This is a genomic window from Streptomyces sp. NPDC101165 (assembly GCF_044768135.1).
In the GTDB taxonomy this organism is placed as follows: domain Bacteria; phylum Actinomycetota; class Actinomycetes; order Streptomycetales; family Streptomycetaceae; genus Streptomyces.
Window position 1 is genome coordinate 55,409 of record NZ_JBIWPG010000015.1, and the last position, 57,671, is coordinate 113,079.

The 57,671-nt window shown below is 71.4% G+C and carries 48 protein-coding genes, 1 tRNA gene, 1 pseudogene and 1 riboswitch (2 of these 51 running past the window's edge); of the genes and pseudogenes, 18 read left to right on the forward strand and 32 right to left on the reverse strand.

Annotation, left to right across the window (positions count from 1 at the left end):
- Positions 1-303, forward strand: the 3' portion of a protein-coding gene (locus tag ACIRVH_RS29720; RefSeq protein ID WP_403959310.1) for a hypothetical protein. 327 nt of this gene lie to the left of the window's left edge; the window shows 303 of its 630 coding nt (coding positions 328-630); its start codon lies beyond the left edge, outside the window; its stop codon occupies positions 301-303.
- A 20-nt stretch (positions 304-323) separates the two neighbouring features.
- Here the strand turns inward: ACIRVH_RS29720 and ACIRVH_RS29725 are convergent, their stop codons facing one another.
- From ACIRVH_RS29725 to ACIRVH_RS29800, 16 genes and pseudogenes are all read right to left on the reverse strand, one after another.
- Positions 324-1,079 (reverse strand): hypothetical protein, encoded by a 756-nt coding sequence (locus ACIRVH_RS29725; protein WP_403959313.1) that lies wholly within the window; start codon positions 1,077-1,079, stop codon positions 324-326.
- A 164-nt stretch (positions 1,080-1,243) separates the two neighbouring features.
- Positions 1,244-2,623 carry an NAD(P)/FAD-dependent oxidoreductase gene (locus tag ACIRVH_RS29730; RefSeq protein WP_403959316.1) on the reverse strand — a complete coding sequence of 460 codons (1,380 nt, stop codon included), beginning with the start codon at positions 2,621-2,623 and terminating at the stop codon, positions 1,244-1,246.
- 444 nt (positions 2,624-3,067) lie between these two features.
- Positions 3,068-4,048, reverse strand: coding sequence for an exopolyphosphatase (locus ACIRVH_RS29735; protein WP_403959758.1), 981 nt, complete (start codon positions 4,046-4,048; stop codon positions 3,068-3,070).
- A 204-nt stretch (positions 4,049-4,252) separates the two neighbouring features.
- Positions 4,253-4,654 (reverse strand): annotated as a pseudogene (locus ACIRVH_RS29740) (DUF501 domain-containing protein); the annotation flags it as partial.
- A 28-nt stretch (positions 4,655-4,682) separates the two neighbouring features.
- On the reverse strand, positions 4,683-5,159 hold the full coding sequence (locus ACIRVH_RS29745) for a septum formation initiator family protein (RefSeq protein ID WP_145876617.1): 477 nt from the start codon (positions 5,157-5,159) through the stop codon (positions 4,683-4,685).
- A 149-nt stretch (positions 5,160-5,308) separates the two neighbouring features.
- Positions 5,309-6,595, reverse strand: a complete 1,287-nt coding sequence (eno, locus tag ACIRVH_RS29750; protein WP_403959319.1) for a phosphopyruvate hydratase — start codon at positions 6,593-6,595, stop codon at positions 5,309-5,311.
- Between the two features lie 374 nt (positions 6,596-6,969).
- The gene (locus tag ACIRVH_RS29755; protein ID WP_403959321.1) at positions 6,970-7,650 is read right to left on the reverse strand and encodes a transglycosylase family protein; all 681 of its coding nucleotides are present in this window, start codon (positions 7,648-7,650) and stop codon (positions 6,970-6,972) included.
- A 4-nt stretch (positions 7,651-7,654) separates the two neighbouring features.
- Positions 7,655-7,823, reverse strand: a riboswitch (cyclic di-AMP (ydaO/yuaA leader).
- A 183-nt stretch (positions 7,824-8,006) separates the two neighbouring features.
- Complete coding sequence (locus ACIRVH_RS29760; protein ID WP_403959324.1) at positions 8,007-9,044, reverse strand: transglycosylase family protein; 1,038 nt, start codon at positions 9,042-9,044, stop codon at positions 8,007-8,009.
- A gap of 196 nt (positions 9,045-9,240) precedes the next feature.
- On the reverse strand, positions 9,241-10,518 hold the full coding sequence (locus ACIRVH_RS29765) for a cytochrome P450 (RefSeq protein ID WP_403959326.1): 1,278 nt from the start codon (positions 10,516-10,518) through the stop codon (positions 9,241-9,243).
- The gene (locus ACIRVH_RS29770) at positions 10,515-12,800 is read right to left on the reverse strand and encodes a tetratricopeptide repeat protein (RefSeq protein WP_403959329.1); all 2,286 of its coding nucleotides are present in this window, start codon (positions 12,798-12,800) and stop codon (positions 10,515-10,517) included. Before ACIRVH_RS29770 ends, ACIRVH_RS29765 begins: the two co-directional genes overlap by 4 nt.
- 75 nt (positions 12,801-12,875) lie before the next feature.
- Positions 12,876-13,844: a nucleoside triphosphate pyrophosphohydrolase gene (locus ACIRVH_RS29775; RefSeq protein ID WP_403959331.1), complete on the reverse strand. Its 969-nt coding sequence runs from the start codon at positions 13,842-13,844 to the stop codon at positions 12,876-12,878.
- A gap of 132 nt (positions 13,845-13,976) precedes the next feature.
- Positions 13,977-14,624, reverse strand: a complete 648-nt coding sequence (locus ACIRVH_RS29780; RefSeq protein WP_403959334.1) for a SurA N-terminal domain-containing protein — start codon at positions 14,622-14,624, stop codon at positions 13,977-13,979.
- Positions 14,625-14,767: 143 nt separating this feature from the next.
- Positions 14,768-15,592 (reverse strand): glycoside hydrolase domain-containing protein, encoded by an 825-nt coding sequence (locus ACIRVH_RS29785; protein ID WP_403959337.1) that lies wholly within the window; start codon positions 15,590-15,592, stop codon positions 14,768-14,770.
- A gap of 123 nt (positions 15,593-15,715) precedes the next feature.
- Positions 15,716-17,209: a protein kinase gene (locus ACIRVH_RS29790; protein ID WP_403959761.1), complete on the reverse strand. Its 1,494-nt coding sequence runs from the start codon at positions 17,207-17,209 to the stop codon at positions 15,716-15,718.
- Between the two features lie 38 nt (positions 17,210-17,247).
- The gene (locus ACIRVH_RS29795; protein WP_403959340.1) at positions 17,248-17,901 is read right to left on the reverse strand and encodes a hypothetical protein; all 654 of its coding nucleotides are present in this window, start codon (positions 17,899-17,901) and stop codon (positions 17,248-17,250) included.
- Between the two features lie 151 nt (positions 17,902-18,052).
- Complete coding sequence (locus tag ACIRVH_RS29800) at positions 18,053-20,281, reverse strand: N-6 DNA methylase (protein WP_403959343.1); 2,229 nt, start codon at positions 20,279-20,281, stop codon at positions 18,053-18,055.
- Between the two features lie 190 nt (positions 20,282-20,471).
- Here ACIRVH_RS29800 and ACIRVH_RS29805 point away from each other — a divergent pair, with 190 nt between their 5' ends.
- Both ACIRVH_RS29805 and ACIRVH_RS29810 read left to right on the forward strand, forming a co-directional pair.
- On the forward strand, positions 20,472-20,696 hold the full coding sequence (locus ACIRVH_RS29805; RefSeq protein WP_403959346.1) for a hypothetical protein: 225 nt from the start codon (positions 20,472-20,474) through the stop codon (positions 20,694-20,696).
- 222 nt (positions 20,697-20,918) lie between these two features.
- Positions 20,919-21,629 carry a hypothetical protein gene (locus ACIRVH_RS29810; protein WP_403959349.1) on the forward strand — a complete coding sequence of 237 codons (711 nt, stop codon included), beginning with the start codon at positions 20,919-20,921 and terminating at the stop codon, positions 21,627-21,629.
- Between the two features lie 171 nt (positions 21,630-21,800).
- Here the strand turns inward: ACIRVH_RS29810 and ACIRVH_RS29815 are convergent, their stop codons facing one another.
- The 6 genes from ACIRVH_RS29815 to ACIRVH_RS29840 all read right to left on the reverse strand — a co-directional run bounded on the left by ACIRVH_RS29815 (position 21,801) and on the right by ACIRVH_RS29840 (position 31,227).
- Entirely contained in the window at positions 21,801-22,544 is a 744-nt protein-coding gene (locus ACIRVH_RS29815) for an N-acetyltransferase (RefSeq protein ID WP_403959352.1), read from the reverse strand.
- A gap of 68 nt (positions 22,545-22,612) precedes the next feature.
- Positions 22,613-23,092, reverse strand: coding sequence for a hypothetical protein (locus ACIRVH_RS29820; protein ID WP_403959355.1), 480 nt, complete (start codon positions 23,090-23,092; stop codon positions 22,613-22,615).
- Positions 23,093-23,156: 64 nt separating this feature from the next.
- Entirely contained in the window at positions 23,157-23,873 is a 717-nt protein-coding gene (locus ACIRVH_RS29825; RefSeq protein ID WP_403959358.1) for an HNH endonuclease family protein, read from the reverse strand.
- Between the two features lie 218 nt (positions 23,874-24,091).
- Positions 24,092-27,625 carry a transcription-repair coupling factor gene (mfd, locus tag ACIRVH_RS29830; protein WP_403959361.1) on the reverse strand — a complete coding sequence of 1,178 codons (3,534 nt, stop codon included), beginning with the start codon at positions 27,623-27,625 and terminating at the stop codon, positions 24,092-24,094.
- Positions 27,626-27,853: 228 nt separating this feature from the next.
- Positions 27,854-30,442: an ABC transporter permease gene (locus tag ACIRVH_RS29835; protein WP_403959364.1), complete on the reverse strand. Its 2,589-nt coding sequence runs from the start codon at positions 30,440-30,442 to the stop codon at positions 27,854-27,856.
- Positions 30,439-31,227 (reverse strand): ABC transporter ATP-binding protein, encoded by a 789-nt coding sequence (locus tag ACIRVH_RS29840; protein WP_403959367.1) that lies wholly within the window; start codon positions 31,225-31,227, stop codon positions 30,439-30,441. Before ACIRVH_RS29840 ends, ACIRVH_RS29835 begins: the two co-directional genes overlap by 4 nt.
- Positions 31,228-31,648: 421 nt before the next feature.
- Here ACIRVH_RS29840 and ACIRVH_RS29845 point away from each other — a divergent pair, with 421 nt between their 5' ends.
- The 3 genes from ACIRVH_RS29845 to ACIRVH_RS29855 all read left to right on the forward strand — a co-directional run bounded on the left by ACIRVH_RS29845 (position 31,649) and on the right by ACIRVH_RS29855 (position 35,415).
- Positions 31,649-33,145, forward strand: coding sequence for an MFS transporter (locus ACIRVH_RS29845; RefSeq protein WP_403959370.1), 1,497 nt, complete (start codon positions 31,649-31,651; stop codon positions 33,143-33,145).
- Positions 33,146-33,367: 222 nt separating this feature from the next.
- Entirely contained in the window at positions 33,368-33,775 is a 408-nt protein-coding gene (locus tag ACIRVH_RS29850) for a DUF485 domain-containing protein (protein ID WP_403959373.1), read from the forward strand.
- Positions 33,772-35,415 carry a cation acetate symporter gene (locus ACIRVH_RS29855; RefSeq protein ID WP_403959375.1) on the forward strand — a complete coding sequence of 548 codons (1,644 nt, stop codon included), beginning with the start codon at positions 33,772-33,774 and terminating at the stop codon, positions 35,413-35,415. Before ACIRVH_RS29850 ends, ACIRVH_RS29855 begins: the two co-directional genes overlap by 4 nt.
- A gap of 21 nt (positions 35,416-35,436) precedes the next feature.
- Here the strand turns inward: ACIRVH_RS29855 and ACIRVH_RS29860 are convergent, their stop codons facing one another.
- The 6 genes from ACIRVH_RS29860 to ACIRVH_RS29885 form a co-directional block, all read right to left on the reverse strand.
- Positions 35,437-36,324, reverse strand: a complete 888-nt coding sequence (locus tag ACIRVH_RS29860; protein ID WP_403959378.1) for a cellulose-binding protein — start codon at positions 36,322-36,324, stop codon at positions 35,437-35,439.
- 172 nt (positions 36,325-36,496) lie between these two features.
- Entirely contained in the window at positions 36,497-36,814 is a 318-nt protein-coding gene (locus ACIRVH_RS29865; RefSeq protein WP_403959381.1) for an EthD family reductase, read from the reverse strand.
- On the reverse strand, positions 36,811-37,368 hold the full coding sequence (locus tag ACIRVH_RS29870) for a dihydrofolate reductase family protein (RefSeq protein ID WP_403959385.1): 558 nt from the start codon (positions 37,366-37,368) through the stop codon (positions 36,811-36,813). Before ACIRVH_RS29870 ends, ACIRVH_RS29865 begins: the two co-directional genes overlap by 4 nt.
- Positions 37,369-37,459: 91 nt before the next feature.
- Positions 37,460-38,368, reverse strand: a complete 909-nt coding sequence (locus tag ACIRVH_RS29875) for an RNA polymerase subunit sigma-70 (RefSeq protein ID WP_403959388.1) — start codon at positions 38,366-38,368, stop codon at positions 37,460-37,462.
- A 64-nt stretch (positions 38,369-38,432) separates the two neighbouring features.
- A complete protein-coding gene (locus ACIRVH_RS29880; RefSeq protein WP_403959391.1) occupies positions 38,433-41,525 on the reverse strand; it encodes an SUKH-4 family immunity protein in 3,093 nt (1,030 codons plus the stop codon).
- Between the two features lie 8 nt (positions 41,526-41,533).
- On the reverse strand, positions 41,534-42,523 hold the full coding sequence (locus tag ACIRVH_RS29885; RefSeq protein WP_403959395.1) for an SMI1/KNR4 family protein: 990 nt from the start codon (positions 42,521-42,523) through the stop codon (positions 41,534-41,536).
- Positions 42,524-42,787: 264 nt separating this feature from the next.
- Here ACIRVH_RS29885 and ACIRVH_RS29890 point away from each other — a divergent pair, with 264 nt between their 5' ends.
- Positions 42,788-43,303 carry a YwqJ-related putative deaminase gene (locus ACIRVH_RS29890; protein ID WP_403959398.1) on the forward strand — a complete coding sequence of 172 codons (516 nt, stop codon included), beginning with the start codon at positions 42,788-42,790 and terminating at the stop codon, positions 43,301-43,303.
- A 71-nt stretch (positions 43,304-43,374) separates the two neighbouring features.
- On the forward strand, positions 43,375-43,869 hold the full coding sequence (locus ACIRVH_RS29895; protein WP_403959401.1) for an SUKH-3 domain-containing protein: 495 nt from the start codon (positions 43,375-43,377) through the stop codon (positions 43,867-43,869).
- An 18-nt stretch (positions 43,870-43,887) separates the two neighbouring features.
- Here ACIRVH_RS29895 and ACIRVH_RS29900 read toward each other — a convergent pair whose 3' ends face one another.
- Positions 43,888-45,198 carry a sensor histidine kinase gene (locus ACIRVH_RS29900; RefSeq protein WP_403959404.1) on the reverse strand — a complete coding sequence of 437 codons (1,311 nt, stop codon included), beginning with the start codon at positions 45,196-45,198 and terminating at the stop codon, positions 43,888-43,890.
- 269 nt (positions 45,199-45,467) lie between these two features.
- Here ACIRVH_RS29900 and ACIRVH_RS29905 point away from each other — a divergent pair.
- The 7 genes from ACIRVH_RS29905 (at position 45,468) to ACIRVH_RS29935 (ending at position 51,238) form a co-directional block, all read left to right on the forward strand.
- Positions 45,468-45,539 (forward strand) — tRNA-Gln (locus ACIRVH_RS29905).
- A 123-nt stretch (positions 45,540-45,662) separates the two neighbouring features.
- Complete coding sequence (gene glmU, locus ACIRVH_RS29910; RefSeq protein WP_403959406.1) at positions 45,663-47,111, forward strand: bifunctional UDP-N-acetylglucosamine diphosphorylase/glucosamine-1-phosphate N-acetyltransferase GlmU; 1,449 nt, start codon at positions 45,663-45,665, stop codon at positions 47,109-47,111.
- Positions 47,112-47,206: 95 nt separating this feature from the next.
- A complete protein-coding gene (locus tag ACIRVH_RS29915) occupies positions 47,207-48,187 on the forward strand; it encodes a ribose-phosphate diphosphokinase (RefSeq protein ID WP_403959408.1) in 981 nt (326 codons plus the stop codon).
- 206 nt (positions 48,188-48,393) lie between these two features.
- Positions 48,394-48,990, forward strand: a complete 597-nt coding sequence (locus ACIRVH_RS29920; RefSeq protein ID WP_403959411.1) for a 50S ribosomal protein L25/general stress protein Ctc — start codon at positions 48,394-48,396, stop codon at positions 48,988-48,990.
- Positions 48,991-49,144: 154 nt separating this feature from the next.
- Positions 49,145-49,747 (forward strand): aminoacyl-tRNA hydrolase, encoded by a 603-nt coding sequence (pth, locus tag ACIRVH_RS29925; protein WP_403959413.1) that lies wholly within the window; start codon positions 49,145-49,147, stop codon positions 49,745-49,747.
- A gap of 52 nt (positions 49,748-49,799) precedes the next feature.
- Complete coding sequence (locus tag ACIRVH_RS29930; protein WP_403959416.1) at positions 49,800-50,306, forward strand: hypothetical protein; 507 nt, start codon at positions 49,800-49,802, stop codon at positions 50,304-50,306.
- Between the two features lie 230 nt (positions 50,307-50,536).
- Entirely contained in the window at positions 50,537-51,238 is a 702-nt protein-coding gene (locus ACIRVH_RS29935) for an LPXTG cell wall anchor domain-containing protein (RefSeq protein WP_403959419.1), read from the forward strand.
- Positions 51,239-51,307: 69 nt separating this feature from the next.
- Here the strand turns inward: ACIRVH_RS29935 and ppc are convergent, their stop codons facing one another.
- The gene (gene ppc / locus ACIRVH_RS29940) at positions 51,308-54,040 is read right to left on the reverse strand and encodes a phosphoenolpyruvate carboxylase (RefSeq protein WP_403959422.1); all 2,733 of its coding nucleotides are present in this window, start codon (positions 54,038-54,040) and stop codon (positions 51,308-51,310) included.
- A 309-nt stretch (positions 54,041-54,349) separates the two neighbouring features.
- On the opposite strand from ppc, the gene ACIRVH_RS29945 reads away from it, so the two are divergent.
- Together ACIRVH_RS29945 and ACIRVH_RS29950 are read left to right on the forward strand one after the other, a co-directional pair.
- On the forward strand, positions 54,350-55,357 hold the full coding sequence (locus tag ACIRVH_RS29945; protein ID WP_403959425.1) for an acyl-CoA desaturase: 1,008 nt from the start codon (positions 54,350-54,352) through the stop codon (positions 55,355-55,357).
- Positions 55,354-56,028 carry a TetR/AcrR family transcriptional regulator gene (locus tag ACIRVH_RS29950; protein WP_235458709.1) on the forward strand — a complete coding sequence of 225 codons (675 nt, stop codon included), beginning with the start codon at positions 55,354-55,356 and terminating at the stop codon, positions 56,026-56,028. Before ACIRVH_RS29945 ends, ACIRVH_RS29950 begins: the two co-directional genes overlap by 4 nt.
- A gap of 2 nt (positions 56,029-56,030) precedes the next feature.
- On the opposite strand, the gene ACIRVH_RS29955 is transcribed toward ACIRVH_RS29950, so the two are convergent.
- Both ACIRVH_RS29955 and ACIRVH_RS29960 read right to left on the reverse strand, forming a co-directional pair.
- The gene (locus ACIRVH_RS29955; RefSeq protein WP_403959428.1) at positions 56,031-56,414 is read right to left on the reverse strand and encodes a VOC family protein; all 384 of its coding nucleotides are present in this window, start codon (positions 56,412-56,414) and stop codon (positions 56,031-56,033) included.
- 1 nt (position 56,415) lies between these two features.
- The gene (locus ACIRVH_RS29960) at positions 56,416-57,240 is read right to left on the reverse strand and encodes a trans-aconitate 2-methyltransferase (RefSeq protein WP_403959431.1); all 825 of its coding nucleotides are present in this window, start codon (positions 57,238-57,240) and stop codon (positions 56,416-56,418) included.
- 88 nt (positions 57,241-57,328) lie between these two features.
- On the opposite strand from ACIRVH_RS29960, the gene tamR reads away from it, so the two are divergent.
- A protein-coding gene (tamR, locus tag ACIRVH_RS29965) for a MarR family transcriptional regulator TamR (protein ID WP_053661755.1) crosses the window boundary here: on the forward strand, positions 57,329-57,671 show its 5' portion. 155 nt of this gene lie beyond the right edge of the window; only the first 343 of its 498 coding nucleotides appear in the window; the start codon lies at positions 57,329-57,331; its stop codon lies beyond the right edge, outside the window.

A 57,671-nucleotide genomic window follows, 5' to 3' on the forward strand; every position in this document is an offset into this window, starting at 1 on the left:
CTGAAGGGCAGCCTCAAGAACGCGCTGGCCAACTACAACAAGAGCTCGCGGTCCGCCGACGACCGGCTCACCAGTCACGACGTCCGGGTGAGCGCCACGGACAGCGGCCAGCCCGTGCTCGACGCGGACCTCTCCACCGGTGACGGCACGGCCGGTCACACCCGCTTCGTCGATCTCGGCGACCACCTGGTCCAGATCGAGGTTCTGGGTACCAAGGACGCGCAGAAGACCATGGACGCGGACTACCGGCAGTCCCTCAGCAGCCTCCAGCTGCCGAGCGGCACCACCACCCGCTCCTCGTGACCGTCGTGACCGGGCGCCCGCTACAGGCGGCTCAGCATGAGCGTGAGGGCGTGCACCGCGTCCTCACGGTTGCGCCCCTGGCCGCCCGAGCGGGCGACGGTCGCCTGCATCAGGACCTGCCCTTTGCGGCCGGTGAGCTGCGTGTAGTACTCGTCCAGCTTCAGGCCCGTCTCGTCGACGACCTGATGGCCCTCCTCGCCCGCCACCTCGTCGAAGCCCTTCAGGCCCGGAACGTCGACCGCGCGCACGTCCTCCCACTTCTGCTTGCTCGCGGAGTCGTACTCCGTCGGGCATCGCCGCGCGTCCGTGCGGAACCGGGCGATGCCCGCCGCGGCGGACGCGGTGTCCCGGTGGACGATGACCGTCGAGGTGTTGACCACCTTCCGGTCCGGGCTCTGGGCGTTGCGCTCCAGAGCGGCCAGCAGGTTCACCGGTGTCTGCACCCCGAGGTAGCAGCTGGCGTCGGCGAACGACTCCGTGACGTCGTCGGTCTCGTAGGGGGTGCTGCGCACGTAACCGGACCCCCAGTCCGCCGGCTTCAGGGCCACGCGTCTTGCGAGATCCCGGGCCTGTGCGGCGGTCTCGACCCGTTCGTGTCCCGGCTCGCGGCCGCCGAGCAGGATCACGAGCCCCACCGCGATCGCCGCCACGGCGGCGGCAGCGCCGATGAGCGCGGGCGGCCTGAGCCACCAGGGGCGCCGAGGAGGCGGCGGACCGGAGCCGGGGACCCCGAACAGGGGGCCGGGTGGCGGGCCGAGCGGCGGTTGCGTGCTCACATGGCTCCTGTACCACCCGCGCTCGGGATGCCGGGGCGCCGCGTGCAGAGATCACCCCACTGACGGCCCGACCGGCTCCCTGGGACGGTACGGCGCACACGACGAAGGGGCCGCCCGCACCACGGATGGCGGGCGGCCCCTTCGGGCTGTCGGACGACCGGAGGTCAGGAGGCCTTGGCCTTCGCCTCGGTCTTGGCGGCGGCGACCGGCGCCGGCTTGGCAGCCTCGTAGAACTCCTCGCGCGGGTTCTCCATGGCGCCGAGGGAGACGACCTCGCGCTTGAGGAACATGGCGAGGGTCCAGTCGGCGAAGACGCGGATCTTGCGGTTCCAGGTCGGCATCGCCAGACCGTGGTAGCCACGGTGCATGTACCAGGCGAGGCGGCCCTTGAGCTTGATCTTCATCTTGCCCATGACGATCATCGCCACGCCCTTGTGCAGGCCGAGACCGGCCACCGCACCCTTGTTGGCGTGCTCGTACTCCTTCTGCGGGAAGCCCCGCATACCGGAGATCACGTTGTCGCCGAGGATGCGCGCCTGACGCAGCGCGTGCTGGGCGTTCGGCGGGCACCAGGCGTTCTCGTTGCCCGCCTTGCGGCCGACGAGGTCGGGCACCTGGGCGTTGTCGCCCGCGGCCCAGATGTAGTCGGTGCCGGCGACCTGGAGCGTGGGCTCGCAGTCGACGTGGCCGCGGGGACCGAGGGGCAGGCCGAAGCGGGCGAGGGCCGGGTTCGGCTTGACGCCGGCGGTCCAGACGATGGTGTTGGAGTCGACCTCGAGGCCGTTCTTCAGCACCACGTGGCCGTCGACGCAGGAGTCCATGGAGGTGGAGAGGTAGATCTCCACGCCCCGGCTCTCCAGGTGCTCCTTGCCGTACTGGCCGAGCTTGGGGCCGACCTCGGGAAGGATCTTGTCCGCGGCGTCGACGAGGACGAAGCGCATGTCCTCGCGGGAGACGTTCTTGTAGTACTTGGCCGCGTCCCGGGCCATGTCCTCGACCTCGCCTATGGTCTCCGCACCCGCGAAGCCACCGCCGATGAAGACGAAGGTGAGCGCCTTGCGGCGGATCTCGTCGTCGGTCGTGGAGTCGGCCTTGTCCAGCTGCTCGAGGACGTGGTTGCGCAGGCCGATGGACTCCTCGATGCCCTTCATGCCGATGCCCTGCTCGGCGAGGCCGGGGATCGGGAAGGTACGGGAAACCGCGCCCATCGCGATGACGAGGTAGTCGAAGGGCAGCTCGTACGCCTCGCCCACCAGCGGGGCGATCGTGGCGACCTTACGGTCCTGGTCGATGGTGGTGACCCGGCCGGTGAGGACCTCCGCCTTCGGCAGCACGCGTCGCAGCGGGACGACGACATGCCGAGGGGAGATGCTGCCGGCGGCGGCTTCGGGGAGGAAGGGCTGGTAGGTCATGTACGACCGGGGGTCGACGACCGTGACGGTCGCCTCGCCGTAGCGCATCTTCTTGAGGATGCGCCGAGCTGCGTACAGGCCTACGTACCCACCGCCTACTACGAGGATCCTGGGACGCTCCGTGGTGCTCATGCCATCGAGTATCCACCCGGCCCAGGGGGGGTGCTCGTGCGCCCCTTCACAAGCTCCGACAGGCCCTGTGCTAAACTCCGCGACCCGCGTGACGCAGGTCATGGCGTCGAGGGTGAGTCCCTGGGCGGTCTGCCCCGTTGTCAAGGCCGCGTGAGCTGCCTCTCTGGGCGATCGGGGCGGCTGTGAGCACCTCGCAACACCCCCGGAGCACCCCCTTGCGAGCCCTTGCTGCACCCACCGTCTGAACATGTTCAAACGACCTGGAAGCCCCCGGAAGGGCCAACCGGCCCCTTTTCACGGATCCACGAGGCGGAATTCCTTGTGAAGAACTTCACGAACTTTTCCGACCGACCGTCACCGAGGGGCCCTTGAGGGCCCCTCAGTCCCGCTCAGACGTTATCCGACCTGCTCAGTCGGCAGCTACCAACCAGTAACAAAAGAGAGCTACGCCACCGACCACGCGATGCCGTCGAGGATGTCGTGCTCGCTGACGACGACCTCCTCGGCGCCGATCCGCTCCATGATCGCGAGCAGCACCAGCGCGCCCGCGCCGATGACGTCGACCCGGCCCGGGTGCATGGACGGGATCGCGGCGCGCTCGGCGTGCGTGGAGCGCAGCAGCCACTCGGTGATCTCGCGGACGCGGTCGCGGGAGACGCGGGAGTGGTGGATGCGCGCGGAGTCGTACTCGGGCAGGTCCTGGGCGATCGCGGACACGGTGGTGACCGAACCGGCCAGGCCGACCAGGGTCCGCGCCTCGCGCAGCGGGACCGTCTCCTCGGCCAGGTCCAGGGCGGCCTCGATGTCGGCCCGCATCGCGGCGATCTGCTCCGCGGTGGGCGGGTCGCTCACCTTGCCGTCCTGCACCAGGTGCCGCTCGGTCATCCGCACGCAGCCCACGTCGACGGACCGCGCGGCCCGTACGTGGTCCTCGCCCACGACGAACTCGGTGGAGCCGCCGCCGATGTCGACCACCAGGTAGGGCCTGGCGAGGTCGTCAAGGCCCTTCAGTTCCCTCGTGGCACCGGTGAAGGAGAACTCGGCCTCCTGGTCGCCGCTGATGACCTCGGGCTCGACACCGAGGATGTCGACGACACCGCTCACGAAGTCGTCGCGGTTCTCGGCGTCCCGGGAGGCGGAGGTGGCGACGAACCGCACCTTGGTGGCGCCGAGTTCACGGATGACCTCCGCGTACTCACGGCAGGCCGCGAAGGTCCGCTCCAACGCCTCGGGCGCCAGCCGGCCGGTGCGGTCCACGTCCTGGCCGAGCCGCACGATCGTCATGCGCCGGTCCAGCTCCAGCAGCTCACCGGTCGCCCCCGCGCCGGAGGCGCTGTCGGATGCAGCCACGTCCGCGACGAGCAGCCGGATCGAGTTCGTACCGCAGTCGACGGCCGCGACACGCGAGAAGCCCTCGGGGACCAGCGGCTTGGCGGCGAAGAAGCCGCTGCGGACCTCGGCGGGGTCGAAGACCGCGCCCTGCTCGCCCGGGTGCTCGTCCGCCGGGTCGGGCGCCTCGAGCGGCTGCACGCACGGCCCCTTGCGCCACCACTCCGGCAGCATGGCGATCGCCTCGTCGCCGAGCGGGTTCACGCCCGGGCCGGCGGCCAGCGAGTGGCCCACGAGGACGTGCAGGCACTTCACCCGGTCCGGCATGCCGCCCGCGCTCGGGAAGCCCTCCAGCACCTCGATCTCGTCCCGGCGCCGGATGTAGTCCTCGTGCGCGGCCCGGTACGCGGCGGCCAGCTCGGGGTCGTTCTGCAGCCGCTCCGTCATCTCCTTCATGACGCCGTCCGCCTCCAGCGTGCCGATCGCCGAGGCGGCGCGCGGGCACGTCAGGTAGTACGTCGTCGGGAAGGGCGTGCCGTCCGGCAGCCGCGGGGCGGTCTCCACGACGTCCGGCTGCCCGCACGGGCACCGGTGCGCGATCGCCCTCAGCCCGCGCGGCGGACGCCCGAGCTGCTGCTTGAAGGCCTCGACGTCCGCGTCGGTCGGCTCGGTACGCGGAGTGGGCGGCGGAGGCGTTTCCATGACTGTGTTCAGCTGTCTTTCTGTCGGTTCACTGGTCGGAGGCGTCGGACTTGTCGACCCCGTCCCAGACGTTCGCGTACCAGGGCCGGTGGGCGGCCCCGAGGTCGGCGCGGGACTGTTTGGCCGCGCCCGGGTCGATCACGACGTACCCGGTCTCACCGGGCATCACGTAGTGCAGCCGGCGCCGGATCTGCTGCTCTGCGTAGGCGTCGTCCTGCCAGCGCGCCTTGAGGTCGCGCAGCTGTTCCACGCGCTTGCGGGCCTGCTCCTGCTGCCGCTGCTGGTCGGCGATCTCGGCGCGCTGGGAGACGTACTGCCGCATCGGATAGGCGAGCGCGACGATCAGCGAGCACAGCACGAGAGCCAGCAGCGCGGCGCGGCCGGTGAGGCGGGAGCGGCGGGCCTGCCGCTTGGTCTGGGAGCGGTAGACGCGGGCCGCCGTCTGCTCGCCGAGCAGCTTGAGCCTGGTCGCGGTGGAGAACCGGTCCCGGTCCTTCACGGCCATGTCCCCGCCTCCCCTTCACACGCGCGTACGTCCCCGCACACGGTACGGGACCGAGTACGGGGACGTACGTACGACTGGCTAGGGCTTAGCCCGAGATGGGTCAGCCCCTGCTGTGCCCGCTGGTCCGCGGAGCGGACGTGCGGGAACGCTCAGCCCTTGAAACGGGGGAAGGCCGAGCGGCCGGCGTAGACCGCGGCGTCGTCGAGGATCTCCTCGATGCGCAGCAGCTGGTTGTACTTGGCGACGCGCTCGGAGCGGGCCGGGGCGCCGGTCTTGATCTGGCCGCAGTTGGTGGCGACGGCCAGGTCGGCGATGGTGACGTCCTCGGTCTCGCCGGAGCGGTGGGACATCATGCACTTGAAGCCGTTGCGCTGGGCCAGCTCGACGGCGTCCAGGGTCTCGGTCAGCGAACCGATCTGGTTCACCTTCACGAGCAGGGCGTTGGCGGTGCCCTCCTCGATGCCGCGGGCCAGGCGCTCCGGGTTGGTGACGAACAGGTCGTCGCCGACCAGCTGGACCTTGTCGCCGAGCTTGTCGGTGATGACCTTCCAGCCGGCCCAGTCGTCCTCGAACAGCGGGTCCTCGATGGAGACGAGCGGGTAGGCCGCCACGAGCTCCTCGTAGTACTCGGTCATCTCGGCGGCCGAGCGGGACTTGCCCTCGAACTCGTACTTGCCGTCCTTGTAGAACTCGGACGCGGCGACGTCGAGCGCGAGCGCGATCTGCTCACCGGGGACGTAGCCGGCCTGCTTGACGGCCTCGAGGATGAGGTCGAGGGCCTCGCGGTTGGAGCCGAGGTTCGGGGCGAAGCCGCCCTCGTCGCCGAGACCGGTGGACAGGCCCTTGCCCTTCAGGACCTTCTTGAGGGTGTGGTAGACCTCGGTGCCCCAGCGCAGGGCCTCGGAGAAGGACTCCGCGCCGATCGGGGCGATCATGAACTCCTGAATGTCCACGTTGGAGTCGGCGTGCGAGCCGCCGTTCAGGATGTTCATCATCGGCACCGGCAGCAGGTGCGCGTTCGGGCCGCCCAGGTAGCGGAAGAGCGGGAGGTCGCTGGCCTCGGAGGCGGCGTGGGCGACGGCGAGGGAGACGCCGAGGATGGCGTTGGCGCCGAGGGAGCCCTTGTTGTCGGTGGCGTCCAGGTCGAACATGGCCTGGTCGATCAGGCGCTGCTCGGTGGCGTCGTAGCCGACCAGCTCCGGGCCGATCTGCTCGATGACGGCGAGGACGGCCTTCTCGACACCCTTGCCCTGGTAGCGGTTCGGGTCACCGTCGCGCAGCTCGATGGCCTCGAAGGCACCGGTGGAGGCGCCGGACGGGACGGCGGCACGACCCGTGCTGCCGTCGTCGAGGCCGACCTCGACCTCGACCGTGGGGTTGCCTCGGGAGTCCAGGATTTCCCGGGCTACGACGACGTCGATGGACGGCACGAGCATCTCCTTCGTGGATGTGACGCTGGTTGTGCGGGGCTTGTGAGCCTTGCGCCTAGAGCCTAACCGTCCCGGGGGCGTCGGCCACCGACCGACCGTCCCGTGGACAGCGAGGGACAGGGAGACCGTACCTATTGTTCACGCTCGGAACAAAGAGGCTTGTGGATGAGGCCCGGCCGAAGAGTGGGGAAACAGGAGGGGCGACACAGGGGAAACGGGGCGGGGAGCAAGGTGGGGACACAAACAACCCCGTCCCGGCGCGTACGGGGGAACACGCGCCGGGACGGGGAGCCCGTGGGGACGGGGGGAAGACTCTCACGAGGCCTTCAGAGTGGGGGCAGGCCTTGTGAGAGCGCTGTGGTTCCGGTGGGAGCCAGGTGTCACTTCAGGTGCAGCTGCTGGCCCGGGTAGATGAGGTTCGCGTCCTCGACGATGCCCTTGTTCAGGTCGAACAGCTTCTTCCAGCCGCCCTTGACCTTGTGCTTCTCGGCGATCGTGCTGAGGGTGTCACCCTTGACCACCTTGTACTCGCCGTCGCCCTTCTTGACCTTCTTGCCGGTCGGGGTGGTGACGGTCTGGCTCGCGGCCGGACGCTCGGCGGAGCGGGAGGCGGCCTGCGGCTCGGTGGCGCGGGTGGTGGTCTTCGACGAGCTGCTGCTCGACGGGGCCGCCGCGGTGCCGCTGTACGGGGTGCTCGACAGGCCCGTGCCGCAGACCGGCCAGGCACCCTTGCCCTGGGCGGCGAGGACCTTCTCGGCGACGGTGATCTGCTGCTGCTTGGTGGCCAGGTCGGCGCGGGCGGCGTAGGCCGTGCCGCCGTAGGCGGCCCAGGTGGAGGCGGAGAACTGCACGCCGCCGTAGTAGCCGTTGCCGGTGTTGATCGACCAGTTGCCGCCGGACTCGCACTGGGCGACCGCGTCCCACTCGGAGGCGGTGGCGGCCGAGGCGCTGCCGGCCGCCATCAGCGGAGCGGCGACGACGGCGCCGGCGACACCGGCGAGCGCGATGACACGGGTGGCCTTGAACGGACGGCGGTGCTTGCCCTTGCCGGAGAACAGCATGGATCGATCCCCTCACCGACGCCTGCGAGGTGAGCTGTCGGGTTCGGGCCGGTTGAGTTGCCCGGCCGCGGCCCTTACGGGACGCGGCTTCACCCCAAGCCGGTACCGACATCAACTGCCGGTCCCGGCACTTACCTTGGGTCCCCCGCTCCTGCCTACGGCGCATGACGCGACGACTGTTCCCGGGCGGCCGCTGGCAGGACTCGGCGTTGCGGATGCCGGGGCTCGTGGTGACGAGCGGCCTTGACCGTAGACAGGCGATCGGCGGAATTTCAAAGACGATCAGGGCTTCTGAGACTCATCCCACACTTTCACCAAAACGGACATTCATGAGCGAAGCGGGGCGTCAACTCCCGCTACTTATCGCCCTTTTCGGTACCGACTTTCAGGGTCTGACCGGCACTGATGTGGTTCGGGTCGGCACCGATGGCCTTCTTGTTCTCGGCGTAGAGCGCGTGCCATCCGCCGTCGAGGTCAAGGGAGTCGGCGATGGAGACGAGGGTGTCGCCCTCGTGGACGGTGTAGGTACCCGCGTCGCGGCCGGAGTGACGACCCGACGGGGAGTCGTTCTGACCGGTTGTCGCGCTTTCGTCCGCACTGGCACCGCGGTGACGTCCGCCACTGCTGAGGGCGCCGGTGTCGACCAGGCTCCAAGAACCACTGGTCTGCCACGAATTGTCCGAGTCCTCCGTTGCGGGATCCGTGGTGACGGACCCGCCCCCCTGAGCGTTCCCGGAGTCGGGCGATGCGGATTTGTCGGACTTGGGAGCGTCTGTGCCCTTGCCGAAACCCTTGGAGTCGGCGCCCTCGTCGGCGCTCGGGGACGGCTTGCCCTTCGCGTCCGCGGAGGAGTCGGACGAGGGTGACGAGGAGGACGAATCCGGCAGGTCGGACGAGTCGGAATTCTCGTCGGAATCGGAATTTTCGTCCGAGTTGGACGAGTCCGAGGACTTGGAGGAGTCACCGGAGTGTGCCGAGTCGGAGCCCGAGACGCCCGTGTCGACGTCCACGGAGCCGGACTTCGAGCTCATACCGGCGAGCAGGGCGCAGGTGGCCCAGGGGGTGGTGCCCTGGTCGGCGAGGATCTTCTCGGCGACGGCGATCTGCTGCGAGCGGCTGGCCTGGTCGGCGCTGGAGGCGTACTTCGTGCCGCCGTACTTGTCCCAGTCGTCCGGGGATATCTGCAGGCCGCCGTAGTAACCGTTGCCGGTGTCGGCACTCCAGGAGCCGCCGCTCTCGCACTCGGCCACCTTGTCCCACGTGGTGCCGTCGGCCGCGTTGGCGCTCGCCGCGCCGAGGAGCGGGATGGCGATGGCGGAGCCGGTCACGCCGGCCGCGACGAGGAGGGCCGGAGCCTGACGGGGGCGACGGTGACGACCGTTCCCGGAGAGCATGCGGAAGCCTTTCGTGGGACAGCGGGGCCGGCGTGGCCGATGGAACTCGGGGGCCACGCTGATGAGTGAACGTATCGGCAGACGATCACTTGTCACAAGTTAATGCCGCGCAGATCACGTGAAGATCACAGTGGAGAGTGTCTGTCATGTTCGGCTGCGCGAACGTCTGCCCGCGTCCGGCCCGTTCGAGCCGTGCTCAGGGAGCGGGCGTGAACTCCACGGGAAGGGTGCGCAGGCCGCGCATGATGAGCCCGCCGCGCCAGCGCAGGTCGGCCGGGTCCGCCCCGAGCCGCAGATCGGGGAGGCGGGTGAGGAGGGTGGCGAGCGCGGTCTGGCCCTCCAGCCGGGCGAGCGGGGCGCCGAGGCAGTAGTGGATGCCGTGGCCGTAGCCGAGGTGCTGGTTGTCCCGGCGGGACAGGTCCAGGACGTCCGGGTCGGCGAACCGCTCCGGATCCCGGTCGGCGGCGGCGAGGACGACGAGCACCGGGTCCCCGGCGGCGATGTCCTGCCCGCCGATGGTGAGCGGCCGGGTGGCGAACCGCCAGGTGGCCAGCTCCACCGGGCCGTCGTAGCGCAGGAGTTCCTCGACGCCGGTCTCCAGGAGGTCCCGCTCCCCGGCGGCCAGGGACCGCTGCAGGCGGTGGCGCTGCTCGGGGTGGGTGAGCAGGGCGTAGGTGCCGTTGCCGATCAGGTTCACGGTCGTCTCGAACCCGGCGAACAGCAGGATGAACGCCATCGCGGCGGCCTCGTTCTCGGTGAGGTGCTCGCCGTGGTCGGAGGCGCGGATGAGGCCGGAGATCAGGTCCTCGCCCGGGGTCGGCTCGGCGGGCAGCGCCTCGCGCTTGCGGTGGATGAGGTCGGCGAGGTAGCCGCGCATCTTCTTGACGGACCGTGCGACCCCGCCCCGCGGCCCTCCCCCGTGCCGGATCATCATCCCGGCCCAGTCCCGGAAGTCGTCCTGGTCCTCGCGCGGGACGCCGAGCAGGTCGCAGATGGCGTAGATGGGGAGCGGGAACGCGAACTCGTGGATGAGGTCGGCCGAGCCCCGCTTCGCGAACTGGTCGATGAGGTGGTCGGTCAGCTCCTGCACCCGGGGCGCGAACTCGGCGACCCTGCGAGGGGTGAACGCCTTGCTGACCAGCCGGCGCAGGCGGGTGTGGTCCGGCGGGTCGATGTTCAGCAGATGCGTCATCAGCTCGGCCTTGCGCTCGCCCGGAATACCGGTCTTCCCCTTGGCGTGCGCGGGCTCGTCGTGATGCGCCGGGTTCTTGCTCAGCCGCTGGTCGGCGAGGGCCTGCTTGGCATCGGCATACCTCGTGACCAGCCAGGCCTCGACCCCGCTGGGCAGCCGGGTCCGGTGCACGGGGGCGTGCTCGCGGAGCCAGGCGTAGGCGGGGTAGGGGTCGCTGGCGAACTCCCAGGTGAAGAGGTCGGGGGCGGTCGGGGGGTGGGGGTGGCTGGGCTGGCTGGTCACTCCTCGACGGTATCCGGATCGCCGGTGGGGGTGTGGCCGGGTGGTGCGGGAAGCGATGCGGGGACGCCTTCCGGGTCCAGGGACGCCGCCCTGCGGAACCACTCCTCGGCCTCCGCGTCCTTCCCCTGCTTCCTCAGCAGCTCGGCCAGGCGCAGCTCGGCGTACACGGCTCCCCGTTCATGACCCTTGAGGTACCACGACAGAGCCTCCTCGTCCCGGCCGAGGTTCTCCAGCGCTTCGCCGAGGTTGACCGCCGCGGACGGGTCTCCGCCCTCGGCGGCCTGCCGGTAGAGGGGTTCCTTCTCGGTTTCGTCGGCGTCCTTCTCGGTGTCCAGATAGACGCCGAGGCAGTTCACGGCGCGGGCGTCACCCCATGCGGCGGCGTACCGGAGCCAGTCCTCGGCCTCCCGCTCGTGCCAGTAGTACAGGAGGTTGCCGAGGCTCCCCGCCACCTCACGGTGGCCCGCTGCGGCGGCCTTGCGGTACCAGCGCAGCGCCTCGTCCTCGCGTCCGGGCCCCACCAGCATGTCGCCCAGCTCGTGTGCCGCCGCGCCCTCTCCCGCCTCCGCGGCCGTACGCAGCCAGCGCTCGGCGTGGTCGCGGTGGATCCGGCCGAGCTGGAGCGCAGCCCAGGAGTCCCCGCTCTCCGCGGCAACCTCCAGATACGGCAGTGCGACCTGCTCGTCCCCGTCGATCAGGAGGAGATGCCTCGCCACCTCTCCCGCCGCCTCCGCGTGTCCCGCGTCGGCCGCCCGGTGCAGCAGGGACGCACCCTCCTCGCCCTCGGTGCGGATCGCAAGGCTGAACAGCACCTCCGCGTCCCCCGCCTCGACACGCGAGCGCAGCGCCGCGCGGGCCGCCCCGAGAATCACGCCGCGGTCCAGCGGTGCCCCGTTCTCCGCCGCGTCCAGCAGCGTCCACCACACCGCGTCCGGCACCGGCTCCAGGTCTCCCGAGCGCAGCGCCTCCGCGACCAGCGCCCCGTACGCCCGCCAGGTGCTGTCCCCTTCGCCCGCCACGAGCAGTCCCGAGACCCCGAACATCGGCGCCGTCGCCCAGGCGAGCGCGTCCTCGAAGGACTCCCGCTCCTGCGCCCCGTAGTGCTCCTGAACGCTCCTGAGCAGCTCGGCCGGTACCGCGCCCGTGACCCCGCACCGGGCGAGATCGACCGCCGCCCGCACCAGTAACTGCCCGCCCGGATGCTCCAGTTGTGTGCCCACCCGGCGCCACTCGTCGAACAGCAGATGCCCGACCGCGAAGTACGAGGCCGCCCCCTCTCTGCCGCTCCACATGTACGCCGGGTACGCACGTGGGTCGTCGTGCGCCGACAGCCGTGCCAGCTCGTCCTCACTCCACTCGCGCGCCAGCTCCACCGTGCGAGCCGCGGCGACGACCCGGTCGCCGGGGGCGCTCCCGGCGCGGCGCCTGTAGTACTCGGCGGGACGCATCGTCCCGAGCACGACGGCACCTTGTTCGTTGAGCCGCCCCAGCAGCCGAAGGTCCAGCCGGCCCGGGCCGAGGTGGTCGGTCAGCTCGTCCAGCCAGACGACGTACTTGCCGGGTTCGCTCCGCAGTGCGGCCAGCAGCGGCCGCAGGTCCTCGCCCGGGTCCGGAGCGTACAGACGATGGTCCTCCAGTGCGCGCACACCGTGCCAGGCGGTGTACGACTTACCCGCGTACGGCTCGCCCAGGATCAGCACCAGGCTGGTGCCGGCGAGCTTGGCGCGCAGGTCCTCGTCGCAGTCGCGCGGCACGTACGGCGGTACGTCGGCCAGCCCCGGCACGGGCCCGGTCGGGTGTACGCCGAACTCCCGCCACCCCACCTGAGCGACGGGCCGCCACTCCGCCGGTGCGGGAACGGCGCCGTAGTGGTTGTGCTGCACCCCCACGACTCGGTCGTGGAAGGTGCCGAGCCGGAAGTCGACATGGTCTGCGGGGAGGGGCGGGCGCTGCTCCGGCTGCGGGCCGGGGTCCGGATCTCGTCCCGCAGCCTGCGTGAGGGCGAACTCCTTTATCAGGCGGCGCAGTTGATCGGCCGCGACATCTCTGGAGGGTGCATGGTCGAGCGTCATGCGCACCCGCGTGAACCAGACCTTCTGCTCCAGCTCCGTGAGGCCGGCCGCGGGCCACGGATCGACGCGGAGTTCGGTCTCGTAGCCGGGGGCACCGTTGGCCTTGAACCAGGCCGCGAACGCCTTCCGTACCCCGGTCCACTCCACCGGGTCCCGCCTCGCCACGAGGACCTCGGCCCCCACGCTCGCCAGCTCCGACTCCAGCCTCACGCACGCCCCCACACCTCACGACCACGTTCAGGTCAACGGTACTGAGATGCAAGGGCTCTGACGCCCTGTGAGCAATCAGCCCTCCGTCTCCTTGATCGCGTCCCGGTACACCCTCGCCGCCGCCCGCAGTGCCGCTTCCGGGTCGACGCCGTCGGCCTCGGCGCGCACCGCAAGTGCCAGCAGCTCGTAGCCGATGCCCTCCCCCTGCGGCAGCGCGACGTCCAGGCCTGCCGTGCGGGCGCGGGAGGCGAGTTTGGCGGTGAGGGCGAGGCCGGGCTGGCCGAGGGGGACGCCCTCGGTGACCGAGGTGCGCTGCTTCTCCTCGGCCTTGGTACGCAGCCAGTGCTCCTTGACGTCCTCCGGGGTGTCGGCCTTCTCGTCACCGAAGACGTGCGGGTGGCGGTGGATCAGCTTGGCGACGATGCCACCGGCCACGTCGTCGATCGAGAACGGCGCGTCCGGGTCCTCCTCGGCGATGCGGGAGTGGAAGACGACCTGGAGCAGGACGTCGCCCAGCTCCTCCCGCAGTTCGTCGCGGTCGCCGGCCTCGATCGCCTCGACGAGTTCGTACGCCTCCTCGATGCCGTACTTCGCCAGACCCTTGTGGGTCTGCCGGGACGACCAGGGGCATTCGAGGCGGATGCGGTCCATGACCTGGACGAGGTCGAGGAGCCGGGCGCCGGGCAGGTCGTAGGAGGCGGGCAGCAGCTCCAGCTCCGGCATCCGCACCCGGCCGGAGCCGGCCAGGCGGGCCAGGCCGTCGGTGAGGGCGGGCTCTCCCTCACCGGTGGCCACGACCACCACCGTCCGCCCGCCCGCGCAGGCGTCGACCAGCTCCTGGGCGGTGCGGGACGCCTCGGCCACGGGTATCCCGGCCTCCCGCAGATACGGCAGCTGCGGGTGCGCGCCGTCCGCGCACAGCACCGCGTCGGCGGCGCGCAGCGCCTGCCAGGCGGGCCAGGACAGCAGGCCGGGCGCGACACGGTGGCTGGTGGTGAGCAGGACGATGCGGCCGGGGGCGGCTTCGGGGCTGGTTGCGTTCACGATCCGAACGTAACCCACGGCGACGAGGGACGGGATCGGTTGTCCACAGGGACAGGGGTGTCGTGTGATCGTATGACCGACAGTCGTCCACAGGCCGCTGCCGTACCGTTACGGCACCCCGGAGACCGCCCGCTACGCCGTCTGCTGCTGCTCTCCCGCCGTGACCTCACGCACCCACGGCGTCTTGGCGTCCACCCGGCTGCTCTTCTGTACGTCCCAGGAGCCGTAGCGCGGGTTGAGATCGACGTGGAGTTCCTCGGAGGCCTTGGACAGGGCCTTCCAGAAGGCGGGCTGGGTGGTGTCGGTGCCGAGCTTCGCGGCGAGCTTCTGCGCCTCGAGCTGGAGGCGCAGGTTGTCGTCGAGGCGCGCGGGCGCGATGCCGTACTTCTGCAGCCAGGCCGTCTGCAGCCCCTTGGTGCCGCCGGCCTGCTGCTCCAGGCCGGCGCGCATCTGCAGGACCTCCTTGCGGGTGACCGCGATGCCCTCGTCCTGCGCGGCGCGGTGCAGCACCCGGTCGAGGACCATGTTGTGCAGGGTGTCGCGGGTGAGGCTGCTGGTGGAGGAGAGGACCTGCTGGTACTGGGTCTCGTCCGGCACCGCGGCCCGCTGCGCCTTGCGTACCTCGTTGACCCGGTTCTCCAGCTGGGCGACGGTGATCCGCTGCCCTCCCACGACGGCGGCCGCGCCGGGGTGCGCATCGTTTCCGCAGGCGGCGAGGAGGGGGGCCGCGGCGGCGATCGCGGCGGAGAGGACGAGCGCAGTGCGACGGCGGCGGTGCAAGGAAACCTCCCGAGGAGATTGTGCGACGGTGCACAAAGTCTTGCGGTGATCGATGGTAGGCAGCGGTCCAGCTCTGGCCAACCCATTCGACCAACGATTCACCACGACTTCAGGCACCGCCGCGCGCACCGGCGGTGCCGTCGTCAGCCGGTGATGGCCACCGGCGCGTCCCACGCGTCACGGTCGACGGTGAGCGTGACGCCGCCGTGCGCCTCCTTGCTGTTGACCATGTACTGGTGGGCGCGGCTGTGGCCGGTGAACAGGGTGGCGCCCCACGGCCAGTCCGCGGTGGTGGTGTTCTGCTTGTCCCACAGCGCGTACCAGAGGTTGCCGGGCAGGTCCGTCCTGTCGGTGGCGGTGGCGACGGCCTTGGCGCTGGAGCTGGTGAAGCCGTAGTAGCCGGCGCGGTACGTCTTGGCGTGCAGTTCCTTGTCGAAGGCGCGGACGTACGTCAGCACGGCGTCGTTGCACGACGTGTTCGTGGTGTCGTACGCCTCCATGTCCAGGTAGATCGGGCTGCCGGCCTTGATGCCGAGCGCCGAGGCCTTGGCCACCGCGTCGTCCGCCTCGGACTTGCCGACGGACGCGGCGGTGGAGGCGCTGATCTTCACGGAGCCGCCGGACCCGCAGGACGGCTGGGCGCCGACGTAGAGCGGGATGAGCTTCCAGCCCATGGCGGTGACGTCCGTGACCCACTTGGGCGTGAGGTTGGGCTGGTTGCAGCCGCGGTTCTTGCCGCCCACGTAGACGGCGGCGGCGCCGTAGAAGCCGGTGTGCCAGGCCTTCATGGTGGCTTCGGAGGGCGCGGTGCAGGTGTCGAAGGCGCGGCCGGTGAACGTCTTCTGCGCGGGCCAGGTGGTGGCGGCCATGGAGGTCTGGGCGGCGATGCCGGCGCCGGCGACGACTGCCGTTCCGGCCACCGCCCATGTGACGTACCTGCGCTTCTTCGACTGCCGATGGCCGGCCATGAAACCCCACCCCTGCTCGTACGTGCCTGGCGAAAACGAAGCGCAACCTATACGGCGCCGCCCCTGCCTTCGGGAAACGCGATCCCCCGAAGATCACAAGGATCCCTCAGGGAACGGCAAAATCTAGCCACGCACCTGTCCCAGCCACTGCAGGGTGCGGCGGATCTCGGCGGCCAGCGGGTGTCCCGGGCCCTGGAAGCGTTCGACGTCCATCAGCAGCCGCGCGAGCGTGTCGTGGGCGGCCGGGCGGTCGCCGAGCGCGAGGAGCAGGTGGCCGATGCGGCGCCGCACGTCGTGGGCGAGCTGTGGGTCGCCGGAGACGTACTGGTTCTCGTAGTAGGGCAGCAGCGCTCGGTACTCGGCGAGCGCCGCCGCCGGTTCGCCGAGCTGCTCCAGGCACTGGGCGGCCTCGTAGCGGAAGCGCAGCGACTGCGGGTCGGCCTGGCCGGCCTCGGCGGCGCGTTCGTCGCCGAGGCGGCGCAGTTCGGGCAGTGCGCGCCGGTACTGGCCGTCGTCCATGAGCGTGGCCGCGTACTGCTTGCGCAGGGTGCGTACGACCGGGGAGTGCTCGCCGTGCTGTTCGGCCGCGGCGGGCAGGATCGCGCCGAGTATGTCGACGGCCTGGGTGATGCGGCCCTCCCCGAGGAGCCGCTTGACCTCGTCGACGGCGGCGGCGACGTCGGGCTTCTCGGCCGTGGTCGGCACGGGTGTCACGGGGGCGGGCTGAGGCGCGGGCGTCAGCGCGCGGTCCGGCCACGGGGCGTGCGGGCGCAGGAAGGGGCGCGTGGGATCCAGCGGCGCCCCGGTGGGCGTCCCGCGCGCGGGCAGGAGCAGCGCCAGGTGCTCGTACACCTCCTGTGCGGAGGCCGGCCGGTGCTGCGGGTCCTTGGCGAGCAGGCGCAGGACCAGTGCTTCGAGCGCCTCGGGGACCTCGGGGCGGATACGGCGCACGGGCAGCGGAGGCTCGTACAGGTGCCGGTGCAGCACGCCGAGCGCCGTGGATCCGGCGAACGGCACGTCTCCGCTGAGCAGTTCGTGCATCAGCACACCGAGCGCGTACAGGTCGGTGTACGGGCCGACCGCGCCGCCCATCGCCTGCTCGGGCGCCATGTAGGCGGGTGAGCCGATCGGCGAGCCGGTGTGGGTGAGGCGGGTGGTGTCGGTGTCCATGACCGAGGCCACGCCCAGGTCGAGCACCGTGACCGTGCCGTCCTGCTTCACCATCACGTTCCGCGGCTTGAGGTCGCGGTGCACGATCGGTACGGCGTGCACGGCGCTCAGCACGGCGCACAGTTGCGCGGCCACCGCGACCGCCCACTGCCACGGGTACGGGTCGTGCTCGGCGAGGTGGTCGGAGAGGTCGGCGCCGTCCACGTACTGCATGACGAGGAACAGCTCCTCGCCCTCGCTGCCCGCGTCGTGCACGGTGACCAGGCCCGGGTGGTCCACCTGCGCGGTGACCCGGCACTCGCGCACGAAGCGGCGGCGCAGCTCGTCCGCCTCCTGCCCGGCCACCTTGTCCGGGCGCAGCAGCTTCACCGCCACGCGCCGGTCGAGTCGCTGGTCGTACGCCGTCCAGACCTGGCCCATGCCGCCCTGCCCGATGAGCGTGGACAGTTCGTACCGGCCGGCGACCACACGTCCTGTCGCCACGGTCACCGTCCGCCCTCGTGGCCGGCGTCCTGCCTGCCCTCGTCATGGCCGTCCTGGTGACCGTCGTGCTTGCGCAGGTAGTCGCTCAGCTCGTCCAGTTCGGCACGCACCTGGTCGATCCGGGCGGGCGCCGGACGCTGAGGCGGCGGGGTCGTCAACGGGGGCCGCGGGACGGGCGTGTGCGCCATCGGGGGCGTGGCGGGCGGGGACGGCGCGGGCGCCGGGGTCTGCGCCCCGATCGTCGCCGAGAACGGCGACGCAGGCTGCGGATAGCCGTACCCGGACAGCGCCCGGCTCGCCTCGTACGCCTTCTGGAGCTTCTGGAAGTGCCGGATGTCCGCCACCAGGTAGTACACGAGCACGAGTGGCAGGACGCCGAGGATCAGGGCCATCCCCAAATAACCACCCGAGGTGTGGACCTCCTCGCCGGGCTCGCTGCCCAGCAGCACGATGGCGAGGAAGTCGGCCGCCAGCACCGCCACGAACAGGCCCCAGTCCAGCGACTTGCGCGTGACGGCGGCCAGCCGCAGCAGCATCGTCCAGGTCAGGAAGCCGAGGCTGAAGATCCCGATCGCCACGAACAGCACACGCATGAAGACCAGCCACCCGGTGTGGGGCGGCTGCTTCACCGGCGGTGCGTAGCCGTGGCCTTGCATGACTGCTCCTGATGCCTGACATGGGTGTACGCGTCCACCCGGCGTGCTCGGCCGGGCGGACGACACCACTCGTGCGATGGTCGCTTCGAGCATATGGCCCGGCGCGGACAACCGGCCCGGGTTGTACCGAACCGTTGTCCGGGCATCGCGGTCAATCAGGCGCGACGGTGCCGTCCGTGAGCCCGTCGTACATCCCGCGCACGAGCTGCTCGCCGAGCCGGCTCGCGTGGCGCACTGCCCGTTCGAACTCGTCGAGTGCGCGGAAACGCGCGCCGTAGCGCCGTTGTTCGTCGAGCGGAAGCCGGGGCAGCTGCAGGCGGCGCACGTCCAGGCGGGTGGCCGTGGACGCGTAACTGCTGGCCTGGCGGTGGTTGGCCGTACCGCGCAGGAAGCCGGAGAGGAACCAGGGGTCGAGCGCCGTGGGATCGGGGCGCAGCAGCACGAGACTGCGCCCCAGGGCGGCGCCGCCGGTCGCCTCGTCGATCACGCGTGCCACCGAACCACCCCCGAGCACCGGTACGACGACGTCGCCCGGCTCGGTCAGCACGGCCTCCTCGTCGCTCTCCGGAAGCGTCCCGGAGGGTGCCGTTCCGGCGAGCACGTCATGGTCGGTGAGAACGGGCACGCGCGCGTGGCCGCCGTTTCCGCCGGTACGCAGCATCAGCGCGCCCCCGCGCGCGAGTTCGCCGACGGTGGTGAGCGGCCAGCGCGCGGGCGACACCGGGTCGGCGGGGGGCGGGGTCAGGTCGGCGGTCAGCCGCAGGGTCTCGCCGAGGCGCTCGCGCACCGCCGCGAGCTGCTCCACGCCGTCGGCCACGGCCGGGGGCGGCAGATGGCGGGCGGGGGCGAGGTCCACGTCGTCGTCGAGCAGTTCGATGACCGGCACGGAACGCGCCAGCCCCGGCCGCTCCTCCAGCCGCCCCGCGCGCTCGAAGGTCCGCCAGGCGTCCAGGACGGTGTCCCGGACCGCCTGCCAGTCCGGCCCGCCCCGCGCCTCGCCCGCGAACCGTCCGGTGTCGGCGAGCAGCACCTCGGGCGCCGCGGGCGTCCGGTCCGGCCGGCGCAACACCCACACGTGGAGCGGGATGTTGTACGGCGGCGCCGCCCCGACCGGCAGCGCGAGCACGGCCCGCAGCGCGCCCCGGCGCAGCAGGTCGGCGCGGATCCGGCGCCCGGAACGGCGGGAGGCGGCGGCCGGCGGCATCAGCAGGACGGCGGTGCCGCCGTCGGCCAGCCGGGCCAGCGCGTGCTGCACCCAGGCCAGCTCGGACTCGGTGCGCGCGGGGAAGCCGTACTCCCAGCGGGGGTCGTAGGCGAGTTCGTCGTGGCCCCAGTTGCGCTCGTTGAACGGCGGATGGCACAGGACGGCGTCGGCGCGCAGCTGCGGGTAGGCGTCGCCACGCAGGGTGTCGCCGACGGCGCCGCGCACGGTGGCCCGGGCATTGAGCGCGAGCCGCAGCGCGGTCAGCGCGGCGAGGTCGGGTGCGCTGTCCTGGGCGTACAGCTCCTGGTCGGGTCGGGCGTCGACGGCGCGCAGCAGGGCGCCGGTGCCGCAGGCCGGGTCCAGGACGGTGCGGGCGGGACCGGCGAGGTCGGCCATGAGGCGGGCCAGTTCGGCCGGGGTGAGCGTGTACTGGCGCGGGTTCGCGTCCAGATGCCGGCCCAGCAGGAACTCGAAGGTCTGCCGCGCCCCCGTCTCGGCGGCCAGCTCGGCGGCGCCGCGCAGGAGGGGGGCGGAGGGGAGGAGTTGGGGGCCGGTCGGGGTGTGGAGGGCGGGTGCGGTGTGGGCGACCTGCGGGGTGCTCCCGGTGGACGGGGTGTGCACGGCGGACGGGGTGTTCACAGCGGGTGGGGTGTTCACGGCGCTCGGAGCCGGGGAGCCGGCCTCGCTGTGAGCCGCCGTACCGGTGTTCACAGGAAGCGGACTGTTGACAGCCGATGGGGAGCCCGCGGAACGGTCGGTGTGAACACCGCGACCGTGCGCGGCGCCGAAGCGCGGGGTGAGCACCTGGTCCAGCGCACCGGGCAGCATCGCGGCCAGCCGCTCGTCGGAGCCGGCGCTCACGTCGAGCCAGACAGTGGGGCGCTCGTGGATGAGCAGCAGGGCGCAGCCCGCATGCACCAGGGCGGTGACCGGCCCCTCGGGGTGGCCGGCGAGCTGCTGCCAGACCCGTTCCCGCAGCGGGACCTCGGCGAGCTTGCCCTGCTTGCGCAGCCAGACCTCCACCTCGGCCAACGCGAAGGACGGGCTGGTCTCGGTGCCGCCGACCGGCTTGGGGAAGTCGGCGTGCCGGCGGCGCCAGTTGCTGACGGCGGCCCGGCCCACCCCGGCGAGCCGGGCGATACCGGCCGCGGTCACCTCTGTCGCGTTGTCCTGCACCGGTCCCACTCCCCCTCGTCCCGTGTGTGCGCCGAGCATACCGGCGTACACAAGATCCCTGCATTCACGCTCGTGTACACAACCAATGATGTTAATCGTGTTGACTCGGTTCACACGCTCTGATCTTATTGACCCAGCGAACGAGCGACCAGCCGGAGGGGGCGGTCGCCGTATCGGGAGGGGTTCCGCCATGGGCATGAAAGGCAAGATCGCGCTGAACGCCGTCGTGGGGGTCGTCGTCCTCGGCGTCGTGTCCGCGAACGCCGGCAGTGACAAGGACTGCGGCTCCGACAGCAGCGGCAAGCGCTCCGCGGCACCCGCCGTGAACCGGCCCCACGGCAAGACGGACTCGGGGGACGCCTCGGCGGCCGAGAAGTTCAAGACGGCCGGCTGCGGCGACCGGAAGAAGCCATGACCCGCCCCCACGCCCACCCGGCGTCCCGCCCCCCGCGGTAGTGGCAGGACCAATCACCGCCCTGTGGCCCTGGCCTCCTCACCCTCATCGCCTCTCACCCGTCCGGCCGTACCTCTTCGACTCCCGGCCGCGGCCCGGCGTCGGCCGGTGCACCCGGTCCCGGACGCCGTACGACATGCCGTACGCACTTCCCCGTTTCACCTCTCTTCCTGAAGGACTGTCATGCGTCTCCCGTCCCGTGTCGTCACCCTGCTCGCCGTCGCGGCACTGCCCCTGGCCCTGTCCGCCTGCTCCTCGGATTCCTCCTCCGACACCGGCGCGAGCGCCAAGCCGGCCAAGGAGCAGAACCCCAACGCCGGTCTGCTCACCGGTACGCAGCTCAAGAAGGCGCTGGCGCCCGCGTCGGCCTTCCCGACCGGGTTCACCCGCGTTGCCGACGGCGCCTCGGACAGCGGGAGCCATTTCCTCGCCCCGTCCAGCAGGAAGACCGCGAAGCCGGACTGCACCAGACTGGAGGGCTCGGCCTGGATCCAGGTGACCGGCTTCGAGGGAGGCGTGTCCTTCGCGCAGGACGACTACGTGAACCACGACAAGACCGAGGAAATCACCCAGGAGATCGACGCGTTCCAGGGCACCACGGCGAAGACGGTGATGAAGGGCCTGCAGTCCGTCGCCACCGAGTGCGCCACGTTCACGGACACGGACACACACGCCAAGGTGAAGGTCGCGGCCCGCTCTGCGGCCGGGCTCGGTGACGAGGCGTACACGATGACGCTGACGAGCGGCGCCTGGGAGAACGGCACCACGCTCATCGCGGCCCGTTCCGGCAACGCCGTGGTCACCGTGCTGTCCACGGCGGGCAGCGACGACGGTGCCGCGACCGCGAAGAAGCTGACCACCGAGATTCTGGGCTCCTTGAAGAAGACCGCCTGATCCGCACGGCAGGCAGGTCCGCCTGAGCCACGGGGCGGACCAGCGAACGCACCCGTCGGCCTACCGCGGGGTGACGACGACCGCCGACAGCACGTCGGCGGTCACGCGGTACAAGCGTCATCGGCCTGGACGCGCCGGGCTGCCGACGCCGGCCCGGGGCCCAACGCGAGGTCACAGCGGGTGGCGCATCCATACGTTGGGCTCTACGTAGACGGCGTACCCCCGCTCCGGTTCGCAGCGGACCGGGACCAGCGCGCCGGGCACCTCGACGTCCCCCGGGGCGTCGAAGGGCAGCCCGGTCCAGCGGCGCCACTCCTGCAGCGAGGCGCCCACGGTCATGGAGGCCGGGGCGATCGAGTCGATGCTGGCGCCGGCCCGGGCGTGGACACGCAGCCACGGGTCCTCCGGCAGGCCGTCGGGGCGCACCCGGTGGGCGTACTCGGTGATCGGGGTGTGCGGTTCGCGGTGCTTGGCGCTCGGGCGCACGGGGGCGACGACCTCGCGGAAGCCGTGGGCGCGGGCGTTGTCCCGCATCGCCGAGAGCATGACGGCGGACAGGCCGTGGCCCTGGGCGTGCGGGGCGATGACCACGGAGATCGCGCTGACCGTGTCCGGGCTGGTGCCGCGGCGCCGGTCGGCGAAGGCCCACAGCAGGATCTCGTCCCAGCCCCGGGCGGGCAGGGTGCCCCGGCCCTCGGCGGCGAGGGAGAAGGGCACGCTGAAGGCGTGGGCCACGACCTCGCCCCGCTCGTCCTCTGCGAACAGCGCGTACTGCGGCAGTTCGGTGGGGATGCGGCCGTAGTGGGCGCTGCCCACGGGGTCGTTGGTCACGAACTCGGGCCATGTGTCGGCCATCCCGAGCACCGCCTGCAGCCGGTCGGGCCGTTCGGCGAGGGTGCTTACCTGTACGTCCATGCAGGTCACCGTAAGCGGCACACACCCGCGGGGACAGCTGATTCAGCCGGTCGCCGAGGGACGGCCGTTCAGTCGGAGTCGGCCAGGAAGAGGACCCGGTCGGCCTTCGGGTCGTACCCGAGCATCGGATGCCCGTGAGCGCCCTCCGGATCCATCAGCACCGGCTTCTCCAGGCGCCGGCCGATCGACCGCAGGAATCCGCACAGGACGTCGAGTCGCTCCTGGCCCTGCAGCTCCCGCAGGTCCACGTCGAAGTCGATCTCCTCGTCCGAGGAGAAGCGGAAGATCGCCACTGTGCCGGGCGCCGGCCATACGCTCAGGTTCGGGCACTCGGCGTCGGCGGGCCGGGAGAGCACGGCCGCCGCCCGTGGCAGCGGGAGAACGCTGCCACCCTCCTCGTAGCGGTACCGCAGGCCGCTGTCCCGTACGAGGTCCAGGACGGCCTGCCAGTCCGCGACCGAGGCGCCGGGCACGCGCAGGTCCGGCAATGCCCCCATCTCCTCGGGGTCGAACCAGTCGGCGACGTCGTCCCAGAGCAGATCAGGCATCCCGCCATGGTGCCTGCCGGGCCGTCACCGGTGCACCCGGGTTTCGGCCGTGGGCAGGCCCGGTTCAGCGCGCCCGGAACCGCTCCGGGGCCTTCGTCGGGTTGCCGCCCGTGGGGAGATTCTGGTTCGGGCAGGCGGTGAGGACCTTCTTCATCGCGGCCTTCTCGGCGGCGGTGACCCACAGGCCGTACTTCTTCTTGACGGCCACCTGGGCGGCCACATAGGTGCATCGGTAGGCCTGGGCGGGCGGCACCCAGGTGGCGGTGTCGCCGTCGCCCTTGCCGCGGTTGGTGCTCGCGTCGACCGCGAGCAGGTTGAGGGGGTCGTTGGCCAGGGCTATGCGCTTGCTGGGGTCCCAGTACTTGGCGCCCTTCTGCCAGGCGTCCGAGAGGGCGACGACGTGGTCGATGTCGACCTGGCTGCGGCCGCGCCGGTAGGTGATGTCCTTGCCGGAGTAGGGGTCGGGCTCCAGGAGGCCGTAGGTGACCTTGCAGGTGCCGCCGGTGAACTTCACGTCCTTCAGGTCGCGCTTGAGTATGTCGTCGCGCGTGTCGCAGGAGTTGGAGTCGGTGTCGGCCCAGGCGGAGCCGAACCGGTCCCGGGAGTAACCGGTCTTCGGTGCGCGGCCCTTGACCGGCAGCGCCTCGGCGGCCGAGAGGGCGGCGCCCCCGCCTCCCGTCCGCTCGGGCCCGGAGGCCCCCTTGCCGTGTTCGGCCTTGCAGCCGGCCACGGCGGCCATCACGACCGCAGCGGTGACCGCCCCACCCCTCAGACGCCTCACGCGCGTCCCCCCTGGCTCGCCCTGGTCCGCCCTCACATCCGGGGCGGATCGTTCCGCCTACCACCGTAACGGCCGTACGGCGTCCCTCCGACGGGGGCCGCCGAGGAGATTCCGTGCAGTCGGTGGTGTGCGGGGGCATCTGACGCCCGGAACGGAGCGCGGGGCGGCGGGGTCGCACGCCCCCTGAAGGCCTGCGACCCCCAAATCCTCCTCGCCGCCTACGAACCCAGGATCGAGGCGAGGAACTCCCCGACCCAGCCCAGCAGTTCGCGGCCGACCAGCGGCTTGCCGCCCACCTTCGCGGTCTTCGGGCGGGGCACCAGCACCTGGTGCACGGCCGGCTTGATGACCGTGCCCGGGTACAGGCGCTTGCCCCGCAGCTCCTGCGACTCGCGCAACTCCACCGGTGCGAAACGGATGTTGGTGCCCTGCAGGACGATCTCGCCGACGCCGCACGCGCGCGCGAGCATCCTGAGCCCGGCCACCAGCAGCAGGTTCTCCACCGGCTCGGGCAGCTTGCCGTAGCGGTCGGTGAGTTCCTCGCGGACCGCCTTGATGTCCTCCTCGGAGTTGGCGGAGGCGATGGCACGGTAGGCCTGCAGACGCAGCCGCTCGCCGGGGGCGTAGTCGTGCGGGACGTGTGCGTCGACGGGCAGCTCGATCTTGACCTCGAGCGGCGGCTCCTCCTCGATCTCGCCGGTCTCCAGCTGCCGCCGGTAGTCGGCTACGGCCTCACCGACCATGCGCACGTACAGGTCGAAGCCGACGCCCGCGATGTGACCGGACTGCTCACCGCCGAGCAGGTTTCCGGCGCCGCGGATCTCCAGGTCCTTCATGGCCACGTACATGCCCGCGCCCATCTCGGTGTGCTGGGCGATCGTGGCCAGACGCTCGTGCGCGGTCTCCGTGAGCGGCTTCTCCGGCGGGTACAGGAAGTAGGAGTAGCCGCGCTCCCTGCCTCGTCCCACGCGGCCGCGAAGCTGGTGCAGCTGGGAGAGACCGAAGGTGTCGCCGCGCTCCACGATCAGCGTGTTGGCGTTGGTGATGTCGATGCCGGACTCGACGATCGTCGTGGAGACGAGCACGTCGAACTTCTTCTCCCAGAAGTCGACGACGACCTGCTCCAGGGCCGACTCGGACATCTGGCCGTGGGCGGTGGCGATGCGCGCCTCGGGGACGATGTCGCGCAGTCGGGCCGCCGCACGGTCGATGGACTCGACCCGGTTGTGGATGTAGAAGACCTGGCCCTCGCGCAGCAGTTCGCGGCGGATGGCCGCGCCGATCTGCTTCTCCTCGTACGGCCCGACGAAGGTGAGCACCGGGTGGCGCTCCTCGGGCGGCGTGGTGATCGTGGACATCTCGCGGATGCCGGTGACCGCCATCTCCAGGGTGCGCGGGATCGGGGTGGCCGACATGGTCAGCACGTCGACGTTGGCGCGGAGCTTCTTCAGCTGCTCCTTGTGCTCGACGCCGAAGCGCTGCTCCTCGTCCACGATGACCAGGCCGAGGTCCTTGAACCTGGTCTCGGAGGAGAACAGGCGGTGGGTGCCGATGACGACGTCCACCGCGCCGTCCTTGAGGCCCTCCAGGGTCGCCTTCGCCTCGGTGTCGGTCTGGAAGCGGGAGAGCGCCTTCACGCTCACCGGGAACTGCGAGTACCGCTCGGAGAACGTGCCGAAGTGCTGCTGCACCAGCAGGGTCGTGGGCACGAGAACGGCGACCTGCTTGCCGTCCTGTACGGCCTTGAAGGCGGCGCGGACCGCGATCTCGGTCTTGCCGTAGCCGACGTCGCCGCAGATCAGGCGGTCCATGGGGACCGACTTCTCCATGTCCTCCTTGACCTCGGCGATGGTGGTGAGCTGGTCGGGGGTCTCCGCGTACGGGAAGGCGTCCTCCAGCTCGCGCTGCCAGGGCGAGTCGCCGGCGAAGGCGTGCCCTGGGGCGGCCATGCGGGCGCTGTAGAGCTTGATCAGGTCGGCGGCGATCTCTTTGACCGCCTTCTTGGCGCGCGCCTTGGTCTTCGTCCAGTCCGCGCCGCCGAGGCGGTGCAGGGTGGGGGCCTCGCCGCCGACGTACTTGGTGATCTGCTCCAGCTGGTCGGTGGGGATGTAGAGGCGGTCGCCGGGCTGGCCGCGCTTGGCGGGGGCGTACTCCACGACCAGGTACTCGCGGGTGGCGCCCTGGACGGTGCGCTGCACCATCTCGATGTAGCGGCCGACGCCGTGCTGTTCGTGGACGATGTAGTCGCCCGGCTCCAGGGTGAGCGGGTCGATGGTCTTGCGGCGGCGGGCCGGCATGCGGGCGCCGTCCTTGCCGGCGGCCTTCTGGCCGGACAGGTCGGTCTCGGTGAGGACGGCCAGCTTGAGCGCCGGGTCGACGAAGCCGAAGTCGATCGAGCTGCAGGAGACGTGCACGACGGAGGGGTTCAGTTCGCCGAGGTCGGCGTCGAGGCGGGCCGCGATGCCCTCGCTGCCGAGCACCTCGACGGTGCGGGCGGCCGGGCCGTGGGCCTCGGTGACGAAGACCGTGCGCCAGCCGTCGGCGAGCCAGCCCTTGGTGTCGGCGAGGGCCTTGGCGGTGTCGCCGCGGTAGGTCTCGGGGGCGTGCATGCCGAGCTTGAGGGTGTCCGCGTCCAGCTCTTCGTCGGCGGCGAAGGGCGAGACGGACCACCACATCATGTCGAGCTCGCGGGCGCGGTCGCGGACGTCGGCGATGGACCACAGGGAGGCGGCGCCGACGTCGATCGGGGCCTCGCCGCCGCCTGCCGTGGCCGCCCAGGAGGCCTGCAGGAACTCCTGGCTCGTCGCCACCAGGTCCGCGGCACGGGTGCGGACCCGCTCCGGGTCGCAGACGACGGCCATGGCGTCCTTGGGCAGGACGTCGAGCAGCAGCTCCATGTCGTCCACCAGGACCGGCGCCAGGGACTCCATGCCCTCCACCGCGATGCCCTCGGCGATCCTGCCGAGCAGTTCGCCCAGCTCCGGGTGCTCCTCGGCGAGGGCACGGGCGCGCGTACGGACGCTGTCCGTCAGCAGCAGCTCGCGGCAGGGCGGGGCCCACAGGCCGTGCTCGGCGACTTCGAGGGAGCGCTGGTCGGCGACCTTGAAGTAGCGGATCTCCTCGACGTCGTCGCCCCAGAACTCGATGCGCAGGGGGTGTTCCTCGGTGGGCGGGAACACGTCCAGGATGCCGCCGCGTACGGCGAACTCGCCGCGCTTCTCCACCAGCTCCACGCGCGCGTAGGCGGCGGCCGCGAGGGCTTCCACGATCTCGTTCAGGTCCGCCGTCCCGCCTGCCCTCAGGGACACCGGCTCCAGGTCGCCGAGGCCCTTGACCTGCGGCTGGAGCACGGAGCGTACGGGCGCCACGACCACGGAGACCGGGCCGGTCTCGGGGTCGTCGGGGCGGGGGTGGGCGAGGCGGCGCAGGACGGCGAGGCGACGGCCGACGGTGTCGCTGCGCGGGCTGAGCCGCTCGTGCGGGAGGGTCTCCCAGGAGGGGTACTCCACGACGCCCTCCGGGGGCAGCAGCGAGCGCAGGGCAGCCGCCAGGTCCTCGGCCTCGCGGCCCGTCGCCGTCACCGCGAGCACCGGGCGGGCGGCCTCGCGGGCGAGGGCGGCGACCGCGAAGGGGCGGGCGGCGGGAGGGCCGACGAGGTCGACGTGCATGCGGTTGCCGTCCGCGGCCGCCGTGATCGCTTCCGCGAGGGCGGGGTCCTTGACGACGGCGTCGAGCAGACCGTGCAGGCTCATGGGGGGTTTTCCGTCCAGAGGTGGGCAACGCAAGTAGCCCGGCGCGGGCGGCAGCCGGGGGTGTCCAGCCTACGACGCTGTCGCTGTGGGCGTCGGAGGCTGTGGACAACTCGGACGGTCCGAGAGCGCGCGCAGCGAAAAGCCCGGTGCCGGGAAGTCCCGTAAGACTTCCCGGCACCGGGTCTTCCCCCGCAACCCCCGTGTGCGGTGGCTGTCGGCCGTAGGGCCTCAGTCCGTCGCGATGGCGTTCAGTACGTTCATCCGGCCCGCCCGGAACGCCGGGATCAGGGCGGCGAACAGGCCCACGAAGGCCGAGCCGATGAAGACGGCGGTGATCGTCGGCCAGGGGATCTCCAGGACCTTCAGGCCTTGCAGCGCGAGGAGCTTCTGGGCGGTCGCGCCCCAGCCCATGCCGAGGCCGAGGCCCAGCAGGGCGCCGAAGACGGCGATCACCACGGACTCCAGGCGGATCATGCGGCGCAGCTGGCGGCGGGAGAGGCCGATCGCCCGCATCAGGCCGATCTCACGGGTGCGCTCGACCACGGACAGGGCCAGCGTGTTCACCACACCGAGGACCGCGACGATGATGGCGAGGGCCAGGAGGCCGTAGATCATGTTCAGCAGCTGGCCGATCTGGTCCTTCAGCGCCTTCTTGTAGTCGGTCTGGTCCCGTACGGTCAGCTCCGGGTGGTCGTCGTGCAGGGCCGCCTTCAGCGCCTTGTAGGCGGTCGCCTGCTGCCCGTCCTCGGCGGTGGCGAAGACCAGCACGTCGAGCGGCATCTTGTCGGCGGGCACGTACTTGGCGAGCGTGGCGAGGGACGTGTACTTGGCGCCCTGGTCGATCACCTCGTCGCTGCTGGTGATCGCGCGGACCGTCAGGTGGGCGGTGGAGCCGTCCTTGAAGGCGACGGTGATCTTCGAGCCGAGGTGGATGCCGTGGGCCTTGGCGAACTTCTCGTGGACGGACATCGAGTCGGGCAGGTAGGCGTCCTTCAGGTTCCCGGCGATCGTCTTCTTGCGCAGGTCGGTCGCGTACGTCGGGTCGGCCGCCGTGATGTCCGTGTCCTTGAGCGTCTGGCCGTCCGGGGTGGTGAAGTCGGCCACGGTCGGCCGGTACTCGGTGACCCGCTTGAGACCCGGGGTCTCCTTGATGGCCTTGACCGCCTGCGGTGCGATGAGGCCGTTCTGCGGGTTGTCCGGCTGGATGATGAAGTCCGTACCGACCGTCTTGTCGAGCTGGTCGGTGGCGGAGGCCACCATGGAGGAGCCGACCACCGACAGGCAGGCCACCAGGGCCAGGCCGATCATCAGGGCCGCGCCGGTGGCGCCGGTGCGGCGCGGGTTGCGCAGCGCGTTGCGCTCCGCCATCCGGCCGACGGGACCGAAGACCCGGAGCATGACGGCGCCGAGGACGCGGACCAGGCCGCCGACGAGGAGCGGGCCGATGACGACGAACCCGATCAGGGTGAGGACGACGCCGAGGCCCAGCCAGGACGAGCCGGCCTTGGCCTTGTCGGCAGTGCCGGCCGCGTAGAGGCTCGCCACGCCGGCGCCGGTGAGGACCAGGCCGATCGCGGCGCGTACGACGCCTGACCTGGCGTCGGCCGGGGCGTGCGCGTCACGCAGGGCGGCCATCGGGGAGACCTTGCCGGCGCGCCGGGCGGGCAGGTAGGCCGCCAGGACGGTGACCACGACACCGAGGAGCAGGCCGGTCACCGGGGTCGTCCAGGCGACCGTCAGGTCATCCGTGGACAGGTGCATGCCGATGTTGCCCATGAGCTTCATCAGGCCGACCGCGATGCCGACACCCGCGCCGACGCCGAGGACGGAGCCGATCACGCCGAGCAGCAGGGCCTCGATGAGCACGGATCGGTTGACCTGGCGGCGGGAGGAGCCGATGGCCCGCATCAGGCCGATCTCACGGGTGCGCTGGGCGACCAGCATCGAGAAGGTGTTGACGATCAGGAAGATGCCGACCAGGAAGGCGATCCCGGCGAAGCCGAGCATCGCGTACTTCATGACGTTGAGGATGCTCTCGACGTTCTTCTGGTTGGCGGCGGCGACCTCCTTGGCGGTCTGCACCTTGTAGCCGTGGCCGAGCGCGGCGGTCACGTTCTTCTTCAGCTGTGCGTCGGTGACGCCCTTGGCGGCGGTGACGTTGACGTTGGTGTACACGCCGGTCCGGCCGACCAGGTTCTGCTGGGCGGTCTTCGTGTCCAGGTAGAAGATCGCCGCGCCGGGGTTGGTGACGGTGAAGGTGGCGATGCCGGACACGCGCGCGTGGTGCGTGCCGACGACGTTGATCATGCCGATGTCGTCGCCGAGCTCGAGGTGGTGCTTGTCGGCGGTGTCCGCGTCGACCATGACCTGGCCGGGGCCCTTGGGCGCCGTACCGGAGGTGATCTTCATGGTGCGGGCGTCGTTGCCGTTCCAGCTGCCGACGATGGTGGGCGCGCCGCTGCTGGGCGACAGCTTGTCCTTGTCGGCGTCGATCACGGTGACCGAGGTGGAGAACACCGTGCCCTCGGCCGCCTTGACGCCCTGGGCCTTGCGGATCTCGCCGAGCACGGAGGCCGGCAGGACCGGCGGCTTGCCGGTGCGGGAGGTGGTCTCGCCGGTGTCGGAGGAGTCCTTGGCGGTGACCGTCACGTCCGACGAGGTCGCCTGGAACAGGTTGTCGAAGGTGGTGTTCATCGTGTCGGTGAACACCAGGGTGCCGCAGACGAAGGCGACCGACAGCAGGACCGCGACCGCCGACAGCGCCATGCGGCCCTTGTGCGCGAAGAAGTTGCGCATCGAGGTCTTCAGGACGGTCATGACGTACGCCCCCGGGCGTCGAAGTCCTTCATGCGGTCCAGGACCTGATCGGCCGTCGGCTGGTACATCTCGTCCACGATCCTGCCGTCCGCGAGGTAGAGCACACGGTCCGCGTAGGAGGCGGCGACCGGGTCGTGGGTGACCATCACGATGGTCTGGCCCAGTTCGTCCACCGAGCGGCGCAGGAAGCTCAGAACCTCCGCACCGGCGCGCGAGTCGAGGTTTCCGGTCGGCTCGTCACCGAAGATGATCTCCGGGCGGGCGGCGAGCGCACGGGCCACGGCGACGCGCTGCTGCTGGCCGCCGGAGAGCTGGGTGGGCCGGTGCTTGAGCCGTCCGGCGAGCCCGACGGTCTCCACGACCCGGTCCAGCCACTCCCGGTCCGGCTTGCGGCCCGCGATGTCCATGGGCAGCGTGATGTTCTCCAGCGCGTTGAGCGTCGGCAGCAGGTTGAACGCCTGGAAGATGAACCCGATCCGGTCCCGGCGCAGCTGGGTGAGCTTCTTGTCCTTCAGGTTGGTTATCTCGGTCTCGTCCAGGTAGATCTGCCCGCCGGTCACGGTGTCGAGGCCGGCGAGGCAGTGCATCAGGGTGGACTTGCCGGACCCCGAGGGGCCCATGATCGCGGTGAACTGGCCCCGCGCGATGTCCACGTCCACGTGGTCCAGGGCGACGACACGGGTCTCGCCGGACCCGTACGCCTTGACGACCTGCCGCGCCCGCGCGGCAACGGCCGTACGCCCTCCAGTTCCCCCGTGCCTGGTAGTGGTCACAGCCGATGTCACGGTATGTCTCCTAAATCGGTCGGCAGGTGTGTCGTCGCGCCCCGGTGTGCCGGTGCGTCGTCCTTGGTACGGCGTCGAGTCTCGCGTGCGGCGGGCGTGCCCCGCGCTGGTGCGAAGCCCCCTCTTGTGCGGGGGAAAACCCCACCCCCGCCGGTTCGGTCAACCGCCCCCCGGCGGCGTAAAGCCAGATTAAGGACGGCACCCCGTCCGTCTCCTCCTCCGGCGGTACGAACCCTCCCCAGGTCGTAGTACGGAGATACCCCTAGGGGTGGTCCACCGCCGGGTGGAGTCGTTCTCAGGGTCGGCTCCACCCTCCGGCCCAGAAAGGCTCCACCCTCCCGTCGCGTCAGGGTCAAGTCCGCGGTGGCGTGGGAAGCTGTCGTACCGGAGATAGGTGCAGGGGGCACGGGAGGGGGATCCGGTGGGGAGTACGACACCCGCGATACGCGACGGCGCCACGACGCAGCAGCGCACCGGCAGGAGGGGCGCGGTCGTCGCCTCGCTGATGCTGGCGACGGCGCTGGCCGCGCTGGACGCCACGATCGTCTCCACCGCCGTACCGCAGATCGTCGGCGACCTCGGCGGGTTCTCCGTCTTCTCCTGGCTGTTCTCCGGCTATCTGCTCGCCGTCACCGTCACCCTGCCCGTCTACGGCAAGCTGTCCGACACCTTCGGCCGCAAGCCGGTCCTGGTCGCGGGCGCCGCCGTGTTCCTGCTGGGCTCGCTGCTGTGCGCCGGCGCGTGGAACATGGGGGCGCTGATCGCGTTCCGGATCGTGCAGGGGCTGGGCGGCGGTGCGTTGCAGGGGACGGTGCAGACGCTGGCCGCCGATCTGTACCCGCTGGCGGAGCGCCCGAAGATCCAGGCCAGGCTGTCCACGGTGTGGGCGGTGTCGGCGGTGGCCGGGCCCGGCCTGGGCGGGCTGCTGGCCGCGTACGCCGACTGGCGCTGGATCTTCCTCGTCAATCTGCCGATCGGTGCGGCCGCGTTGTGGCTGATCGTCCGTCACCTGCACGAGCCCGAGCGGGAGAAGGCCGCACGCGCGCGGGTGGACTGGGCGGGCGCGCTCGCGGTGTTCGCGTGCGGCGGGGTGCTGCTGACCGCGCTGGTGCAGGGCGGGGTGGCCTGGGCGTGGCCGTCGGCGTCCTCGCTCACGCTGTTCGGCGCGGGGTTCGCCCTGGTGGGCGTGGTGGTGTGGGTGGAGCGGCGGGCGGCGGAGCCGATCATCCCGGGGTGGGTGTGGCGGCGCCGGACGATCGCGGCCGTCAATCTGGCGTTCGGCGCGCTGGGGCTGCTGATGGTGGCACCGTCGGTGTTCCTGCCGACGTACGCCCAGTCGGTGCTCGGACTCGGTCCGGCGGCCGCCGGTCTCGTGCTGTGTGTGTGGACGCTGACCTGGTCGGGGTCGGCGGCGCTGAGTCAGCACGTGTACCGGCGCATCGGCTTCCGTGACACGGCGCTGCTCGGCATCGGCATGGGCGCGCTGGTCCTGCTCGCGTTCCCGTTCCTGCCGTATCCCGGGTCCTGGTGGCAGCCGATGCTGCTGATGCTGGCGCTGGGCGCCGTGCTGGGGCTGTTCCAGCTGCCGCTGATCATCGGGGTGCAGTCGACGGTGGGCTGGTCGGAGCGGGGGACGACGACCGCTTCGGTGCTGTTCTGCCGGCAGACCGGGCAGACCTTGGGCGCTTCCCTGTTCGGTGCCGTCGCCAACGGGGTGCTGGCGGCCCGGCTGGGCGGGGCGGGCGACCTGGAGTCCGTCACGCGCGCGTGGGACGGCGGTACGGCTCCGGAGGCGACGCGACGGGCGATCGCCACGGCGGTGCACGCGGTGTACTTCGGCGCGGCCGGGGCCGCGGCGCTGGCCTTCCTGGTGCTGCTGGTGGTGGCGCCGCGGAAGTTCCCGGTGCGGCAGGAGTAGCCGCACGGGAAGCGACGCGATCCTCCCCGACTCGCTTGTTAACGCGGGTAACACCCGAGGTCAGACCCGTCGTGACGTAGTAAGCGCATACCGACCGTCCAGTTTGGCGAAAACCCCGCGCGCCCAAGAACCGGCGAGTAACGTGCGTGACTCCGCTTTCCCCCACCCCCCACCTCCCTGCGGTCCGCCGCCACGGACCCGAGCCACGCAAGGAGCCCCGGGATGTCCTACGACCCGCCGCACCCTCCCCCGTACCCCACCTACCCCTGGCAGCCCCCGCCCCCCGAACCGCCCCGCACCCGCCGCACCCCGCCCCGCGAACCCCTCGGCCACCACAGCGACCTGCGCATCCTGCGCGGCGCCTACCGCTGGCAGCGCCGCACCGCCGCCCTCACCGCGCTCGGCTACTTCACCCTGTTCCTCGTCCTGTCCGCTTTCGCACCGGACGTCATGACGAGGACGGTCGTCGACGGCATCCCGGCCGGCCTGCTGCTCGCCCTCCTCCAACTCCCGGTCACCTGGCTGGCGATCGCCCTGTACGAGCACACCGCGCGCCGCCATGTCGACCCGCTCGCGGACCGCATCCGCAAGGAGGCCGCACTGGACGCACGGCGAGGAGCGGTCCGATGACCGCCTGCGCCGCCCCGGACCTCTCCGGCTTCACCGGCTTCACCGGCTTCGCGCAGACCACGTCGCTGGTCGCCTTCTCCGCCGTCGCCACCCTCACGCTGCTGCTGTGCGTGATGGCCGGCCCGGACCGCGACGACCTCGACGAGTTCTACACCGGCTACGGCTCCCTGTCCGCGCTGCGCAACGGCCTGGCCATAGCGGGCGACTACATCTCCGCCGCCACCGTCCTGGGTACCAGCGGCGTGATCGCACTGTGCGGCTACGACGGTGTCGTGCTCGCCCTCAGCACGGCCCTGTCGCTGATGCTGCTGATGTTCCTGCTGGCCGAACCGCTGCGCAACGCGGGCCGGTTCACCATGGGTGACGCGCTGGCCCGCCGGATGCCGGGCCGCTCGGTGCGGATCACCGCCTGTGCGGTGACGATCGCCTCGCTGCTGCCGCTGATGCTGGTCCAACTCGCGGGCACCGGACAGCTGATGGCGTTCATCCTGGGCTTCTCGAACGAGTCGCTGAAGACCGGCTGCGTCGTCGGACTCGGCGCACTGATGATCAGCTACGCGGTGATCGGCGGCATGAAGGGCACCGCCCTCATCCAGATCCTGAAGATCGTGATGCTGGTCGGTTCGGGCGCCGTGGTCGCCGTGCTGATCCTGCGCCGCTTCGACTGGGACCCGGGCGCCCTGTTCGGCGCCGCGGCACAGCAGAGCGGGGCCGGACCGGCCTTCCTGCACTCCGGGCTCGAGTTCGCCGGGCACCGGGGCGCCCGCCTGGACATGATCACCTCGGAGCTGACCATCGTGCTCGGCGGCGCCTGCCTGCCGCACATCACCATGCGCATGTACACCGCCTCCAGCGCCCGCCAGGTACGCCGCTCGCTGTCCTGGGCGGTGTCGATCGTGGCGCTGTTCGTCCTGGTCATCACGGTGATCGGGTTCGGTGCCACGGCCCTCGTCGGCCGCGGCGCGATCGCGGCGGCCGACCCGCAGGGCAACACGGCCTATCTGCTGGGCTCGCGGGCGGCGTTCGGCGCCGACGTGTCGGCCACGGAGACCTTCCTGTTCACCATGGTCACCACGGCGATCTTCCTGACCCTGCTCGCCTCGGTGGCCGGGATGATCCTCGCCTGCGCCAACTCCCTGGCCCACGACGTGTTCGCCGCCCGGGTCCAGGAGATGCCGGCCCGCCGGGAGATGGCCCTGGCCCGGCTGTCCGCGCTCGCCATAGGCGTCCCGACGATCCTGCTGGCCACCATGGTGCAGAAGTACAGCCTGCAGCCCCTGGTCACCCTCTCCTTCTGCCTGGGCGCCTCCGCCCTGGCGCCCGCCCTGGTGTACGGCCTCTTCTGGCGCCGCTACACCCGCAGCGGGCTGATGGGCACGCTGCTCGGGGGCTCGCTGACCGTGCTGCTGCTCATGCCGGGCACCAACCTCGTCTCCGGCTCGCCCGTCTCGGCGTTCCCGCACGCCGACTTCAACTGGTTCCCGTTCACCACGACCGGCATCGCCTCCATCCCGGCCGGCTTCTTCTTCGGCTGGCTGGGCACGGTCGTCTCGGGCCGCCGGAAGGCGGAGGAACAGCGGCGCCAGTACGAGGCCGTGGAGGGATGGATCCTCGCCGGGGCGGTACGCAGAGGCAATTGACGACGTCCGCGCGGGGGGGCGCTACTCCAGGGTCGCCCTGCCCGTCAGCGAGATGAGGCTGTTGCGCACGTGGTCCATGTGCGCCTGGACGTCGTCCCAGGTCTCGCTGTGCTCGCGCAGCACCCGCTCGGTGTCCAGGGCGATGCGCTCCTCGCGCGCGTGTGCCTCGGTGACGACGTCCGCGGCCCGCGCGCACGCCTCGTCCTGGCAGCGGCGCGCGAACTCCGCCGCCTCGCCGAGGGCGCGTTCCGCCTCGGACAGGGCGGCCTCGGCGCGGGTGATCCGCTCGGCGGCATCGGCCTCGAACGCGGCCGCCCGCTCGGCGTCCTCGCGTTCCGTGGCCTCCCACCGCTCGGCGTGCTCCCGGGACTGCTCGGCGAGCATGCCGGCGGTGCGCTGCCGTACCTCCCGCAGCGCGTCGAGCGCCTCCGCGCGCGCTTCCTTCACCTCGAGCCGGGCGCCGACGCGCAGGTCGTCGGCCTCCGCGCGCGCCGCGAGGAGGCACTGGCGGGCGCGTTCATCGGCGTCCGCGCGGAGCGCGTCCGCCGCTTCCTGCGTCTCCTGGCACAGGCCGAGGGCTTCCGCCTCGGCCTGCGCGACCTGCTCGTGCGCTTCGCGCCGCGCACGGTCGCGGACGCCCGCCCCCTCCTGCAGCGCGAGCTGGTGGAGGAGCTGTGCCTGCTCTCCGAGGGTCTCGTAGGTCTGGGGAGCGAGCTGCGCGACCGCCTCGCGCAGCCGCGCGGCCTCCGTACCCATGTCCTTGGCGAGCACGGTCAGCCGCGCGGCGCGCTCCCACGCGGCGTCCCGGTCCAGCGACAGCGCCTCCATGAACGCGTCGACCTGATCGGGGCGGTAGGCGCGCCCCCGGACGGTCGGGAAGCCGTGCGGCGTCATCGATGCGCTGCTCACCCTGGGAACCCCTCTCCACCGGACATACACGACAGGACGATGTGGCGCACATCTTGATGGATCGGATGTAAGTGGGCATAACGCGACACTCCGCAGACATGTCACGGTCGAAATCTCGTGGCATGTCGCACTTCTCGATCCACGTGTCCGTCCGGGGGCGCGGGCGGGGCGTCTAGAGCACGTCCTCCTCCAGGGTGACGATCATGCTGCGGACGGGCGCGAGCTGCTGGAGGTGCGCCGCGTCGGCGGCGGTCGCGCTTCCCTCGGGGGAGGCGAACGCGGCGCGCAGATCGTCCAGCGAGTCCCACTCCAGCGCCGCGACCAGGTAGTACGGCTCACCACCGCGGACGGGAGCGAGGTCGCGGCCGACCGTGTAGCGGCGCAGGCCGGACAGGCGGCGGGCAAGCGGGATGTGGACCTCGCGGTAGTGCCGCTCGAACGCCTCCGGATCGGCCGGCCTCTCGTACAGGGCGAGGAAGCGGACGGTCATCCCGCCACCCTCCGGTGCCGCGTGAGGACGGCGGCGCCGACCCGTTCGGCCGACACGCACGCGAGGTCCGCCGGCGGACTCCCCGCGGGGAACAGCGGCCGCCCCTCGCCCAGGACGACCGGGATGGTCATCAGCCGGTACTCGTCGACCAGGTCGGCGGCCCGCAGCGCCTGGACGACCGCCAGGCTCCCGGTCACGACCACGTCCCGCCGCTCGGCCCGTACGGCCTCCAGCAGATCGCCCTCCAGGAGGCGCGAGTTGGACCACGCGGACACGTCGGGCGCGGTGCGGGAGACGACCAGCTTCGGCGCGGCGTTCATCCGCGCGGCGAACGGATCGTCCCGTCCGGGCCACAGCCGCGCGAACAGCTCCCAGGTGGTACGGCCCAGCAGCAGGACCCCCTCGTCCAGGACGCGGCCGAGGCGGAACTTGTCCCCTGCGACCGCCTCGGGGCCGTGCCGGAAGATCCAGCCTCCGTAGGCGGTGCCCGCGGCCCCGTCCGGGTCGGACATGATCCCGTCCAGGGTGATGAACTCGATGACGATCACGCTCACGGCGCTTGTCCCTTCGCTCGGGTGCTTCACCGGTACGTACCGGCGCCACCCACGGGACTCATCGCTCCGAAGGGAACTACTTCGAAGAAAGTTACGGAGCGGGCGGCGCGAACGCGGTCAGCACGCGCGGGTCGGCGAACACGACGTTGCGCGCGACCCGGCCGCCGGTGACCGTCAGGACCTGCACGGTGTGCAGCACATGGCCGCCCTCGGGCGCCGGCGCGTACGCCGCGAACGCCGGTTGCCCGTTGGCCGCCACGCCCCGCACACGCCAGCCCGTGCCGCGCAGCGCGAACACCCGCTCCATGAACCGGCCGTAGTCCCGGCCGCCCCGGTACCACAGCGGCACCGGCGGCATCTCCAGAACCGCGTCCTCGGTGAGCAGCCGGACGAGCGCCGGCACATCGGCGGCCTCGAAGGCGCGCACGTACCGCTGCACCACCGCCCGCACCTCGGGATCGTCCGGCTCGGTGACCTCACCCGCCCCACCGGCGCCCGCGACCGCGGCGCGCGCCCGCTGCAGTGCGCTGTTCACGGCGGCCACGGACGTCTCCAGCTGGCCCGCGACCTCGGCGGCGGAGAACTCCAGCACCTCACGCAGCACCAGGACCGCCCGCTGCCGGGGCGGCAACAGCTGCAGCGCGGCCACCAGCGCGAGCCTGAGATCCGTACGCGCCTCCACGTCGAACCGCGCCTCGGGGAACGGCTCCAGCCAGGGGATGTCGAGCGCCGGCGTGAGCGGTGCGCCCGGATCCTCGCTCGGTGCCCCGAGCCCCGACGGCAGCGGGCGACGGGCGCGGCCGTCGAGAGCGGTCAGGCAGGCGTTGGTCGCGATCCGGTAGAGCCAGGTCCGCACCGAGGCGCACGCGGGGTCGTACCGGTCCCTGGCCTTCCAGGCCCGCAGCATCGTCTCCTGCGTGACGTCCTCGGCCTCGTGGAACGAGCCCAGCATCCGGTAGCAGTACGCCACCAGCTCACCCCGGAACGGCTCCAAGTCCACCCGCCCATCATGCCCTTCACACGCGCGTGAAGGGCATGATGCGATCGGACTCCTCAGGCGCGGACTACAGCAGCCCGTCCCACATCTGCTCCAGCAGCACCGACCACCAGCTCTCCGGCGAACCGAGCGCCGCCGGGTCCAGGGAGGCCAGCTGGGCCTGGAAGTCGACGGTCCAGCGGCCCGCCTGCTCCTGGTTCAGCCCGAACCTGAGCCGCCACATCCGGCCCAGCAGCGCCAGGCAGCGCGCGAACTCCGGCAGCCCGGTGTTCACGAACTGCGGCGGCACGGGCGCACCGCCCGGGCCCGCCTCCACGGGCACCGCGACGATGTTCGCCGTCCCGTACTGCACACAGATCGCCCGGCCGAAGTCCGTGCCCATCACCAGGTACGAGCCCGCGTCCGGGGCCGGCTGCACCCCGCGCTCGGCCGCCAGTTCCGCCAGCGTCGGCACCGGACGGCCCGGCTGGGCCTGCGCCCAGAAGAACGGGGCCATGTCCGCCGGCAGTCCGGCCACCACCAGCGTGTGCGCCACGATCGGCGGGACACCCTGCCGCGACACCGCCTGCTGCTCGAACCGGAAGACCCCCGGCCCGAACGCCGCCGCCAGCTCCTGCGCGATGCTCTCCGGCGGGACGGGCTGCACAGCCTGCACCGGCGGCAGTGGCGCCCGCACCGGCGCCGGCCGCGCGGGACCGTCCGCCACCTGGTGCAGCTCGCCCTGGTGCGCCAGCAGCTGCTGCATGCCCTGCTGCCGGCTCGCGTGATCCGTGCCGTACGGCGCGATGCTCGTGATCCGCGCCTGCGGCCACTGCTCCCGGATCATCCGCGCGCAGTACGCACCCGGCAGCTCGCACGACTCCAGCTCCGTGTGCAGCTCCAGCACCTGGTCCGGCGGCACGTTCATCGCCCGCAGCTCGTGGAAGATCTGCCACTCCGGGTGCGGCGTACCCGGCGCCGAACGCCGGATCAGCTGCTGCTCCGAACCGTCCTGCGCGCGGTAGCGCAGCACGGCCTGATAACCCGGGCCCACCGTCGGCTGCCCCTGCTGCGGGTAGCCGTACGCCGGAGGCTGCCCCGGAACGGGCCCGCCCGGCGCCGGCATCGCACCCGGCGGCACGGCGCCCGGCGGCATCGGCTGCGGGGCACCCGGGACGCCGGGCGGCATTCCGGGAGCGCCCGGCGCGCCGAGGGCGCCGGGGGCCGGCGGCGGCAGGGGCGCGCCCGGGCCGCCCACGGGAGGCGCGGCCAGCACGGTCTCCGCGTGGTGCACGGCACCGCGCCCGCCTCCGGAAGCACCGGGGGCGCCGGGCATGCCCGGGGGCTGGGGTGCGCCGGAGGCCGGAGGCATGCCGGGGGTGCCTGGTGCCGCGGGAGCGCCGGGCGGGTGCGGCATGCCCGGGGCGCCCGGAGGCTGCGGTGCGCCCGGAGGCTGCGGCGCACCTCCTCCCATCTGATGCGGGTCGGCCAGCATCGTGGCCGCGTGGTGCACGTTGCCCGGAGGCGTGCCACCGGGAACGCCCGGCGCACCAGGCGGGTTCGGGGCGCCCGGCGCGTTCGGGGCAGCGCCCGGAGGACCCTGCATCTCAGGCCCCTCGGGCCCGAGCGCCGACACCAGCTGCGTCGGCACGTACCCGCCCGCAGGCGCGGGCGGCGGAGGCGTGCTCCCCGGGCGTGCGCCCGGCGTACCCGGAGCGCCAGGAGCGCCCGGGGGCGGAGGCGGCGTGCCCGGTCCGCCACGCGCCTTGCGCGGCGGCGGTGCGGCCTTGCTCGTCGCGGCGTCCGCGATGTCCCCGGCATGCGGCGCGAGCGGACGCCCCGGGGCGCCGGGGCCCGCCGGAGGCTGCGGCGCGTTCGGGACGGCGCCCGGCGACTGCGGATACCCGTACCCGGGGTCACCCTGCGGACCACCGGGAGCACCCGGCGCGCCCGGGCCCTGCGGGTAGCCGTACTGCGGGGCGCCGGGAGGCGGCGGCGGAGGCGTGCTGCCCTGCGGAGCACCGGGCGCCACAGGGGGCGCGGGCGGACCGCCCGGCGCCGGAGAGTAGGAGGGCGCACCCGGCGGGGGCGTGCCCTGTGCCGCCGGACCCTGCGGATAGCCGTACGACGGCGCACCCGGAGGCGGCGGAGGCGTGCTGTTCTGCGGCGCACCCGGCACGCCAGGAGCAGCGGGCGCCCCGGGCACACCAGGCGCGCCCGGCGCCTGCGCGAAGCCGGGCGCCCCCGGAGCACCACCCGGAGCGGGCGCACCGCCCTGCGGGAAGTTCTGCGCACCCGGCGCGTTCGGCCCGTCGAGCGCCGGCGCGACCGCGGTCGGCGGCAGCTGGCTGCCCCCCGACATCAGCGCCGTCTTCGCCTCCGGCGCCACCGCCGGCGGCCGCGGAGCCTCGACGTCCGCATCGCTCAACGGCGGCGCGAACACCGTCGCGGGCAACGGCACCGAACGGTCCTCACCCGCATCCGCGTTGGTGTCCGTACCGGCCCACGGCGTGGCCCCTTCAGGCACCTCCGCCACACCCGGCGCCCCGCCGGGCGCACCCACGCCCGGCGCACCGGCACCGGCCGCTGCCCCGGCATGCGGCCACGACGCACCGCTCCCGAACCCACCGGCCGTACCCGCACCGTCGATGCCGGCCCGCGCGTCGGCAGCCGCAGGCACCCCGGCCTGCGTCTCGGCAAGCGCCCCGCCCCCGGCGGAACCCCCACCCACAGAACCGGAGCCGACACCGGAGCCGGCCGCAGCCGCGGCGCCCGCATCCTGCGCCGACCCCGCCCGACGGTCCGGAATCCCCAGCTTGTCCGCCGCCTCCTGCAGCCACTCCGGCGGACTCAGCAGGAACGACGTCTGGTTCAGGTCCACCCGGGCAGCCGCCGGCGCCGGCACCGCGTCCTCGACCTCCGCGCGGCCGTACTCCTCCTCGTACCGGCGGATCACCTCACCCACCGGCAACGCAGGCCACAGCGTCGCCTCGCCACTGTCCCGGGCGATCACCAGCCGCTGCGCACCCGCGTCCGAACGCGGGCCCTCCGCACGGTCCTCGCCCCAGACCACGAAGCCCAGCTCGAACTCCCGCACCCGCACCTCACGATGCTGGTACGCGGGAACGTCACCGTTGATCCACTCCTCGGCGCGCTCCTGCGCCTGTGCGAACGTCACCATCGCGAAGCTCACTCCCCCGCCGAAGAGACCGGAACGGCACGCGCGAAACCGCCGTCCACCATCAGGTTCGCCACTGTCTCCAACTCCGGCGGATTGCCCGCCAGACGCGACAGGAAGGCGTCGAAGTCGTCACCGCACGGCAGCAACAGGCGCTCCACCCGCTCCGCCGGGGACCACGACGGATCCACGTCCCGCACATCGTCGTACGCGCAGAACCACACCGAACCGACCCGCTCGCCCTTCACCTTCACCGCGACCAGACCGCCCTGCACGAAACCGACAGCAAGGTAATCCTTCGTCAGATGGTCACGCAGGCACTTGTTGACGTACACCAGGTCGTTGACCGCCGCCTCGTCCCGCACCGTGAAGAACGGCTGATCCAGCAACAGCCCCAGCTCGGCGTCCAGCGCGGCGCCCACCGGCGCGGCGCCGCCCGCCGCCTTCAGGAACGAACGGTAGGCACCCGGCAGGCGATAGCCCAGGTCCTCCTCCACGCCCTGGACCTGCGACTCCGTCACCGCCACACCCGACTTCGACAGCCCGAAGTGCGCCGGACGCGTCTCCTGCAACGGCCGCGTACCACGCTTGCCCTGGTCCACCCGCGCCGTCGCCACACCACCGTGATGCCGCAGCAGCGCCTTCACCTCGACCGGAACCAACTCCAGCCGCCGCGAACCCACCACGTGATGCCACGTCCAGCCGTGCGGCGTAGCCACCGCCGGCACCGTGTCCCACAACTCGTGCCCCGACGCCGCGAGAGCCGCGTTCGCCGACACGTAGTCCGTCAGCCGCAACTCGTCGACGCCGAAACCCTCCGGCGGATCGGCGATCTCCGCCGCCGCGCGCGCGTACGGCGCGAAATCCGGGTAACCGCGCTCGTCGATGCGTACCCCTCTCGGGTGACGTGCCGCCCGGACCGGATCCGGGAAGTGCACGACCTGCCCGGCATAGGCCGCGTTCGGCGGCGCGGCTTGCTGCCCGAGCCGACCTGTCGTCATGGCGGTTGCCCCCTGCGGCGTTCTCTCTGGCCTGAACGGCGGTGTCGATCGCGGATGGCGACAGCCTATGCGGTACCCGAACCCCGGTCACCGGCCCTCCACCCCACTCCTGCACTTCCCACCTCCCCTTTCGTGACCAGCCGTCACCCCGTCGTGACAGCCCGCCCAAACCCGGGCGTGTCGCGCCGCCCCAGCTTCCGCACCAGCCACGGCATTTGGCACTCTGTGTCCTTCGGGGGGATGCCCGGGGAGGGGAAGACGATCATGAATACCTTGCAGACCGGAGGTAACGACGTGCGGGCCGGTGACCCTCGCATCGGCTGGAGCGGCACCGACACACCCCCCGCCCCCGCCCTCCTGCACCGCCGCGACGGCATCCTCCCCACCGTCGCCGCCGCCCTCTCCGTACGCGGCTCCACCCTCACCGGCACCGCCGCCCGGGGCGACCAGCCCCCGCCCCTCCACCCCCTCGTCCAGGACTTCCTCGACACCCTCACCAGCACCCAACGCGACCGCTTCACCGGCCGCTGCGCCGAAACCATCCTCATCTCCCGGCACATCGCCGCCGCCGACGCCACCCGCAGCAAACGCGCCGCCCGCAAACCCATGACCAACGGCGAAGCCCGCAAAGTCCTCAGGCAGGCCAAACTCACCGCCCGCCGCATACGCGAGGACGGCGACCCCCTCCACGGCAGCTTCGCCGCCCCCTGCCGCGCCTGCACCGCCCTCAGCGCCCACTTCGGCGTCCGCATCGTCGACCCGACCACCACCGACGGCTGACACCCGGGCCCGCCCCGGCACCGACCAGCACCACACAGCCAGCACCAGCCGGCACGACGATCGAAGGGCCGATGCACCCAGACCGCACCTCGTCCACCCGCTTCCCCGTACCCGTCGACGCCGCCCTGCGCGCCGCCGGCTGGCAACCCGGACGCTGGGACATAAAGCAGGCGGAGATCTGGGCCGACACCCTGCGCGAGCACACCTCACCCGCCGGACACCGGCACACCGTCTTCCCCGCCGCCGTCGAAGCCTGGGCCGAATTCGGCGGACTCCGCATCAAACCCGGCGGCCCCGGCCGCCAGGTCGCCCCCGCCACCCTCCACCTCGACCCGCTGCACGGCCTGCACCACGCCCGCACCCTCGGCGACCTCGGCCGCGCCCTCGGCACCGAAGTCAGCCCCCTCGGCGAGGAAGCCGACACCGCGGCCCTCCTCGCCATCGACAGCGAAGGCCGCGTCTACACCCTCGACCACACCGGCGACTGGTACGCGGGCCCCGACATCGACCACGCCCTGTCCACCCTCATCGCCGGCACCGAGCCTGTACGCCTGACCGTCGCCTGACCCACCGCGCGCCTCGGGCTACGCCGCCGGAATTACCGCCGACACCCGGAAACCCCCCGCATCCGTCGGCCCCGAGACGAACACACCGCCCAGCGCGACGACCCGCTCCCGCATCCCCACCAGGCCGTTGCCACCCGACGGCAACCGCGCCGCCGACGCCGACCCGGGCTCCGGCGGCTCGTTCTCCACCTGCATCGCGATCTCCGCCGCCCGATGCGCCAGCCGCACATACGTCTTCGCGCCCGCCGCATGCTTGTGGACGTTCGTCAACGCCTCCTGCACGACCCGGTACGCCGTCTGCTCGACCTCCGCCGCATACAGCCGCACCTCCCCCTCGACCGAGAGATCCACCACCATCCCGGCCGCCGCCGACTGCCCGACCAGCTCCTCCAGCTCCGACAGACACGGCCCGTCCCCGGCCGCCTCCTCGGCAGCCGCCTCCGACACCGCCTCCGCGACCGCCACCCCCACCACGGCCAACGGCACCGACGCCGCACGCCGCTCCGCACCGTCACCGGCCCGCAGCACCCCGAGCATCTCCCGCAACTCGGTCAACGCCTGCCGCCCCATGTCCCCCACCAGCGCCGCGTTCCGCACGGCCTTCTCGGGGTCCTTCCGCGCAACCGCCTGCAGCGCCGCCGCATGCACCACCATCAGACTCACCCGATGCGCGACCACGTCATGCATCTCCCGAGCGATCCGCGTGCGCTCCTCGTTACGCGCCCACTCGGCCCGCTCCTCCGCCCGCTCCGCGAGCAACTGAAGCTCCCGCTCCAGACTGTCCGCCCGCTCCCGCAGACTCTCCATCAACCGGCGGCGCGCCCCCACGTACAACCCGAGCAGCACCGGCGGAGCCGTCAGCCCCAGGGACGTCGTGATCGAAGCGAACGGAACGAACCAGTCGCCCAGGGTCAGATCACCCCGCGCCATGTCCTGCCGCACCCGCACGAACGTCACGATCATCGTGCCCAGCAACGACATCCCCGCCAGCGCCACGATGATCCGCCGCGGCAACTCGCACGCCGCCAGCGTGTACAGGCCGACGATGCCCATCAGGAAACCCATCTGGGCCGGCGTGATCGCGATCGCGACCAGCACCACGGCGATCGGCCACTTCCTGCGCACCAGCAGCACCGAACCGGCGATCAGACCGAAAACGATCCCCACCGACACCGGGATCCCCGCGTCCCGCGCGAACGGAATCCCCTCCGCGCCGCACTCCACGGCGGACACCAGCGCGAGACTCCCGTCGAGCACCGCACTGCGCCACCTGCCCCACCACCATGGGCCGGTCAGGGCCCTGGCATGCTCTTCCCCCGTCGCGGTCATGCCTCCAGCCTACGGGCGCGGGCAACGGCATTTCCGGTGACTTTCGCCTACCGGCGCGGACCACACTTCGCAATCGAGCGGCAGCGAAACCCGCTGGTATCCCGCGAACTACCGAACGTCACCCGTTCACACCCGGAGGCGAACATTCCGCCCGGACGGTATGTACACGGCACCGACTTGTATCGTCGCGTCGAAGGCTGATGGTGCGGCATAGTAGGTGCCGCAGCCGCAGCGGATTGATCAAATGTCCGTTCCGGCCGGATATGCCATCCCCTGTGGTGTAATTGGCAACACGGGTCACTTTGGATGATTTGTTCCAGGTTCGAGTCCTGGCAGGGGAGCACAAGCACACTTCGGGTCCTGACCGGTGACAACACCGGCAGGGCCCACTCTCATATCCCCCCAACCCCACCCCGGTATCCTTCGGCTGTCACCCCCACCATCCAGAGCCGAAGGGCAACCCCGTGAGCGCCATTCGCCCGGCAGCCGTCGTCGTTCTCGCAGCGGGTGAGGGCACCCGTATGAAGTCGGCCACACCCAAGGTCCTGCACCAGATCTGCGGCCGTTCCCTGGTGGGCCATGTGCTGGCCGCCGCCCGCGAGTTGGACCCCGCGAACCTGGTGGTCGTCGTGGGCCACGCCCGTGAGCAGGTCGCCGCGCACCTGACCGAGATCGATCCCGGCGTGCGGACGGCCGTTCAGGCGGAGCAGAACGGCACCGGACACGCCGTCCGCATGGGGCTCGAAGAGCTGGGCGGGGGGGTCGACGGGACCGTCGTGGTCGTGTGCGGGGACACCCCGCTGCTCACCGCCGAGACGCTCCAGCAGCTCGCCGCGACCCATCACGCGGACGCCAACGCCGTGACCGTGCTGACCGCCGAGGTCCCGGACGCGACCGGCTACGGCCGTATCGTCCGCGACGACGCGAGCGGTGCCGTGACCGCGATCGTGGAGCACAAGGACGCCACCGCCGCCCAGCGGGCGATCCGGGAGATCAACAGCGGGGTGTTCGCCTTCGACGGGCAGCTGCTCGCGGACGCGCTGAAGAAGGTACGGACGGACAACAGTCAGGGCGAGGAGTACCTGACGGACGTGCTCGGGATTCTGCGGGAGGCCGGGCATCGGGTGGGGGCGTCGGTCGCCGGTGATCACCGGGAGATCGCCGGGATCAACAACCGGGTGCAGCTGGCCGAGGCTCGTCGGATTCTCAACGACCGGTTGCTGACGCGGGCGATGCTGGACGGGGTGACCGTCGTGGACCCGGCGACGACCTGGGTCGACGTGACCGTGAGCTTCGAGCAGGACGCCGTGGTGCATCCGAACACGCAGCTGCTCGGTTCGACGCACCTCGGTGAGGGTGCGGAGGTCGGGCCGAACAGCCGGCTGAAGGACACCCGGGTGGGTGCCGGGGCTCGTGTGGACAACACGGTGTCGGACGGTGCGCGGATCGGTGAGCAGGCTTCCGTGGGGCCCTACGCGTATCTGCGGCCGGGTACGCGTCTCGGCCTCAAGGCCAAGATCGGTACGTACGTGGAGACGAAGAACGCGTCGGTCGGTGAGGGGACGAAGATTCCGCATCTGTCGTACGTCGGTGACGCGACGATCGGTGACTTCTCGAACATCGGTGCCGCGAGTGTGTTCGTGAACTACGACGGTGAGAACAAGCACCACACGACCGTGGGGTCGCACTGCAAGACGGGTTCGGACAACATGTTTGTGGCGCCTGTCACGGTCGGGGACGGTGCTTACACCGCCGCCGGGTCCGTGATCACGAAGGATGTGCCGCCCGGTTCGCTGGCCGTGGCCCGTGGTCAGCAGCGGAATATCGCGGGTTGGGTGGCCCGGAAGCGTCCCGGGAGTGCTGCCGCGAAGGCGGCCGAGGCCGCGACCCGGAAGGGCGAGGGCGAGGACTGACCGGAAACGGGTGCGCCTGACACGGCGTACCGTGATAAGTGCACATCCGCACGAGTGCATACCCGCTGCTGAGACACCTCTGAGGAGACAGTGCTGTGACCGGGATCAAGACGACCGGCGAGAAGAAGTTGATGTTCTTTTCCGGCCGCGCCCACCCCGAGCTTGCCGAGGAGGTCGCCCAGCAGCTGGGTGTCGGGGTCGTCCCGACGAAGGCCTTCGACTTCGCCAATGGCGAGATCTACGTCCGTTACCAGGAGTCGGCTCGTGGTGCGGACTGCTTCCTGATCCAGAGCCACACGGCTCCGATCAACAAGTGGATCATGGAGCAGCTGATCATGATCGACGCGCTGAAGCGTGCGTCGGCGCGGTCCATCACCGTCATCGTGCCGTTCTACGGTTACGCGCGGCAGGACAAGAAGCACCGGGGTCGTGAACCGATCTCGGCGCGTCTGGTCGCGGATCTGATGAAGACGGCCGGCGCCGACCGGATCCTGACGATGGATCTGCACACGGACCAGATCCAGGGCTTCTTCGACGGGCCGGTGGACCACCTGTTCGCGCTTCCGCTGCTGGCGGACTACGTGGGCGAGAAGGTGGACCGGGGCAAGCTGACGGTGGTGTCTCCGGACGCGGGTCGTGTGCGGGTGGCGGACCGTTGGTGCGACCGGCTGGGTGCGCCGCTGGCGATCGTGCACAAGCGGCGCGACAAGGACGTGGCGAACCAGGTGACCGTCCACGAGGTCGTGGGTGAGGTCAAGGACCGGGTCTGTGTGCTCGTGGACGACATGATCGACACCGGTGGCACGATCTGCGCGGCCGCGGACGCGCTGTTCGCGCACGGTGCGGAGGACGTCATCGTGACGGCGACGCACGGCGTGCTGTCGGGTCCGGCGGCGGACCGGCTGAAGAACTCGCGGGTGAGTGAGTTCGTGTTCACGAACACGCTGCCGACGCCGGCGGAGCTGGGCCGGGATCTGGACAAGATCACCGTGCTGTCGATCGCTCCGACGATCGCGAGTGCGGTGCGTGAGGTGTTCGAGGACGGGTCTGTGACCAGCCTCTTCGACGAGCAGTGAGGTTTCTGCAGGTCCGCCGGGCGGGCTAGCTGAAGATCCTTTTGGTACGGCCTCCCCTGCCGAGTAGACTGCTGCAGTTGCTCGGCGAGGGAGGCCGTACCTGTTCGTACAGGTATCGGCGGTCCGTTATCGACGCGCTCTTCGTAGCAGGCCGTTCGTGGCCGGGTGACCCTGTCCGTTCGCGATTCCTACGAGGAGTGATCAACATGTCCGAGGTGAAGCTCGCCGCCCAGACGCGCACCGAGTTCGGCAAGGGTGCCGCCCGCCGTATCCGCCGTGACAGCAAGGTTCCCGGTGTCCTGTACGGCCACGGCTCGGACCCGCTGCACCTGACCCTGCCGGGCCACGAGCTGCAGCTGGCGCTGCGTACGCCGAACGTCCTGATCTCCCTGGACATCGACGGCAAGACCAACGAGCTGGCGATCCCGAAGGCCGTGCAGCGTGACCCGCTGAAGGGCTTCCTGGAGCACGTCGACCTGCTGCTGGTCAAGCGCGGCGAGAAGGTCACGGTCGAGATCCCGGTCCACGCCGAGGGTGAGCTGGCCGCCGGTGGCAACCTGCTCGAGCACGTGCTGAACGCCCTGCCGGTCGAGGCCGAGGCCACCCACATCCCCGAGGCGCTGACCGTCTCCGTCGAGGGCCTGGAGGCCGGTTCCTCCGTCCTCGCCAAGGACATCAAGCTGCCGTCCGGCGTGACCCTGGCCGTGGACGAGGACGCGGTCGTCCTGCAGGTCCTGCAGGCGCAGATCGAGGAGGCCGTCGAGGGCGAGGCCGCCGAGGGCGAAGAGGCCGCGGAGGCCTGACCGGCGGTTCGGCCGTAGCAGTGCGGGGAGCCGTTTTCAGGGCACCCGGCACTGCAGGCTGTGCCCACCCGTTCCGCCCTGCGGAACGACTGCCCACAGCGGTATCAGCCGCTGCTCCCTTGGGGGAGCAGCGGCTGGCGCGTATCAAGGAGACATGGACGTGACCACCCCCGCCAACGCCCCCTGGCTCATCGTGGGCCTCGGTAATCCTGGACCGGAGTACGCCATGAACCGGCACAACGTCGGGTTCATGGTGGTGGATCTGCTCGCTGAGCGGATCGGCGGGAAGTTCAAGCGTGCGGGCAAGGCGCAGGCACAGGTGTTGGAGGGCCGGATCGGTCCGATGGGGCCGGCGAACCGGCGGGTGATCCTGGCCAAGCCGATGTCGTTCATGAACCTGTCCGGCGGTCCGGTGAACGCGCTGCGGGACTTCTACAAGGTGCCGGTGGCGAACATCGTCGCGGTGCACGACGAGTTGGACATCGACCACGGCACGCTGCGGCTGAAGCTGGGCGGTGGCGACAACGGGCACAACGGTCTGAAGTCGATGACGAAGGCGATGGGGGCGGACTACCACCGGGTGCGGTTCGGGATCGGCCGGCCGCCGGGGCGGATGCAGGTGGCGGACTTCGTGCTGAAGGACTTCTCGTCGGCGGAGCGCAAGGAGCTGGACTACTTCGTGGACCGTGCGGCCGACGCGGTGGAGTGTCTGGTGATCGAGGGCCTGGAGCGGGCGCAGAGCGCGTACAACTCCTGACTTGTCCGGCCATGCCGTCCGCCGGAGTTGACCGGTCGTAGGGGGATGGCCAATGATCCCGGCCATGCCTGCCACAGCCGCCACCGCTCGCCAGGCCTCCGTGACCGCGCTGCGGTTCGGGCGGGTCGCCACGATGGGTGTGCTCGCCGCGCTGATCCTGTTCACGGGAGTGTGGGGTTCCTGGGGGACCGCACAGCACGTGATGCTGACCAAGGGGCGCGAGCGCGGCACGATCAGGGTGACGAGCTGCAGCGGGGACACGTGCCGGGGCCCGTTCACGCCGGTGTCCGATGGAGCGCGGGCGCGGTCGAGCGTGGAGATCGCGCATTCGGTCGCGGTGCGCAAGGGGCTGACGTACGCCGTGGTCGTGAAGCCGGGGACCGACGAGGTCGTGCGGTCGGGGCCGGCGGGGATCCTCTACGCCTGGATTCCGCTGGGCGGTGCGCTGCTGCTGGCGTCGGTGGTCGTGGCCGGCGGTATGCGGCTGACGCGGGCGGCGTGGGTGCTGGCGGGGTCGGGGATCGCGCTGCTGACGGGTGCTTTTCTCGTGACTCTCTGATTTCGGCCCTGTCCGATTTCGGGCCCGTCCGATTCGCAGCCGCCCGATTTCGGGCCCGTCCGATGTCGTGACCCGCTGATACGTGACCCGCTGAGGGGTTGGGGCGTTCTTCACGTCTGTGGGGGCCCTATGTGTTGCCTGTTCGTGATTGACCGGCCGCCGGGCGGGACCGGATGCTGAACCGCCCCCTCCACATCTTCCCTGTTCGCCACTCGAAGATGGATCACCCCATGCGTACCCTCATCCGCGCCGGCGCGCTGTCCGCCGGTGTCGCGGCGGCGCTCGTGTGCGCCCCCGCCGCCCAGGCGAGTGCCCCTGGTGACAACGGCACCGTCAAGATCCATGACGCCCGGACCGGCGAGGAACTGCGCCGCAACGAGCCGCACGTGTGCACCTTCTATCTGGACGCCTTCGGTTTCGACGGGGTGCAGCAGGTGGCCTGGCACATCGAGGCCTGGGCGCCGACGGCTGCGACGAAGGGCGCGACAGTGAAGTCGGGCGCCCTGACGCTGGACGCGGACGGTCACGGCCGTAGCGAGGACCTGTCGCTGCCGGACGGTCACTACAAGCTGTTCTGGAACTTCGAGGGCGAGAAGGGCGCGGCCAAGCACAAGGTGTTCTGGACGGACTGCGCCGGCTCGCAGGGCGGCGGGGGCGGTGCGGCGACCCCGTCCGGTTCGGCTTCTCCGTCGACGTCGACGCCCGGTACGGAAACGGGCGCGTCCGCGCCCCCGTCCGGAAGCCCGTCGCAGGCAGCGTCGCCGGGCTCGGCGTCGGCACCGTCCTCCACGCCGTCCGCCCAGGGCACCGGCGGTGACCTCGCCGAGACCGGTAATGGTGCCCCGGTGGGCCTGCTGTCGGCCGTCGCTGCCGCGCTGGTCGGTGCGGGGGGCGGTCTGGTGGCCTGGCGGCGCAGGGCCCGGCGGGGCTGAGACAGCTGGACGCACAGGTGCCCCCGAGGTCGTACGGACCTCGGGGGCACCTTCGTTGTGCGGTGGCCGTCAGCCGGTGTTGCGCAGGCCCGCTGCCACGCCGTTGACGGTGAGGAGCAGAGCGCGGGAGAGCAGCGGGTCGGGTTCAGCGCCGGCGGCCGCGGCGTCGCGCTGGCGCTTGAGCAGGGTGACCTGGAGGTAGGAGATCGGGTCCAGGTAGGCGTCGCGGATGGTGAAGGTCTGCCGGAGAGCGGGCTGGGCGTCGAGGAGTTCCTTCTCGCCGGTGACGCGCAGTACCTCGCGGACGGTCAGCTCGTGTTCGGCCTTGATGGTGTCGAAGACGTGCTTGAGCTCGTCGGGGACGAGGGTGTCGACGTAGTGCTGGGCGATCCGCAGGTCCGTCTTGGCGAGGGTCATCTCGACGTTGGACATGAAGTTGCGGAAGAAGTGCCACTGCCCGTGCATCTCGCCGAGCACGGTGTCCAGACCGGTTTCCCGCAGCGCCTTGAGGCCGGAGCCGACGCCGAACCAGCCGGGCACGATCTGCCGGGACTGGGTCCAGCCGAACACCCACGGAATGGCGCGCAGACCGTCGAGCGAGACGCCCGAGCCTGGGCGGCGGGAGGGCCGCGAGCCCAGGTGCAGCTCGGCGAGCTGGTCGACGGGCGTGGAGGCGAGGAAGTACGTCGGCAGGTCGGGGTCCTCGACGAGCCTGCGGTAGGCGGCGTGGGCGGCGTCGGAGACGACGTCCATGGCCGCGTCCCAGCGGGCGAGGGCCTCGTCGGACTGGCGGGGGGCGGTGTGCAGGGCGGAGGCCTGCAGGGTGGCCGCGACCGTCAGTTCGAGGTTCTCCCGGGCCAGGGACGGGATGAGGTACTTGTCGGAGATGACCTCGCCCTGCTCGGTGACCTTGATCTCGCCCTCCAGGGTGCCCCAGGGCTGAGCGAGGATGGCGTCGTGGGAGGGGCCGCCGCCGCGGCCGACGGTGCCGCCTCGGCCGTGGAACAGCCTCAGCCGCACCCCGTACCGGTGTGCGACGTCACGCAGGCGCCGCTGCGCCCGGTGGATCTCCCACTGGCTGGTGGTGATGCCGCCGAACTTGGAGGAGTCGGAGTAGCCCAGCATGACCTCCTGGACGTCGCCGCGCAGCGCGACCAGGCGCCGGTAGGACGGGTCGGAGAGCATGTCCTCGAGGATGGTGTCGGCGGCGCGCAGCTCGTCGGTGGTCTCCAGGAGCGGGACGATGCCGATCTTCGCCCAGCCGGCGTGCAGGTCGAGGAGGCCGGCCTCGCGGGCGAGGACGGCGGCGGCGAAGACGTCGTCGGCGCCCTGGCACATCGAGATGATGTAGGACTCGATGACCTCGGGGCCGAAGACCTCGAGGGCGCGCTTGACGGTCTCGAAGACGCCGAGGGTCTTGGCGCCGGCCGCGTCGACGGGGGCCGGGCTGGGGGCCAGCGGCCTCCGGGAGCGCAGCTCCTTGGCGAGGAGCTTGGCCCGGTAGTCGCGGGGCATGTCGGCGTAGCGCCAGGACTCCTCGCCGAGGCGGTCGAAGAGCTGGCCGAGGGCGTGGTGGTGGGCGTCCGCGTGTTCGCGTACGTCCATGGTGGCGAGCTGGAGGCCGAAGGCGGCCAGGGTGCGGATGGTGCGGCTCATGCGGCCGTCGGCGAACAGGGCGCCCCGGTGCTCGCGCAGGGAGGTCTGGATGAGCCGGAGGTCGGTCAGCAGCTCGCCGGTGCCGAGGTAGTCGCGGCCCGCCTCGTGCGGGGTGCCCTTGGCGAGGCGCTGCTTGGTGTTCTCCAGCTTCTGCCGGACGCAGGTGGCCTTGAGCCGGTAGGGCTCCTCGGCGTTGAGGCGCTTGTAGCGGGGGCTGATCTCGGGCAGCCGCTCCAGGTCGGCCCGGAGGGACTCCAGGAGTTCCTCGGTGGCGCCGGCGTAGCGGATCGAGTTGGAGAGCAGACCGCGCAGTTCGTCGACCATCTCCAGGGCGTCGTTGATGCCGTGCTCGTGCTGGAGGATGAGGACGTCCCAGGTCACCTGGGGGGTGACGTTGGGGTTGCCGTCGCGGTCGCCGCCGATCCAGGTGCCGAAGGTGAGGGGGCGGGTGTCGTCGGGGAGCTTGACGCCGACGCGCTCCAGTTCGGCGGTGAGGTCCTCGAGGACGTCGCCGACGGCGTCGGCGTGCAGCTCGTCGAGGTAGTAGATGGCGTTGCGGGCCTCGTCGGCGGGCTCGGGGCGCACCACGCGCAGTTCGTCGGTCTGCCAGACGAGGTCGATGTTCTCGGCGAGGCGGACGTCGTGGCGGCGGCGGTCGGAGTCGAGGACGGGGGTGTCCAGGAGCGCCGCGATGCGCCGGAGCTTGTTGAGGACCGAACGGCGCGCGGCCTCGGTGGGGTGTGCCGTGAACACCGGCCGAACATTGAGGTGCTCGACGCTCTGCCTGATGTGCTCGGGGTCGGCGTCCTTGAGGCGGTCGGCGGTGCGGGCCAGGAGACCGCCCTCGGCGGCGCGGCGCTCGCGCAGCTCGCGGCCTCGGTGCACCTGTTCGGTGACGTTGGCCAGGTGGAAGTAGGTGGAGAAGGCGCGGACCAGCTTGGCGGCGGTCTGCAGTTCGGTGCCGCGCAGCAGCTCGGCGGCGGCCTCGCCGTCCTCGCGGGTGAGGCGGCGGACCTTTTCGACCAGGTCGAGGAGTTCGGGCCCTTCCTGCCGTACGAGGGTCTCGCCCAGGAGGTCCCCCAGCCGCCTGATGTCGGCGCGCAGCTCGGTGCTGGTCGTGGTGGTCTGGTCGTCGGCACTGCTCACAGGTGCGGCTCCTTGCAGTGTTGAAGCTCGTCTGGGAGGGAACCCGGGGCACCATCCACCACGCGGCAAGCTGCCGCATACGGGCCGGAACGTCCGGGAAGGAATCAGAGCGGACCGCGCTGTCCGACCGACTCCAAGGATAGGTGTCGATGCGGACGCGCAGGTTCTCGGGCTCTTGCCGCGGCTCGGCACGCTGCCATACTTACGTCGCCGTAGGTTACGGAACCGTAGGGAAGTACCGCTGGAGTCCCGCTCGGTCCGGCCGGCCCGGCGCCCCGTCCCGACCCTCGAACCCCACAGGGGACACGCATGACCTCACGTTCCGATGTGATCGAAGAATCCCGTACGGCCGACGACACCTCCTCCGCCTCGGCCACGCTGGGTGGCGAGCAGAAGCGTTCGATCGAGCAGATCACGCTGCTCCTGTTCATCACCGTGCCGTTCCTGGCCATGGTGGCGGCCGTGCCGCTGGCCTGGGGCTGGGGGGTGAGCTGGCTCGATCTGGGCCTGCTGGTGTTCATGTACTACCTGGGGTGCCACGGCATCACGATCGGTTTCCACCGGTACTTCACCCATGGTTCGTTCAAGGCCAAGCGGCCCCTGAGGATCGCGCTCGCGGTCATGGGGTCGCTGGCGGTCGAGGGCCCGCTGGTGCGCTGGGTGGCCGATCACCGCAAGCATCACAAGTTCTCCGACGCCGAGGGTGACCCGCACTCGCCGTGGCGGTTCGGGGAGACGGTCCCCGCGCTGATGAAGGGCCTGTGGTGGGCGCACATCGGCTGGATGTTCGACGAGGAGCAGACCCCGCAGGACAAGTACGCGCCGGATCTGATCAAGGACCCGGCCATCCGGGCGGTCTCCCGCCAGTTCGTCCTGTGGACGGCCGTGTCCCTCGCGCTGCCCCCGCTGGTCGGCGGTCTGGTGACGATGTCCTGGTGGGGCGCGTTCACCGCGTTCTTCTGGGGTTCACTCGTACGAGTGGCGCTGCTGCACCATGTGACGTGGTCGATCAACTCGATCTGCCACGCGGTGGGCAAGCGGCCGTTCAAGTCGCGGGACCGCTCGGGCAACGTGTGGTGGCTGGCGGTGCTGTCCTGCGGCGAGTCCTGGCACAACCTGCACCACGCCGACCCGACCTCGGCGCGGCACGGCGTGATGCGCGGCCAGATCGACTCCTCGGCGCGGCTCATCCGCTGGTTCGAGATGCTCGGCTGGGCGTACGACGTGCGCTGGCCGTCACGCTCGCGTATCGATTCGCGCCGTAACACCGAGGAAGGCGGCTCCCGGCGCCGGAAGGAGCCCGCGAAGGCGGCATGATTGACGCCGTGGCGACCGACTCCAGCACCCCCAGCACCGACAAGCCGCGGCGAGCGCGCCGGACCCGCATGACCGGTGCGGAGCGCCGCCAGCAGCTGTTGGAGATCGGTCGCACCCTCTTCGCCGCGAAGGGCTTCGAGGGCACCTCGGTGGAGGAGATCGCGGCGAAGGCCGGGGTGTCCAAGCCGGTGGTGTACGAGCACTTCGGCGGCAAGGAGGGGCTGTACGCCGTGGTGGTGGACCGCGAGATGCGGCGGCTGCTGGACATGGTCACCGGCTCGCTGACGGCCGGCCACCCCCGCGAACTGTGCGAGCAGGCCGCCTTCGCCCTTCTCGACTACATCGAGGAGTACACGGACGGCTTCCGCATCCTGGTCCGTGACTCCCCCATCCCGCAGTCGACGGGCTCCTTCGCCTCGCTGATCTCCGACATCGCCACCCAGGTGGAGGACATCCTGGGCCGCGAGTTCAAGTCGCGCGGCTTCGACCCGAAGCTCGCCCCGCTGTACGCCCAGGCCCTGGTCGGCATGGTCGCGCTGACCGGCCAGTGGTGGCTGGACGTACGCCGCCCCAAGAAGGCGGAGGTCGCGGCGCATCTGGTGAACCTGGCGTGGCACGGCCTGGACGGGCTGGAGCCGAAGCCTCGGTTGATAGGGCACCGCAAGAGCTGAGGTCAGCGGGGTTCCAGGAACTCCAGCCGGTTGCCGACGGGGTCCTCGGAGTAGAAGCGACGGTGGCCCGGGAGGTTGTCGTCCCAGGTGACCGGCGCGCCCTTTGCCGTCAGCCGGGCCGCGTACGCCTCGATGTCCGTCACCCGGAGTCCCGGGTGAGCCTTCTTCGCGGGCCGGAAGTGACATGGTCCGCCTCCGGCGGAGGCCTGCTCGACCCCCAGGTGCAGCTGCACGGCCCCCGCCCGGAACCAGCAGCCCCCGCGCGCCGCGAGCACCGGCGGCTTGGGGATCTCCGTCATGCCGAGCACGTCGGCGTAGTACGCCCGCAGGACGTCCTCGGAGCCGGGCGGTGCGGCCAGCTGCACATGATCCACGGCGGTGATCACCTCACGCCCCCTTCACGGCCACCGCGAACAGCCGCCGGAAGGGCAGGACCGTGCCGTACGGCGCGCTCGGGTAGGCCTCGCGGAGCAGGTCCCTGTACTCGGTGACGAAGGCGTCGCGGGCCTCGGGGTCGTCGGCGAGGGCGGTGAGGGCGGGGCGCAGGCCGGTTCCCTTGACCCAGTCCAGGACCGGGTCCTCGCCCTCCAGGACGTGGAAGTACGTCGTCTGCCACACGTCGGTCTCGCAGCCGAGGCGGGCGAGGCGGTCCAGGTAGGTGCCGGGGGTGTGGACGGAGTCCTCGTGGCGCAGGACGTCGGCGAGGCGGGGCTTCCAGCGGGGTGTGGCGGCCAGTTCACGCATCAGGGCGTGCAGCGGCGCGTCGATGTTGTCCGGGACCTGGAAGGCGAAGGTGCCGCCGGGCTTGAGGGCGGCGATCCAGTCGGCGAAGCGGTCGGCGTGACCCGGCACCCAGTGGAGGGTGGCATTGGAGAGGATCAGGTCGTGCGGCCCCTCGGGGGTCCAGACGCGGGCGTCGGCGGGGGCGAAGTCCAGACGGCCTCCCCCGGCCGTGGCGCCCTCGTGGTCGACGTGCGCCTTGTCGAGCATCTCGGGCGAGTTGTCGTAGCCGGTGATGTGCGCGGTGGGCCAGCGTTCGGCGAGCAGGGCGGTGACGTTGCCGGGGCCGCAGCCGAGGTCGGCGATGCGCGGGCGCCCCGCGGGCTGTTCCGCCGGGAGCACGGGGACGCGGGCGAGCAGGTCGGCGAAGGGGCGGGCGCGGTGGCCGGCGTGGCGGAGGTACTGGGCGGGGTCCCAGGTGGGCGTCGTCATGGCTCCACTCTCCCGCCACATATATCTTGATGTCAAGAGACTTGAGATCAAGAGACTTCATGTCGACACAACCACTACACTGATCTCCATGGAGGACGAGGTCGATCGGCTGGTCGCAGCGTGGCGCCGGGAGCGTCCGGACCTCGACGTGGAGCCGCTGGAAGTGCTCAGCCGGGTGAGCAGACTGGCCCGGCACCTGGACCGCGCACGTCGGCTCGCCTTTTCCGAGCACCAGCTCGAACCCTGGGAGTTCGACGTGCTGACCGCGCTCAGGCGCGCGGGAACGCCGTATCAGCTCTCCCCCGGGCAGCTGCTGACGCAGACCCTGGTCACCTCGGGCACGATGACCAATCGGATCGACCGGCTCGCGAAGAAGGGCCTGGTGGAGCGGCTGCCCGACCCGAGCGACCGGCGGGGCGTCCTGGTCCGGC

Coding starts and splice junctions, on each gene's coding strand:
- ACIRVH_RS29855 (WP_403959375.1), top strand. CDS start 33,772: ATGACCGCCTGCGCCGCCCCGGACCTCTCCGGCTTCACCGGCTTCACC.
- ACIRVH_RS29820 (WP_403959355.1), bottom strand. CDS start 23,092: ATGCCTGATCTGCTCTGGGACGACGTCGCCGACTGGTTCGACCCCGAG.
- ACIRVH_RS29865 (WP_403959381.1), bottom strand. CDS start 36,814: ATGACCGTCCGCTTCCTCGCCCTGTACGAGAGGCCGGCCGATCCGGAG.
- ACIRVH_RS29930 (WP_403959416.1), top strand. CDS start 49,800: ATGATCCCGGCCATGCCTGCCACAGCCGCCACCGCTCGCCAGGCCTCC.
- mfd (WP_403959361.1), bottom strand. CDS start 27,625: ATGAGCCTGCACGGTCTGCTCGACGCCGTCGTCAAGGACCCCGCCCTC.
- ACIRVH_RS29895 (WP_403959401.1), top strand. CDS start 43,375: ATGCACCCAGACCGCACCTCGTCCACCCGCTTCCCCGTACCCGTCGAC.
- eno (WP_403959319.1), bottom strand. CDS start 6,595: ATGCTCGTGCCGTCCATCGACGTCGTCGTAGCCCGGGAAATCCTGGAC.
- ACIRVH_RS29960 (WP_403959431.1), bottom strand. CDS start 57,240: ATGACGACGCCCACCTGGGACCCCGCCCAGTACCTCCGCCACGCCGGC.
- ACIRVH_RS29835 (WP_403959364.1), bottom strand. CDS start 30,442: ATGACCGTCCTGAAGACCTCGATGCGCAACTTCTTCGCGCACAAGGGC.
- ACIRVH_RS29890 (WP_403959398.1), top strand. CDS start 42,788: ATGAATACCTTGCAGACCGGAGGTAACGACGTGCGGGCCGGTGACCCT.
- ACIRVH_RS29945 (WP_403959425.1), top strand. CDS start 54,350: ATGACCTCACGTTCCGATGTGATCGAAGAATCCCGTACGGCCGACGAC.
- ACIRVH_RS29755 (WP_403959321.1), bottom strand. CDS start 7,650: ATGCTGTTCTCCGGCAAGGGCAAGCACCGCCGTCCGTTCAAGGCCACC.
- ACIRVH_RS29880 (WP_403959391.1), bottom strand. CDS start 41,525: ATGGTGACGTTCGCACAGGCGCAGGAGCGCGCCGAGGAGTGGATCAAC.
- ACIRVH_RS29815 (WP_403959352.1), bottom strand. CDS start 22,544: ATGGACGTACAGGTAAGCACCCTCGCCGAACGGCCCGACCGGCTGCAG.
- ACIRVH_RS29950 (WP_235458709.1), top strand. CDS start 55,354: ATGATTGACGCCGTGGCGACCGACTCCAGCACCCCCAGCACCGACAAG.
- ACIRVH_RS29795 (WP_403959340.1), bottom strand. CDS start 17,901: ATGCAAGGCCACGGCTACGCACCGCCGGTGAAGCAGCCGCCCCACACC.
- ACIRVH_RS29730 (WP_403959316.1), bottom strand. CDS start 2,623: ATGAGCACCACGGAGCGTCCCAGGATCCTCGTAGTAGGCGGTGGGTAC.
- ACIRVH_RS29885 (WP_403959395.1), bottom strand. CDS start 42,523: ATGACGACAGGTCGGCTCGGGCAGCAAGCCGCGCCGCCGAACGCGGCC.
- ACIRVH_RS29760 (WP_403959324.1), bottom strand. CDS start 9,044: ATGCTCTCCGGGAACGGTCGTCACCGTCGCCCCCGTCAGGCTCCGGCC.
- ACIRVH_RS29805 (WP_403959346.1), top strand. CDS start 20,472: ATGGGCATGAAAGGCAAGATCGCGCTGAACGCCGTCGTGGGGGTCGTC.
- ACIRVH_RS29935 (WP_403959419.1), top strand. CDS start 50,537: ATGCGTACCCTCATCCGCGCCGGCGCGCTGTCCGCCGGTGTCGCGGCG.
- ACIRVH_RS29900 (WP_403959404.1), bottom strand. CDS start 45,198: ATGACCGCGACGGGGGAAGAGCATGCCAGGGCCCTGACCGGCCCATGG.
- ACIRVH_RS29920 (WP_403959411.1), top strand. CDS start 48,394: ATGTCCGAGGTGAAGCTCGCCGCCCAGACGCGCACCGAGTTCGGCAAG.
- ACIRVH_RS29810 (WP_403959349.1), top strand. CDS start 20,919: ATGCGTCTCCCGTCCCGTGTCGTCACCCTGCTCGCCGTCGCGGCACTG.
- ACIRVH_RS29785 (WP_403959337.1), bottom strand. CDS start 15,592: ATGGCCGGCCATCGGCAGTCGAAGAAGCGCAGGTACGTCACATGGGCG.
- pth (WP_403959413.1), top strand. CDS start 49,145: ATGGACGTGACCACCCCCGCCAACGCCCCCTGGCTCATCGTGGGCCTC.
- ACIRVH_RS29850 (WP_403959373.1), top strand. CDS start 33,368: ATGTCCTACGACCCGCCGCACCCTCCCCCGTACCCCACCTACCCCTGG.
- ACIRVH_RS29745 (WP_145876617.1), bottom strand. CDS start 5,159: ATGGCCGTGAAGGACCGGGACCGGTTCTCCACCGCGACCAGGCTCAAG.